We start from the raw sequence: 42,566 nt of genomic DNA, 5'->3' as shown, positions 1-42,566 counted from the left end.
CCTTTGTACTCACCCTCGCGGGCTTTCCTCCGGGCGCTTCCTTCGTTTCCGACTCTATCAGATCTTTCCGATCCGATTTCCTCGGTGCTTTCCGGTCCCTTTCGCTTTCGCTCCGGGCCCTTCCGGCGGTTCCGACTCTATCAGATCCTTTCGGGCCTGATTCCCGGTCAGCGGGAGTTGTCTTCGCGGCTGTTGGGCCGTTCCGACGTCTCAAACTCTAGCGGATTTCCCCGGCGGCCCATAATCGAGCCTTTCGAAATGAATTTCGGCATGCCGATATTCGTCCCGGTTGGGAGATCGTGCGGAGTTGAGTGCCGCTACTGCGGCGGGAGTGGCTGTCGGAGAACCGTTCCGGCCCCGCGACAACTCGGAGAACACTACGCACGCCCGAGGGGCGTGTCAAGGCCCCCCAAGGGAGCCTCCTCGGCCCGGTCCGTCAGTCCAGGTCCGTCAGTCGGCCGCCGGCGTCCGGCTGGGTCAGCTCCACCCGGCGCAGGAGGCGGATCAGCATCTCGCCGAGCAGGCCGCGCTCCTCCGTGGAGAGGTCCTGGAGGAGCTCCTCCTCGAAGTCGGTCGCCATACGCATGGCCTCGAGCCACTTCTGGCGGCCCTCGTCCGTCAGCTCGACGATCACGCGGACCCGGTTGTTCTCGTCCCGGTCGCGGGTGACCAGGCCCTCGCCCGCCATGCGGTCGATGCGGTGGGTCATCGCGGCCGGGGTGAGGCCGAGGCGCTTGGCCAGCTCGCCGGGGCCCAGGCGATAGGGGGCGCCGGAGAGCACCAGGGTCTTGAGGACCTCCCACTCCGCGTTGCTGATGCCGAGGTCGGCGACCTGGCGGCCGTACGCCACGTTCATCCGGCGGTTCAGCCGGCCCAGGGCGGAGACGACCTTCTCGACCTGGGGATCGAGGTCGCGGAACTCGCGCTGGTAGGCGGCGATCTGCTCGTCGAGGCTCGGCTCCTGGGGGGCCTGGGTGCCGGACGGCGCGGGGGTGTCGGACATGCGGCCGAGTATCCCACGGAGCTCGTTGGCGTTGAAGTCCTTCTATGTGTATCTTTAAGCATCGAACTTTAGTGTTGAAGTCTTCAGGGTTCAGGGCTACAGACCTGAACCCGCGACCGAAGTGGGTGAGCGTGACCAAGGCGATGGGCGCGGCGATGCGCCGGATTCAGGCAGGCAGCGCGCTGAGCGCGTTCGGACTCGGCTTCACCGTGCCGTACCTCTATGTGTACGTCGCTCAGGTGCGGGATCTGGGCGCGGGCACGGCGGGTGTCGTCCTGGCCGCCTTCGCCATGGCCGCACTCGTCGTCCTGCCCTTCAGCGGGCGGGCGGTCGACCGGCGCGGGCCCGTGCCCGTGCTGCTCGTCGCCTCGCTGCTGGCCGCGCTGGGCGCGGTCGGGATGGGCTTCGCGTCCTCCGTGGCCGCGGCCGTCGGGTCCGCCGCGCTGCTCGGCGCCGGTACCGCGGTGATGCAGCCGGCCCTCGCGACGATGATCGTGTGGTGCTCGACGCCGACCACCCGCACCCGCTCGTTCGCCATGCAGTTCTTCCTGCAGAACCTCGGCCTGGGCGTCGGCGGCCTGATCGGCGGCCAGCTCGTCGACGAGAGCCGCCCCGGCAGCTTCCTCCTGCTGTTCTCCATCGAGTCGGCGATGTTCCTGGTGCTCGCGGGCATCGTGCTGACCGTGCGGATGCCGGAGTCGCCCGCCTTCCAGGGCGCGCGGCCGGCCGCCGCGAAGGGCGGCGCCGTGCGGACGCTGCTCGGGCACAAGGCGATGGTGCAGTTGTGCGTGCTGGGCTTCGTGCTCTTCTTCGCCTGCTACGGGCAGTTCGAGTCGGGCCTCGCCGCGTACGGCACGGAGGCCGCCGGGATCGCGCCGTCGACGCTCGGCATCGCCCTGGCCGCCAACACGGCGGTCATCGTGGCCGCGCAGTTCCTGGTGCTGAAGTTCGTCGAGCGCCGCAGGCGGACCCGGGTCATCGCCGCGGTGGGTCTGATCTGGACCGTGGCGTGGCTGTGCGCCGGGTACGCGGGCCTGGGCCACGGCAGCCAGGCGATGGCGACGGCGGCGTTCGTCTCCACGTACGCGCTGTTCGGCCTCGGTGAGGCCATGCTGTCGCCGACGGTCGCGCCGCTGGTGGCGGATCTGGCGCCGGAGTCGATGGTGGGGACGTACAACTCGGCCTTCGCCCTGGTGAAGCAGTTGGCGCTGGCGGTCGGCCCCGCGGTCGGCGGCCCCATGGGTGCCTCGCTGCACGGGCCGTACATCGTCACCTTCGTCCTGTTCTCGCTCGGCATCACCGTGCTGGCGGTCCGGCTCGGCAAGCGGCTGACGCCGGCGCAGAACCAGCCGTCGCTCGCCGCCAGGCCGTCGAAGATCGTGGCCCGGCACGAGCCGGCGAAGGAGACCGCCGCCGCCTGAGGTGCCTTACGGCGCGTCCGGCAGGGCGAACTCGCACCACACCGCTTTGCCGCCGCCCGGAGTGCGGCGGCTGCCCCAGGACGAGGCGATCGTCGCGATGATCGAGATCCCGCGACCCGCCTCGTCCTCCGTTTCCGCCCTGCGGCGGCGCGGCAGGTGGTCGTCCCCGTCCGTCACCTCGATGATCAGGCGGCGGTCGGTGCGGCGCAGGCGCAGGCGCATGGGCGGGGTGCCGTGCTGGAGGGAGTTCGCCACCAGCTCGCTGGTGGCGAGGACGCCGAGGTCGCGCAGCTCCACCGGGAAGCGCCAGCTCGCGAGGACGCCGGAGGCGAAGGCACGCGCGCGTGGTGCCGCCTCGACGCCGCCGAGGAGCTCCAGGGCCGCGTTGTGGAACAGCTCGGCGTCGGCTCCCGTGCGGGCGGGGTGCTGGAGCACGAGCACGGCGACGTCGTCGTCGTGCTCGGCGGTGACGCCGAGGGAGCGCAGCAGGCGGTCGCAGACGACCTGCGGGGTGCCGGTGGCGCCGGACAGGGCGCGCTCCAGGGCGGCGACGCCCTCGTCGATGTCCTCGCGGCGCCGCTCGACCAGGCCGTCCGTATAGAGGACGGCGGTGGAGCCGGGCGGCAGGGCGATGGTGCCGGAGGTGTGGAGCCAGCCGCCGGTGCCGAGCGGCGGCCCGGTGGGGTCCTCGGCGCGGCGGACGGTGCCGTCCTCGTCGCGGACGAGGATCGGCAGGTGGCCGGCGGAGGCGTAGACGAGCTTGCCCTCGTTGGGGTCGTGGACGGCGTAGACGCAGGTGGCGATCTGGCTGGCGTCGATCTCGGCGGCGAGCCCGTCGAGGAGCTGGAGGACCTCGTGCGGCGGCAGGTCGAGGCGGGCGTAGGCGCGGACGGCGGTGCGGAGCTGGCCCATGACGGCGGCGGCGCGGACGCCGCGGCCCATGACGTCGCCGATGACGAGGGCGGTGCGGCCGGCGCCGAGGGTGATGACGTCGTACCAGTCGCCGCCGACCGCCGCGTCGGTGCCGCCGGGCTGGTACGTGGCGGCGATCCGCAGGTCGTCGGGCTGCTCCAGCTCCTGCGGGAGCAGGGAGCGCTGGAGGGTGACGGCGGTCTCGCGGTGGCGGCGCTCGCTGGCGCGGAGCCGCTCGGCGGCCTCGGCGTGGTCGGTGACGTCGGCGGCGTGGACGAGGACGCCGCCGTCGGCGAGCCGGGGGCTCTCCACGGGCAGGCAGGTGACGGTGTAGGAGCCGCCGTCCTGGGTGCGGCGGGACTTGACCGTGCGGGGCTTGCCGCTGCGCAGGACCTGGTCGAGCAGCGGGAGCAGGCCGAGCTCCTCCGCCTCGGGGCAGGTGTCGGCGACGGTGGCCCCGGCGGGGCGGGGCCCGAAGGCGGCGGCGTACGCGTCGTTGACGTAGGCGATGCGGTGCTCGGGGCCGTACACGAGCGCGACCAGGCCGGGAAGGCGGCCGACGATCTCGCGGACGGTGAAGTCCTCGAGGGCGGGGACGTCTGCGGCGGCGTCGGCGGGGTGGTCCGGCCGGGGCCCGTACTCACCGCGGGCCGCGGGCACGGCGCCTTCCGTCCCCCGGGCCGCCGCTCGGCGCTGCGTACCGGGGAGACGGGCGCTCCAACGGGTGAAGTTCACGGATCTGTATGCCTCGTGGTGTCGTTGCCGTGCAGAGTCACTCTGTGCAGGTGTGAGCCCACCTATGGTCACACGTCCAGTGTGGACGAGTGCACTGACAGTGATGTCAGGCCGAAGACTCGCCCGGGTTGTCGCCCGGGGACCTGTCCTTCGGCGTGGGGGGCGGTGCGGCGGCCAGTTCGAATTCGGCCCTGGGGTGTTCCAGGGAGCCGAGGGAGACGATCTCGCGTTTGAAGAGGCCGGACAGGGTCCATTCGGCCAGGACGCGGGCCTTGCGGTTGAAGGTGGGGACCCGGCTGAGGTGGTAGGCGCGATGCATGAACCAGGCCGGGTAGCCCTTGAGTTTGCGCCCGTAGACATGGGCGACGCCCTTGTGCAGGCCGAGGGAGGCCACGGAGCCGGCGTACCGGTGCGCGTATTCCTCGAGCGGCTGGCCGCGCAGGGAGGCGGCGATGTTCCCGGCGAGCACCTTGGTCTGGCGGACGGCGTGCTGGGCGTTGGGGGCGCATTCCCGGCCCGGCTCTTCGGCCGTGACGTCGGGGACGGCGGCGGCGTCGCCGGCGGCCCAGGCGTGTTCGACCCCGTCGACGGTGAGGTACGCGGTGCAGCGGAGCCGACCGCGTTCGTTGCGGGGCAGGTCGGTGGCGGCGACCAGCGGCGCGGGCTTGACGCCGGCGGTCCACACGACGGTACGGGTGGGGAGCCGGGTGCCGTCGGAGAGCACGGCGACGCGGTTCTCGCAGGATTCGAGGCGGGTGCCGAGACGGACGTCGATGTTGCGGGCGCGCAGCTCGCGGATGGCGTAGCGGCCCATCTCCTCGCCGACCTCGGGCAGGATCCGGTCGGTGGCCTCGACGAGGACCCAGCGCAGGTCCTCGGGCTTGAGGTTGTGGTAGTAGCGGGCGGTGTAGCGGGCCATGTCCTCGAGTTCGGCGAGGGCCTCGACGCCCGCGTAGCCGCCGCCGACGAAGACGAAGGTGAGGGCGGCGTCGCGGAGGGCGGGGTCGCGGGTGGAGGAGGCGATGTCCATCTGCTCGATGACGTGGTTGCGCAGGCCGATGGCCTCCTCGACGGTCTTGAAGCCGATGCCGTGGTCGGCGAGGCCGGGGACCGGGAGGGCGCGGGAGACCGAGCCGGGGGCGATGACGAGCTCGTCGTAGCCGAGCCGGACGTGCCCGGCGCCCTCCTCCTCGGTGGCGAGGGTGGAGAGGGTCGCGGTGCGCTCGGCGTGGTCGATGGAGTGGACCTCGCCGATGACGATCCGGCAGCGGTCGAGGACGCGGCGGAGCGGGACGACGACATGGCGCGGGGAGATGGAGCCGGCGGCCGCCTCGGGCAGGAACGGCTGGTACGTCATGTACGGCTCGGGGGTGACCACCGTGATCTCGACCGCGTGGCTTCTGAGCTCCGCCTTGAGCTGCCGCTGCAGGCGCAGCGCGGTGTACATCCCGACGTAGCCGCCGCCGACAACGAGAATGCGCACAGGTTCGGTCACTGTCCCATGACGCAACGCCGACCGGGGTTTGTCCACAGGCCCGGCAAATTGTGTGACCGGAGGGGTACGGAGGCGCGGGGTGGCGAAGGAACCGGCCGCGCGGGGAAGTGCGCAGGTCAGGGAGGGGGTGGCGGGTGCGGCGCGGGGCCGGAATCGGGAGGGTCCGGGTCCTTGCTCCGATCGGGGGGCGCACCGTGCGGAACTGCCCCTTCTGAATTGACCCCGACTCAACTATGTTCGTACTTCGTCGGGATGTCGGATCACCGCGCGTGGACCCTTGAGCGCGGCTCGGTCGGACCCCGTGTCAGGGCGGGGAGTCTCCGGGGGGAGACATCATGAGCGGGGGAACGCTTATGCAGATTCAGGATTCGTACGGCCAGGTCCGTACGGCGACGCAGACGGTGCCGAACGGGCGTTCCGCGCCGCTGCGGGTGGACGCGCAGCGGAATCTGGAGCACGTGCTGCGGGCCGCGCGCGAGGTGTTCGGGGAGCTCGGTTACGGGGCTCCGATGGAGGACGTGGCGCGGCGCGCCCGGGTCGGTGTCGGCACCGTGTACCGCCGGTTCCCGAGCAAGGACGTGCTGGTCCGGCGGATAGCCGAGGAGGAGACGGCGCGGCTCACGGAGCAGGCGCGGACCGCCCTCGGCCAGGAGGACGAGCCGTGGTCGGCGCTGTCCCGGTTCCTGCGGACCTCGGTCGCCTCCGGTGCCGGCCGGCTGCTGCCGCCGCAGGTGCTGCGGGTGGGCGTCGACGAGGTGACACTGCCCGCGGGGGCGGCGGAGGACGAGGCGCGGGTGCCGCAGCAGCGGGCCTCCGTCCCGGGCGCCGCCGGTGCCGCGGGGGCCAACGGGCTCGGGGAGCACGCCGACCAGCGGGTGGTCGCGCCGCGCGCGGTGCCGGCGGCCGAGCAGGACGACGCCGGGGCCTCGGAGCTCCTGGAGGTCGTGGGCCGGCTGGTGGAGCGGGCGCGTGAGGCGGGCGAGCTGCGGACGGACGTGACGGTGTCCGACGTCCTGCTGGTCATAGCCACCGCCGCGCCGGCGCTGCCGGACGCGGCCCAGCAGGCGGCGGCGTCGGCCCGTCTCCTCGACATCCTTCTGGAGGGGCTGCGCTCGCGGTAGCGCGGTGAGTCGCGGCGCGCGGTGAGGCGGTGGCGCCTCACCGCTCCGACACCGGTACCGGGGTGGCGCGTCGAGGGTCCGGGTGGACCGTCGAGCATGACACGAACGGATGAGCGGTTACGCCCGGACACGGGAAGTCGCCCCGGACGAGTGGTAAGTGGACGCGGGGGTTCGGCGTGCCCGCGCTCTGTGGCAGGCTGGGCCGGTATTCGGTCCGAGCGTGCATACGGGGGCTTCCGCGATGAGCGGTGACAGTCGGGACGAGACGCTGGGCGGAGAGGGCGGCACCGCGGAGGCCGTGAGCCGGCCCCCGGCCCAGGTGCCCAGCCAGGGCGGCCCGGTCGGCTCCTCCGGCATCACCGGTGACCCCGTGGGCATGGCGGCCGAGGCAGGTGTGCCGCAGCAGCGCGAGGGCGGTGCCGCGGTCCAGCCCGCCGCCGACGGGGCCGTCGAGTCCGGATCCGTACTGCCGCCGCCGCGCGAGCTGCCGCCGTCCGACGCGGAGCTCGTCCAGCGGATGCGGGAGGGGGACGACGGGGCGTACGAGGAGCTGTTCCGCCGGCACTCCGCCGCCGTCCGCCGCTACGCGCGGAGCTGCTGCCGGGACGCGGACACCGCCGACGATCTGACGGCCGAGGTCTTCGCCCGCACCCTGCAGGCGGTACGGGGCGGCGCCGGGCCGGAACAGGCGGTGCGCGCCTACCTCCTGACCAGTGTGCGGCGGGTGGCCGCCACCTGGACCCGGACCCAGAAGCGCGAGCACCTGGTCGAGGACTTCGCGGTGTTCGCCGAGGACGCCGCCCGGGCCGCAGAGGTCTCCGACCACGACACCCTGGACCTGGGCGCGGACGTCCGGGCCATGCACGAGGCCGAGCAGTCGCTCGCCATGCAGGCGTTCCGGTCGCTTCCGGAGCGCTGGCAGGCCGTGCTGTGGCACACCACGGTCGAGGAGGAGTCGCCGAGCGAGGTCGCGCCGCTGTTCGGCCTGACCGCCAACGCGACCGCGGTGCTCGCCAGCCGGGCCCGCGAGGGCCTCAAGCAGGCATATCTCCAGGCCCATGTCAGCCAGTCGCTCACCGCGGGCGGCGACTGCGCCCGCTATGCCGACCGGCTCGGCGCGTTCGCGCGCGGCGGTCTGCGGATGCGGGCCGAGCGGGGCCTGCGCAAGCACCTCGACGAGTGCGCCAAGTGCCGTCTCGCCGCCGGTGAGCTGGCGCATGTGAACGCCGGGATCCCCGCGCTGCTGCCGGTCGCCGTCATCGGCTGGTTCGCCGCCGGATATTCGCTCAAGGCCGCGGGCATCGCGGCCGGCGGCGCCGCCGGTGCGGGCGCGGCCGGGGCGGCGGCGGCCGCCACGGGCACGGGCACCACCAGCGGCGCGGCCGGGGCCTCCTCGGCCGCCGCCGCCGAGGGGCTGGGCATCCCGGCGAAGGCCGGCATCGCGGCCGTCGCCGCCGTCGCCGCGACCGCCGGCCTGGTCTGGGCGCTGACCGGTTCCGATACGGAGCCCGTCGCCCAGCCCGCGGCGACGCCGACGGCCGTCGTGCCCGTCGCACCACCGGCGCCCGCGCCGAAGCCGACCCCGCCGCCGCCCTCGCCCACGCCGAAGCCGGTGCCCCCGCCCGTACCGGCTCCGCCGCCCTCCCCGAGCCCCGAGCCGACGCCGAGCGCGAAGCCCAGCCCCCGGCCGACGCCGTCCCCGAAGCCGAGGCCACGGCCGTCGCGGACGCTGCCGAAGGTGACGCCGAAGCCGACGCCCACCGGGCCGGCCGTCTACCCGCTCAACCGGCTCCAGTACGGGATCGCCGGCGACGGCAGCAAGCCGGAGGTCGACCTCGCGCAGAGCAGTTGGATGTGGCAGCGGTCCAGCGTGTCGATGGGCGACCGCCGCTACGCGCACGGGGTGAGCGTGCACGTCCCGTCCTCGATCCTGATCGACCTCAACCGGCAGTGCACCACCTTCGAAGCCCTCGCCGGCCTCGACGACATGAGCGTCCCGCTCGGCGTCGGCGGTGTGCGCTTCTCGGTGTACGGCGACGGCAGGCGGCTGTGGCGCTCCGACGTGATCCGCCCCGGCGTCGCCCCGGTCCCGGTGCACGTCGGCATCGCGGGCCGCCGCACCCTGCGGCTCGTCGTCGAGGAGCACACGCCGTTCGGCCGGGCGGCGGTCGCGGACTGGGCGAACTCCCGGATCAGTTGCCGCTGAGCCCGCCGCCGCGTCCGGCTGCCGCCGGGCCCGTCCCCACCCGTCCCCGCGAGGTGTACGGCTCCGCGAGGGGTGAGGTGTACGGCTCCGCGAGGGCGAGGACCTTCGCCGCGTCGAGGTCACGGCCGGCGGCCCGCGCGGCCTCGTAGGCGTCGGGGGCGAGTCCGGCGCGCGCCAGGGCGGTGACCTCCGCCGCCTCGCGCAGCTCCGGCGCGGCGCGGGGCACCTCGCCCCGCCAGGCGTCGACGGCGGTCAGGATGCTCAGGGCGGGGGCCGGTTCGCCGCTGAGGGCGAGGGCGGTGGCGAGGCCGTCGGCGAGACCGGCCGCGAAGACGTCGGCACACTGGGCTTCCCGCGCCATCCGCAGGGCCTCGGCGGCCTGCGCGACGGCCGCCGGTCCCGCCCCCTCGTACGCCTCGACCCGGGCGGCGAGTCCGAGCACGAGGGCGTGGAAGTGCGGCGGCGGCGTGCTCTCGCCGATCATCGCGCCCGCCGCCTCCATGTGCGCGCGGGCGGTGGCGACGTCCCCGCCGTACAGCGCGATCCCGGCCAGCAGGAAGCGGACGTAGGTCTCGGTGTCGCGGACGTGGTGGCGCTCGGCCACCGCCATGGCCTCGCGCAGTCCCTCGGCGGCGGCGGTCACGTCGCCGAGGCGGAAGTCCAGTTCGGCGAGCCGGGCGATGAGGAACGGCGCCTCGGCGTGCGCGCCGACCTCGCGGGCGAGGGCCAGCGCCTCCTCGTACGCCTCACGGGCCTCCTCGTGCCGGCCGCGGAGCATGGTGGCCTCGCCGACGGCGCTCGCGACCTGGGCGCGCATCCAGCGGTCGCCGACCCGCCGGGACAGCGCGCGCAGCTCGGCGAGGTCGTCGTCGACCTCGGGCGTGTCGCCGGGCATGTCGATGACCGTGTGCGTACGGAACATCAGCGTGACGCCCATCTCCCACGGGCCGCCGTGCCGACGGGCGTTGGCGACGGCGATGTCGAGGAGGGCGCGGACCTCGGCCGGCTCGTCGGTGAAGTACGCGGTGAAGGGCCACAGCAGGCCCGGGAAGCGGGCGGACTCGGGCCCGGGGTCGGTGGCGAAGGCGGCGCGCACGCGGGCGACGAGCGCGGCGACCTCCGGGTCGTCCCGGAAGGCGGGGAGGGTCTGGCTCTCCACGGCGAGGAAGAGGTGCAGCATCCGCAGGTGCATGCGGGGCCAGTAGCGGGGGTCGGCCGGGTCCTCGGGGTCGTCGCCGAGGCGGACCACGCGCTCGGTCCAGGCGAGGCCCTCGGCCCGGTAGTTCCGCAGCCACCAGAACCAGCCCAGGGCGAAGACCAGCCGGAGGGCCGCGGGCTCGTCGCCGGCGGCGACGGTGCGGTGGAGGGCGGCGCGGATGTTGTCGAGGTCGCGCTCGACGCGGGCGATCCAGGGGAGCTGGTCGCCCGAGCGCAGCAGGGGTTCGGCCCGCTCGGCGAGGGCGGTGAAGTGGGCGGTGTGGGCGGCCTCGGCGGCGGCGAGCAGCTCCGGGGTCTCGGCGGCGCGCTCCACGGCGTATTCGTGGATGGTCTCCAGGAGGCGGTAGCGCATCTCGCCGTCGTCGGTGGGGGTGGCGACGACGAGGGACTTCTCGACGAGGCCGCCGAGGGTGTGGGTGGTGTCGGGGCCTACGGACCGGCCGGGGGCGGCTGGGGCGAGGGCTTCGGCGGCGGCGAGGTCCCAGCCGCCGGCGAAGACGGAGACCCGCCGGAGCAGGTCGCGCTCCTCGGCGTCGAGGAGGTCCCAGGACCAGTCGACGACGGCCCGCAGGGTCTGCTGGCGGGGCAGGGCGGTGCGGGAGCCGGAGGTGAGGAGAAGGAAACGGTCGTCGAGGCGGTCGGCGATCTGGCGCGGGGTGAGCAGGCGCAGACGGGCGGCGGCGAGCTCGATGGCGAGGGGCAGACCGTCGAGGCGGCGGCAGATCTCGTCGACGGCGGGCAGGTCGTCCTCGATGCGGAAGGCGGGCCGGACGGCGCGGGCGCGTTCGGCGAAGAGCCGGTGGGCGGGGGTCGGCGGGAGGGGTTCGACGGGGCGGACGGATTCGCCGGGCACACCAAGGGGTTCGCGGCTGGTGGCGAGGACGCGCAGCTCGGGGCAGTGGGTGAGGAGGGTCTCGGCGAGGGCGGCGGCGGCGCCGATGACGTGCTCGCAGTTGTCGAGGACGAGGAGGAGGGGACGGCGGGCGAGGTGCTCGACGAGCTGGGCGGTCGGATCGTCGTGGAGCGGCTGTCCTTCGCGGGTGATCAGGCTGGTCTCGCGCAGACGGAGGGCGGAGAGGACGGCGCCCGGTACGGCGTCGGGGTCGTCGAGCGGGGCGAGCTCGGCGATCCAGGCGGCGGGCCCCGCGGCCCGCAGGGCGGCCTCCTCGGCGAGGCGGGTCTTTCCGGAGCCGCCGGGTCCGGTGAGGGTGACGAGCCGGGAGAGCGCGAGGTCGGCACGAAGGGCGGCCAGTTCGGGCTCGCGGCCGACGAAGGAGGTGAGGCGGGGCCGGATATTGCCGGACGGGGGCGCGGGCGCGGGCTCATGGGCGGGCGCGGGTGCCTCGGCGGCCAGGAGTTCGGCGTGCAGGGCGGTGAGCTCGGGGCCCGGGTCCGCGCCGAGCCCGTCGGCGAGGGTGCGGCGGGCGGACTCGTACGCGGCGAGGGCGTCGGCCGGGCGCCCCTCGGCGCGCAGGGCGCGGATCAACTGGGCGTGGAAAGTCTCGTCGTACGCGTACGCGCCGGTGAGCTCGGTCAGCTCGGGGACGAGTCCGGCGGTGGCACCGCGCCGCAGGTCGGCCTCGATACGGCGGCGGAGCGCGGCCAGCCGCTGCGCCTCGGGGCGCACGCCGGCGGGCTCGGGCAGATCGGCGAGCGCGGGCCCCCGGAAGAGGCCGAGGGCGGTGCGCAGCAGTGCGGCGGCGGCTTCGGGGTCGCCCGCGTCGAGGCGCGCCTCCGCGTCGCGGACCTGCCGCTCGAAGACGTACAGATCGATGTCCTCGGGCCCGGCGGCCAGCCCGTACCCGCCGGGGCCGGACGTGACGGCGTCCTTGCCGAGCACCCTGCGGAGTCGTCCGACGAGCGCCTGCAGCGCGGCGCCGGGGTCCTGCGGCGGCTCGTCCCCGTACACGTCGCCCACGAGCTCCCCGACGGACACGACCCGCCCGCCGCGCAGCGCGAGCGCCGCGAGCAGCGCGCGCAACCGGGCGCCGCCGAGGGGGACGGGGGCGCCGCGGGCGTCGAGGGCCTCGGTGGTGCCGAGGATGAGGTACCGCACCGGATCATTGTCGCGGGTGGGGGTGACGGGCGCCTCGGGGTTTCCGTCGGGGGTTCCCCTGAGAGGGGCGCGAGGACGTCAGAACGCGCCGGTGTCGAGGTCGCAGCCGAGGGGCGCGGGGAGCGGGGAACGGCGCCCGCGCCCTCAGCGGGGTGGGGCCTCGTGCACGTGGCCATCACCTCTTGGCCCGCCCCCTCACGCCGGAAGGGACCGCCCCGACGGGATCAGCGGCCCCGGGACCGCGCGGTGTTTCGGGGCCGCCGTGCCGGTCCAGCAGGAGCCGCGGCGGGAGAGGAGGCGGCGGAGCCAGAGTTCGGTGGAGACCAGGTCGGCGAGGCCGTCGAGGGGGATCTGTTCGCCGTCGGCGGCGGCGTGCAGGGCGCGGCGGACCACGCGGGCCTCGATCAGGCCCGCGTCGGCGAGGAGCGGGGCCTCGAAGAGGGCCAGGAGCTGGGGGAGGGCGGCGCGCAGACCGGCGCGGGTGGCGGCGGCCGGGACCGCGGGGTGGGAGGCGCCCCAGCCGGAGGGCAGGTCGTGGATGCCGGCGCCGGCGAGGACGGTGCGCAGGACGCCGGCGCGGGCGTCGGGCTGGACCCGCAGCGATTCGGGCAGGGCACGGCAGGCCCGCACGACCTGGTTGTCCAGGAAGGGGGCGTGCAGGCGCTGGCTGCGGATCTCCGCGGCCTGCTCCAGGATCCGGTGGTCGGCCGCGGCGCGGGCGAGTGCGGCACGCGCGCGTGCCTCGCCCGGGCGCTGGACGGAGGTGGGCAGGGTCGCCGCCCGGTTCAGGCGAACCGATACTTCCGCCAGCGCCTCCCCCGTCAGCCAGCGCGCCGCCGGCCCCGGCCGCGACCAGGCGAGCGCGGAGAGGGACGCCTCCAGGGGGCCGTAGGCCCCGGTGGGCGCGCGGTTGGCCTCCAGGACCCGGGTGGCGGCGGCCTCCAGGCCGGTGCGGTACGGCGTACGGGCGAGCCGCCGCGCCGCCCGGTAGACCGTCAGCGGCACCAGCAGCGCCCCCGCCGAGGTGCCGGTCGCCTTGGCGAGCGCCGTGACGGGACGCACCAGGGAGCGGCGGCGGCGGTCCATCAGGAGGTCGGCGAGGCGCGCCGGGTGGGCGTCGAGGACCTGGCGGGCGCCGAAGCCGGTGAAGTGGTCGGCGCTGCCGCCCGCGAGCCGCCTGCGGTGCCGTTCGGCCGACACCAGAGAGGGGCCCGGTTCGTCCGTGAGGGGCCCTTCGAGCTCCGCGTACGGCAGGGCCTCCTCGCCGGCCGCGACGACCACGTGGTGCAGCCGCGGGTTGGCGGCGATCTCCCGGGCGCGTTCGAGTTCGTCGGTGCGGCCGGGCGTGGCCAGGTCGTTGAAGGTGACGGCGAGGAGCCGCTCCCCCGCCCCGGTGCCGTGGCCGAGGATCGTGCCGGGGACGCCGGGGAGCCCGGCCGCGAGCAGGGCGAGGGTGCCGGAGGCGCTGCCGCCGGACAGATCGGCGCCGATCCCGGGCGCGGGTCCGGTCCCGCGGGCCGCGCGCCGGTCGGCGGGCCCCATGCCGGGCACCGGGCCCGGGTCGGGCAGCGGCATCTCGGGGGCGTGCCGGGGCGCCGTCAGCCGGGCCCGTACGGCCTCGACCAGGGCGTCCCGCACGGCCTCCACGGCCTGCCGGGGGTCGGCCTCGGGCGCGGCGACGGCGAGCGAGGCGACGGTCTCGTAGCCGGTGATCTCGCGGGAGCCCTCGCGCAGGATCAGCGCGTGGCCGGGCGGCACCCGGCGCACCCCTTCGTACGGGGTGGAGTCGCGCAGCGCCTCGGGCGTCTCGGGGCAGGCGAGCAGGGCGGCGAGGTGTCCGATGTCGAGCTGGGCCTCGGTGAGGTCGGCGAGCGGCAGGGCCGCGGTGCCGTAGGCCGTACCGCCCGCCCAGGGGGTGTGGAAGACCGGCCGGGCGCCGGCGAGGTCACCGGTGACGGTGATGCGGCGGCCCGTCTTGACGACGGCGGTGTAGCTGCCGGGCCACGCGGTCAGATGCCGCAGTGCGCCCCCGCGCGCGGTCAGCAGGCCGCGCCGCAGTTCGTCGTCGCTCGCGGCGCAGCAGCCGAGGACGGCGAGGCGGGTGTGCTCGTCGACGGCGACCAGACGCACCTCGTCCGGGCGCCAGTCGCCGACCGCCCACAGCGGATCGGGATCGCCCCACAGGAGCTGCGCGCCCACCGGGTGCACCGTGCGCCCCTCGGCCGGGTCGCCGACGGCACCGGCCGAGCCGAACGGCGCCCCCTGGTGCACGCCGTGGGTGCCGAAGCGCGCGGCGACACTGCTCCAGCCCACCAGCCACCGCATCGCCGCCTCCACAAAGGTCGAGTGGAGACATGCTGCCATGACAACGGCGCACGGGAGGTATCACGAGGGGCATCGCGCCAAGGGCGAATGCGCCCCTGGCATGGGCCAGTTGAGCGCCGTCGCCTTTCGGCCATTCTCAACCCCTCGGCGGCCGAGGGGTTTCCTCACCGGGCGGCGCTGAAGAACCGGGGAAGGGGCGGTGCCGGACCGGTGGTGAGACGCGGCGGAACTCGGGCAGTCCGGGAGGCGTTCGCCTCCCGGAGCCGTCCGCCGCCCGCGGGGAAAGGGGCGACGGTGTCCCCCAGCCCACCCGTCCGGGACATCGGTCCTCGGCCAAGTGGGCCGACCCACGCAGCACTCATGGAAGCGCTCCCTCCTCCACCCCGGCGAGAGCGCACGGGCGGGCGCACGGCCACACACCGGGAGCACGACGGACGGCCGCGGATCCGGCGCTCATCCCATCCCACAACAATCTCGCCATACGGAACACCGCCCCTTAACGGTCGGGATCCGGCGAACTACGCTGTGCTTACGAATGCCGCACGCCTATGCCCGGCGTCGTGGCGGCCGTCTGGGTGTCGTGTCGAGGGGTGGCGTCATGTCCAGGGAGCAACGCGGGCCGAACGAAAAGCTCGGCACGGTTCTCGCCCTCGCGGGAATCAGCAATGCCGGGCTCGCCCGGCGCGTCAACGACCTCGGGGCACAGCGGGGTCTGACGCTTCGCTACGACAAGACGTCGGTGGCCCGGTGGGTGTCCAAGGGCATGGTGCCGCAGGGCGCCGCCCCGCACCTGATCGCCGCCGCCATCGGCCAGAAGCTCGGCCGGCCCGTGCCGCTGCACGAGATCGGTCTCGCCGACGCCGATCCCGCCCCCGAGGTGGGCTTGGCCTTTCCGCGCGACGTCGGCGAGGCGGTCCGCTCGGCCACCGAGCTGTACCGGCTGGATCTCGCCGGTCGGCGGGGCGGCGGCATATGGCAGTCCCTCGCCGGCTCCTTCTCCGTGAGCGCCTACGCGACGCCCGCCTCGCGCTGGCTGATCACCCCCGCCGATCCGTCGGTGGAACGCCGGGCCCCGCGCCCGGCGACGGCCCCCGGCCCCGGACCCGGCACCGGCCCGTCCGCCGGGACCGGAGGCACCGGCGGCGCGGGCGCAGCGGCCTCCGGAGCCGGCGCCCTCGCGGGGGCCGGCGGGCTCGGCGGGGCCGGCGGGCTCGGCGCCGTCGAGGCCGTGGAGCACGTGCGCGTGGGGCACAGCGACGTCGCCAAGCTCCGCGAGGCCGCGGAGGACGCGCGCCGCTGGGACTCCAAGTACGGCGGCGGCGACTGGCGCTCCTCCATGGTGCCCGAGTGCTTACGGGTCGACGCCGCGCCCCTGCTGCTCGGCTCCTACTCGGACGAGGTCGGCCGCGCCCTGTTCGGCGCGACCGCCGAGCTGACCCGGCTGGCCGGCTGGATGGCCTTCGACACCGGCCAGCAGGAGGCCGCGCAGCGCTACTACATCCAGGCCCTGCGGCTCGCCCGCGCCGCCGCCGACGTGCCGCTCGGCGGCTACGTCCTCGCCTCCATGTCCCTCCAGGCGACCTACCGGGGCTTCGCCGACGAGGGCGTCGACCTCGCCCAGGCCGCCCTCGAACGCAACCGGGGTCTGGCCACCGCCCGCACCATGTCCTTCTTCCGGCTCGTCGAGGCCCGGGCGCACGCCAAGGCGAGCGACGGGGCGGCCGCCGCCGCCGCGCTCAAGGCCGCCGAGGGCTGGCTGGAACGCTCCCGCGACGGCGACCCCGACCCGTCCTGGCTCGGCTTCTACTCGTACGACCGCTTCTGTGCCGACGCCGCCGAGTGCTACCGCGACCTGAAGGCACCCCGCCAGGTGCGCCGCTTCACCGAGCAGGCGCTGTCCCGGCCCACCGAGGAGTACGTGCGCTCGCACGGCCTGCGGCTGGTGGTGTCGGCGGTGGCCGAGCTGGAGTCGGGCAACCTGGACGCGGCCTGCGCCGCCGGCACGCGCGCGGTGGAGGTGGCCGGGCGGATCTCGTCGGCCCGCACCACCGAGTACGTACGGGACCTGCTGCACCGGCTCGAGCCGTACGGGGACGAGCCGCGGGTCATGGAGCTGCGGGAGCGGGCCCGCCCGCTCCTCGTGGCCCCCGCGTGACGTGACACGTGTCCCACGGTGCGGGCGGTTTAGGCCGGTTGTCAGTGGGCCAGTGCACTATCAGGGGTGGGAGGTGGCGCTGGTGTCCGATGCGGACCGCTATGACTGTGACGTGCTCGTGATCGGCGGCGGGATCGTCGGCCTGTCGACGGCGTACGCGATCACGCGCGCCGCGCCCGGCACCCGCGTCACGGTCCTGGAGAAGGAGCACGCGCCGGCCCGCCACCAGACCGGGCGGAACAGCGGCGTGATCCACAGCGGGATCTACTACCGGCCCGGCTCGCTCAAGGCCCGCTTCGCGGTCGAGGGCGCGGCCGAGATGGTCAAGTTCTGCGCGGAGTACGGCATCCCCCACGAGGTCACGGGCAAGCTGATCGTCGCCACCGGCCGTGAGGAGCTGCCCCGGCTGCACGCGCTCGTGCAGCGCGGCCGGGAGAACGGGATCCCGGTGCGCGAGCTCGGCCCGGCGCAGATCAGCGAGTACGAGCCGCGGGTGCGGGGCCTGGCCGCGATCCACGTGGGCACGACGGGCATCGTCGACTACGGGGCGGTGGCCGCCAAGCTGGCCGAGGCGTCGGGCGCCCGCATCCTGTACGGCTCGGAGGTCACCGTCGTCGACCGGCGGCCCTGGGGCGTCGCGGTGCGCACGGCCGCGGGGCGGGTGGTGCGCGGACGGGTCCTGGTGAACTGCGCGGGACTGCACTGCGACCGGGTGGCGCGGCTCGCCGGCGACGACCCGGAGATGCGGATCGTCCCCTTCCGCGGCGAGTACTACGAGCTGGCCGACCCCTCGCTGGTGCGCGGCCTGGTGTATCCGGTGCCCGACCCGGCCTTCCCCTTCCTCGGCGTCCATCTGACCCGCGGCATCGACGGCGGTGTCCACGTCGGGCCGAACGCGGTCCCGGCGCTCGCCCGCGAGGGGTACGGCTGGTCGGTCGTCCGCCCGCGCGAGCTCGCGGGCACCCTCGCCTGGCCCGGAAGCTGGGCGATAGCCCGCGCGCACTGGCGCTACGGGGCGGGCGAGCTGCACCGCTCCCTCTCCAAGCGCGCCTTCACCGAGGCCGTACGGCGCATGCTGCCGCTCGTCGAGGAGCGCGACCTGCGCCGGGCGACCCCCGGGGTGCGGGCGCAGGCGGTGCTGAAGGACGGCACGCTGGTCGACGACTTCCTGATCCGCGAGTCGGCCCGCACGGTCCATGTGCTCAACGCGCCCTCGCCGGCGGCGACGGCCTCCCTCCCGATCGGCCGCGAGGTGGCCGGCCGGGCCCTGGCGCTGCTGTAAGGGACGAGAGCGGCGCGGGCGGCGGCCCAAGGGGCGCGGTCGATGGCCCGGCGCGGGGCGGGCCCGCCCCGTAGAATCGGCACATTGTGTCTGAGCAGCCTGAGAACCCCCCGCACACCGCCCCTGCCGAGCAGCCCGTCGCCCGTCGCGGCAGCCGCATGTTCGCACCCGGCGAGGGGCCCTCGCCGGATCCGGCGGGCGCGCACTTCGAGCGGCGGATCCGCAGCTTCCAGCCCCGCCGCAGCCGCGTCACCGCGGGGCAGGCCGAGGCCATGCTGAAGCGGTGGCCCGACTGGGGGCTCGACATCGACGGCAAGCGGGTGCTCGACCTGGACGAGATGTTCGGGGGCCTTCCGGTCGTCCTGGAGATCGGCTTCGGGATGGGCGAGGCCACCGCGCAGATGGCCGCCGCCGATCCCGGCACCGGCATCCTCGCCGTGGACGTGCACACCCCCGGCCAGGGCAATCTGCTCGGCCTCGCGGACCGCAACGGCCTGACCAACGTCCGGGTCGCCAACGGCGACGCGATCATCCTGCTGCGCGAGATGCTCCCGCCGGAGTCCCTCGCCGGCTGCCGGGTCTACTTCCCGGACCCCTGGCCCAAGAAGCGCCACCACAAGCGCCGGCTCATCCAGCCCGAGTTCCTCACCCTGCTCGCCCCCCGGCTGAAGCACGGCGGCGTGCTGCACTGCGCCACGGACTGGGAGCCGTACGCGGAGCAGATGCTGGAAGTCCTGACCGCGCACCCCGACTTCGAGAACACCCAGGAGGACGGCGGCTACGCCCCGCGGCCCGGGTACCGGCCGCTGACCCGCTTCGAGGGCCAGGGGCTCGACAAGGGGCACGTCGTCCACGACCTGCTCTTCCGCCGCCGGTAACCGAACTCGCCGGCCCGGTCCTCCATCGGTGGGGACCCGGATGTCCACAGGGCGGTGGGCCGGTTTTCCACAGGCTGAGGGAACTCCCTCGCCGCTGTCGGTGACCGTCGTTAGGGTCGTTGCGTGTCATCGAACCCCATCGCCGGTCCTGCCGCCGAGCCCGTCCCCGCCCACTCCGACGCCCCCTCCCCCGCGTTCGTGCCCGCTCCCGCTCCCGTGCCCGCGCTCGAGAGCGACCAGCCGGACTTCGCGGCCGTCCCGGAGCGTGCCAAGTGGCGCTACAAGCCGCGCAAGGCGTTCTGGCGCAGCCGGCTGCTCCGGGCCGTCGCGCTGATCGCCGCGCTCGCGCTGTGCGCGCTGGCGATCCTCGCGATGGTGCGGGAGCAGACCGGCACCGAGGGCTTCCTCGTGGGCCTCGGCCTCGCGGTGCTGCCGGTGCCGCTGCTCCTGGCCGCGTTCCGCTGGCTGGACCGGGTCGAGCCGGCTCCCTGGAAGAACCTGCTGTTCGCGCTCGCCTGGGGCGCGTTCGCCTCCACCCTGGTCGCGATCCTCGCCAACTCCTTCGCCGTGGAGTGGATCAGCAGTGCCACCGCGGATCCCGGCTCGGCCGACACGCTCGGCGCGACCGCCGTCGCGCCGGTCGTGGAGGAGACGGCCAAGGGCGCCGCCCTGCTCCTGCTCTTCCTCTTCCGCCGCCGGGACTTCACGGGCCCGGTCGACGGGCTGGTCTACGCGGGGTTCACCGCCACCGGCTTCGCCTTCACCGAGAACATCCTCTATCTCGGCAACGCCTTCGGCGAGGACCAGGAGTTCGGCGCCGCCGGTCTCGGCTCGGTGACGGTCGGCACGTTCTTCGTCCGGATCATCATGTCCCCGTTCGCGCACCCGCTGTTCACCTCGCTCACCGGCCTCGGCTTCGGCTTCGCCGCCCTGCTGCCGGTCACCGCCAGGGCCCGCCGCACCCGCCTGGTGCTGCTGCCGCTGGGCGGACTGCTCCTGGCCATGGGCATGCACGCCCTGTGGAACGGCTCGGCGACCTTCCACCCGCTGGCGTTCGTCCTGGTCTACGGGATGTTCATGGTGCCGGTGTTTGCGCTGCTCACCTGGCTCGCGATATGGAGCCGGCAGCAGGAGCTGCGCACGATATCCGGGGAGCTCCCGGCCTACGCGACGGCCGGCTGGCTCGCCCACGACGAGCCGCTGGCGCTCTCCTCGATGCGGGCCCGCGCCCTCGCCCGGGGTTTCGCCGCCCGCAGCTTCGGCAAGCCGGGCGCGCAGGCCGTCGGCGAGTACGAGGCGTTCGCGACGACCCTGGCGTTCCTGCGCCACCGGGCCCGTCGCGGACAGGCGGCGCCGGACTTCACGGCCCGCGAGCAGGAGCTGCTGCACCATCTGTGGCAGCGCCGCCAGGTCGCCTCGCCCGCGCTGACCCACGCGGCCCGGGTCACCGGCCGGGTGTGGGTGCCGCCGCAGTATCTGGACTACGGCGGCTACAACCCGTACCGGAGCTGATCGGGCGCGGGCGTCCAGCCCAGGCGTCCGGCCCAGGCGTCCGGCCCAGGCGTCCGACTCAGCCGTCCGGCTCACCGTCCGGCTCAGGCGTCCGGCCCAGCCTGGCCCTCCGACGCCTTCGTCAGCGTGGCGAGCTCCGCGTCCGTCAGGCGCAGCTCGGCGGAGGCCACGAGGGCGGGGAGCTGCTCGACCGTGCGGGCCGAGGCGATCGGGGCGACGACGGTCGGGCGGGAGGCCAGCCAGGCCAGGGCGACGCTCGCGAGCTCGGCGTCGTGGGCCTCGGCGACCGCGTCGAGGGCGGCCAGCACCTTCCGGCCGCGCTCGGTCTCCAGGTGCTTGGCGGCACTGCCGGCGCGGACGCTGCTGACGGCGCCGCCCGGCCGGTACTTGCCGGTGAGGAAGCCGGAGGCGAGTCCGAAGTACGGCACGGCGGCGAGCCCGGCCCGTTCGACGGTCTCCAGCAGCGGGCCCTCGTAGGTGTCCCGGGACACCAGGTTGTACTGCGGCTGAAGGGCGACATAGCGGGCCAGGCCCTCGGCCTCGGCGAAGTCGAGGGAGGCGCGCAGCCGCTCGGGGGAGATGTTGGAGGCGGCGACGGCCCGCACCTTGCCGTCCTTCACGAGCTGGTCGAGGGCGGTGACGATCTCCTCGACGGGCACGGACTCGTCGTCGAAGTGCGTGTAGTAGAGGTCGATGTAGTCGGTGCCGAGACGGCGCAGCGACTCCTCGGCAGCCGCCTTGACGGTCGTGGCGCTCAGCCCCTTGTACTGGGGGTGGGCGCCGACCTTGGTGGCGACGAGGACGTCGGAGCGGTTGCCGCGCGAGGCGAGCCAGCGGCCGATGACGGTCTCCGACTCGCCGCCCTCGTTGCCCTCGGCCCACGCGGAGTAGACGTCGGCGGTGTCGACGAAGTTGCCGCCCGCGGCGGCGTAGGCGTCGAGGACGGCGAAGGACTGCGCCTCATCGGCGCTCCAGCCGAAGACGTTGCCCCCGAGGGCGAGCGGGAAGACGTGGAGATCGGACGTGCCCAGCCGGCGAAGAGTGGTCATGAGTCGGTCAACCCCCGAGGTCGCCGGGCGTATTCCGGCCAGGCCGGACTAGACGGTCAGGCCCTTGGAGCGGAGCCAGGCCGCCGGGTCGATGCCGTCGCCGGACGGGGTGTGGACCTCCAGGTGGAGGTGGGGCCCGGTGACGTTGCCGGTGGCGCCGACGCGGCCGATGGTCTCGCCGGTGCCGACCGACTGACCCGCGCTCACCGTCATCGACGACAGGTGCGCGTACCAGATCTCGGTGCCGTCCTGGAGCTCCAGGACGACCCGGTAGCCGTACGAGCCGGACCATCCCGCCGACTTCACGGTGCCGCTGTGGACGGCCTTGACTGGGGTGCCGGTGGGGGCCGCGAAGTCCAGGCCGGTGTGGTAGCCGGAGGACCACATGGAGCCGGACTCGCCGTAGGTCGAGGTGAGCGTGTACGAGGAGGTCGGCAGGGCGTAGCTGGCGGCGAGCTTGGCCAGGCGCTCGGCCTCGGCCTTCGCCGCGGCCTCCTCCTCGGCCTTCTTCTTCGCCTCGGCGGCCGCCTGCTCCGCGGCCTTCGCCTGGGTCTCGGCCTCGGCCGCCGCCTTCTCCGCGGCGGCCTTCTCCGCGGCCGCCTTCTCGGCGGCGTCCGCGGCGGCCTGCTGCTGCTCGGCCTGCTGGAGGATGCGGGCGCGCAGCGCCTCGCCCGCGTCGGTCTGCGTCCGGGCCTCGGACGCCTCGGTGCCGGAAGCCTGGTCGGTGCCGGCGAGCGTGAAGGCGGTGAGCGGCTGGGCCTGGTGCCCGGCCGCGACGACGTCGGAACCCCCGGACCCTCCCGAGCCCTCGGCCCCCTCGGCCCCCTCGGCCCCCTTGCCGTCCGCGCCGATCAGCTCGCCGATGCCGGGCAGTTCGGAGGCGTCGGGCAGGTCGACGTCCGGCAGCGCTATGGAGACCGGCGGCCTCTCCTGGGCGGTGGCCAGACCGCCGGCGCCGACCGCGGCGATGACGCCGACGCCGAGCACGGTGGAGGAGCGGGCGAAGTTGGAGCGCTGCTTGACGACCCGGTGGCGCCCGCCGGCACGGCCCCGGTCCCGCAGGGAGTCCTCGGTGGGGTTCCACTCCTCCCCGTCCGCGCCGGCGGCGCTCGACGCCCCCGAGGTGTCGAAGTAATCGAAGGGGGTATGCGGAGCAGGGGTGTTGGAGGCCACGGAGGCGCTCTCCTTTCCTTCCTTCTCGCCTACCGGGTTAGCTGACGGGTTCGGAGCAGGAAGGTCTCCTACGGGCGGTGCCGCACGAGTGCGGTGGGGCCCGATTCACCCCAAGTGGTGGTTCCCCGGTTCCCTTACGGGATTCGGCGCGTGCGCACGGTGCCGTCTCTTGCGACGGCTGGGACGACCGCGCTGCGTTATCGAACGTTAATAGACGTGGCCTCCCGATTCCAAGCCGTTCCGCTTGATCATTAGCTGAATTGGTAGGGAAAAGCCCGAGTTGACCTCCCTTCAGAACGGCGTCAGGACCAAACCCCGTATCTGACGTTACGTCAATTGTTATCGGAGCGACACCTCGTCACCACGCCCTGTCACCACGCCCTGGTACCGCGCCCTGTCACCGCGCCCCGTCACCACCCGCGTCACCACCCGCGTCACGGCGCGGACCCACCGCCCGGTCGGCCGGCGGCACCACCGGCATCGTCCGCCGCCGCTCCGGCTGCCCCACCGCCGGACGGCTCACCGCGAGCAGCGCCATGTCGTCCGTGGTGCCCCCGCCCGTGTGCCGCCGCACATCCGCCACCACCGCGTCGAGCAGCTCCTCGGGCCCCGGGAAGATCCACCCCGCGAGCCGCTCCCCCGGGTCGTAGAAGACCCCCGCCGCGTCCCGCGCCTCCGACAGGCCGTCCGTGTAGAACAGCAGCGTCGCACCCGGCGGATACGGCGACTCGTCGGCCCGGTCCGGCCACACCGCCAGTTCCCCCATCCCCAGCGGCAGCGCGGCCTCGCTGGGCCGCAGCACCTCCACACCCCCGTCCGCCCGCAGCAGCAGCGGCTCGGGATGGCCCCGGTTGACCACCCGCACCACCCGGTCACCGCCCGGGATCTCCGCGAGCACCGCCGTGGTGAACCCCTCGAACGCGTCGAGACCGTCGCGCCGGGTGCCCTCCCGGGCCAGCGCCCGCTCGAGCCGCGCCGCCACCCCTTCGAGGGTCGCCTCCTGCTCGGCCGCCTCGCGGAAGGCACCGATCACCACGGCCACGGCCTCCACCGCGTCGAGCCCCTTCCCCCGCACGTCGCCGACCACCAGCCGCACCCCGTGCGGGGTGTCCTGCACCGCGAACAGGTCGCCGCCGATGAACGCGTCCGCCTGCGCCGCCTCGTACCGGGCGGCGATCTGCAGCCCCCCGATCCGCTCGGCGGGCGTGGGCAGCACCGCCTTCTGCGCCGTCTCCGCGATCACCCGCGCCGAGGCCAGCCGCTCGCCGCTGCGCCGCACCACCCGGCTGATCAGCACCGCGAGGCCCGAGACCGTGGCGACCGTCAGACTCTCGGTCAGGGAGGGGATCTCCGCCACCGTCCCGTTGTAGACGTGCAGACCGACGCTGGCGAGGACGGCGGCGATGCCCGTGAGCAGCGTCGTGAGTGTGGAGAAGAAGGGGGCCGCGATCAGCGGCGCCGCCGAGAACATCGGCGCCGCCGTGTACTGGGGCGGGGTCGACGCGTCGAAGACGATCCCGCCCACGATCACCAGCGGAGGGAGCGCGCGCAGAAAACGCCGGGCGCCGCGGTACGGGCCGGGCGACGGACCGCCGGACCCTGCGCGCACCGCACCGGAGGAGGAGCCGGAGCCGGAGGGCACACCGGACGAGGCCCCACGGCCCCCGGAGGAGGACGCGTCGGCGGCCCGACCGGAGGCCGGACCCGGGGCCGGACGGGCGCGGCGGCCACCGGAGAGGCCCCGCCCGCGCCGCACCGCTGCTCGCGCCACCTGTGCTCTCCCGCCTGCACCGCCGCCTGGACTGCACCGCCGCCTGGACCAGCGCCGGCACTGCCGCCGCCCGGGCTGCCGTCTGGACTGCCCTTCGGCGTGTCCTCTGGACTGGTCTGGACTGTCCTCTGGCTCGCCGCCCGGCCCCGGACGGACCCGCGCCCTGTCCAGGGTGCCGTCAGGCCGCGCGGCTCGGCGACTCCTCCTCGGCCGGTTGGCGTACGGGCGGCGGCTCGGCCAGCCGTCCGCCCCGGGCCAGCAGCGCCATCGCCCCCGCGCACCCGAGACCGACCGCGCACAGCACCAGCCAGGGCGCCGCCGACCGGCCGGTCAGGTCGAGCAGGGCGCCCGTCCCCAGGTTCCCCAGGGTGATGCCCACCCCGCAGACGGTGTTGTAGAGCCCGTAGTGGGTGGCCACCCAGCGGCCCCCGGACAGCGCGACGACCGTGTCCATCTCGTACGGGTAGAGCACCGCGTTCGCGACCGCCAGCACCGCCGCGCACAGCAGCAGCCCCACCAGCGAACGCCCCAGCCCCGCCGGGACGAGGAAGGCGCCGCCCATCAGGGCGAGTCCGAGCACCAGACAGCGCTCGCGCGACAGCCGGGCCTTGCACCAGGCGGTGATCCGCAACTGCCCGGCCAGCGCCACCAGCGCCGAGACCACGAACAGGGCCGTGGTCGCCGCCGTACCGCCGGCGGCGAGCGGCAGCGCCAGATAGACCTGGAAGGACAGCACGTACGAGCCGGTCATGGCCAGCGAGAACAGCCAGAACGTGCGGTTGCCGAGCACCGTACGGAACTGCCCCTTCCGCCCTTCCCCGGCGGTGTCCGCGGCCGCCGAGGACCGGCGCACCGGCAGATGCCGCAGTTGTACGAGGGTGAGCGCGGCGAACAGGACGGCCGCGACCGTGCACGTCAGCCGGAACGACACCCCTGTCAGGGCCACCCCGATCAGCGGTCCAAGGAGGATGCCCGCCTGGTAGTACGCGTTGAACAGGGCGAACGCCTCCACGCGCCGCCGCTCCCCCGCCTCGGCCGCGAGAAAGGCCCGCACCGCCGGGTTGAACAGCGCCCCCGCAAGCCCCGTCGCGAGCGAGGCGGCGAGCAGCGCGGGCAGCGACTGGGCGAAGGCGAGCGCCCCGAAGCCCAGGGTCCGCAGCGCGCAGCCGGCGACGATCAGCGGCTTGAAGCCGAGCCGGTCGGCGAGCGCCCCGCCGACCAGGAACATGCCCTGCTGGGACAGGTTCCTGGCGCCCAGCACGAGCCCGACCGCCCAGGCCGCCATGCCGAGGCCGTCGGCCAGATGCGCGGCGAGGTACGGCATCAGCATGTAGAAGCCGAGGTTGATGGTGAGCTGGTTGAGGAAGAGGAGACGGACGGTCGGGTCGAAGCCGCGGGTCTGGCGCCAGAGGTTCACCGGTCGCCGCCCTGGGAGGAGCGGGCCCCGACCGCGCCGGCCTGGGAGGAGCGGATCGGCGCGGCGCCGGACCGGATGGAGCGGGCCTGGGCGGCGGCACCGGACCGGGCGGGGCTGACCTGGGCGGCGGCATCGGACCGGGCGGGGCGGACCTGGGAGGAGCGGGCCTGGCCGGCGTCGGACCGGGCGGGGGCAGTCCCGCCAGCATCGGTCCGGGCGGGGGCAGTCCCGCCGACGTCGGCCCGGGCGGGGCGGGCCTGCCCGGGCCGGTCGAGGACCCGGCGGGTCCAGCCGCGGACCGGCTCGCCGGGCGCGTACGCCGCCGGCTCCTCCCGTACGGGCCCGTCGAGCAGTCCGTGCGCCGCGCAGAACTCGTCGTTGAAGACGGTGTCGAAATAGCGCTGCGGCCCGTCCGGGAAGACCGCCGCGATCCGGGTGCCGCGCGGCCGGGTACGGGCCAGCCAGCCGGCCACCAGCGCGACCGCGCCGACGCTCCAGCCGCCGGTCGCGAACTGCCGGGCGGCCAGCCGGCGGGCCGCCCGTACCGCCTCCGCCGGCCCCACCCAGTGGACCTCGTCGAAGGCGCCGTGGTCGACGTTCGCCGGGTGGATGGAGGAGCCGAGCCCGCGCATCAGACGCGGGCCGGCCGGCAGCCCGAAGACGGTGGAGTCGATCGAGTCCACCCCGACGAGTTCCAGGGCGGGGCTGCTGGTGGCGCGCAGGGCGCGGGAGATGCCGGCCGAGTGCCCGCCGGTGCCCACCGCGCAGACCAGCACGTCGATCCGGTCGAGCTGACCGGCGAGCTCGGCCGCGAGCCCGGCGTACGCCTCCGGGTTGTCGGGGTTCCCGTACTGGTCGGGCCACCAGGCCCCGGGCAGCGCGAGCAGCAGCTCGGCCACCCGGTCCCTCCGGGCCTGCTGCCAGCCGCCGTGCGGGCTGGGCTCCGGCACGACGTGGACCCGGGCGCCGTGGGCGGTGAGCATCCGCTCCACGATCGGTTCGAGCCCCGGGTCGGTGACGACGTGGACGGGGTGGCCGTGCAGGATCCCGGCGAGGGCGAGCCCGAGGCCGAGGGTGCCGGAGGTCGACTCGACGATCGGGGCGCCCGGCCGCAGGTCACCGCGGCGGCGGGCCTGCTCGACCATGTGGAGGGCGGCGCGGTCCTTGATGCCGCCGAAGTTGAAGCCTTCGAGCTTGGCCCAGTAGCCGTCGTCCATCCACAGCACGGGGGTGTGGCCGACGGTCTGCTCGGCGACGGACAGGAGGTTGGCGGGGTGCGTCATGGGGTCTGCGTCCCTTGGGGGGTGAGGGGGGCTCCGCGCGTACGCGGGCATGCGGAAGAACCGGAGGCGTACGGGCTCAGGCCCGTGCTCGTGAGCGAGCTCGGACCGGGCTCGGGCTCGGGCTCGTACGCGGTCCGGTCAGTTCCGGTCCACTCCCAGGGCGATCAGCAGACGGCCCGGCTCGGGGCCGGGTCCCGCCCTGCCCCGGACGCAGCGCGTGTGCGGGGCTTCGGGGAACACCTCGTCGTACGCGAGGGGGATCGCGCTTCCGGCGTCCGGCGCCGACAACGGCGTCCCGGTGGACTGCGCCGGCAGATGCGCGTCGAAGGCCCAGCCCTCCCCGGACCGCTCGCAGCCGTGCGGCAGGGCGGGTGCGGAGACGCTGGTCCCGGAGGGGCCGCCGGCGAGGGGCAGGGAGTGCCCGTGCGTGCCGTGGCAGACGCCCGCGATCAGGGCGACGAGCGCGAACAGCAGCAGGACGGCGGGCGCCCGCCGTCCTGCCGCACGCATCGTCACACACCGGTCACTCATGGTGCGCGAGAGCGTACGGGTCGCGTCCGGCCGCCCGCAAAGGGACGGGCGCGGTTTTGGCCACCGTTTACTTCGGACGGTGCGGACCCGGCACGCGGACCGGGCGGCGTCGCACGTGGACCAGGGCCGGCCCGCGGTCCGCACCGCCCCGCTACAGGTTCCGCTCGGCGAAGACCTCCATCGCGTCCCGGACGAGGACGGCGGTGCCCTCCCCGTACTGGTCGTAGTTCCGGGTGAAGCGCGGGTCGTCGACGTACATCCGGCCGAGACCGATGAAGTACTCCTTCGTCGGCGTCGTCGTGCCCGACAGCCAGGTGTGGTGCCGCCGGGTGATCGCCTGCACCTCGTCGCTGTCGGGCGCGAGGCCCTGCGCGGCGGCCGCCGCGAAGTCGCGGGCGATGCCGGCCTGCTCGTCCAGGAACGCCTTCTTCTCGGCGTCGCCCAGCGAGCGCCACCAGCGGTCGCCCTTCTCGTACGCCTCGCGGCCCCAGCGCTCGGTGACCTCGGCCTCGTACCGCGTGTGGTCGAAACCGTCGAACATCTCGTCCGCCATCAGTTCTTCTCCTCTCTCGGTCTTGTGGAGAGTGGTGCGTACGGCCTCGATCTGCCGCCCGATGCGCTCGCGCTCCCGCTCGAGGAGGGCCAGATGCGTGCGCAGGGCGGCCGAGGTGTCCCGCTGGCCTTCGAGGACCTCGGCGATGGCGGGCAGGGAGAGCCCGAGCTCGCGCAGCAGCAGGATCCGCTGCAGCCGCACGAGTGCCGCCTGGTCGTAGTACCGGTAACCGTTCGCGCCGATCCGGCTCGGCTCCAGCAGCCCCAGGTCGCCGTAGTGGCGGAGGGTGCGGCTGGTGGTGCCGGCCTTTCTGGCGATCTCCTGGATCGACCACTCCATGCCGACCACGCTAGAACTTGACGTTACGTAAAGGTCAAACGGGAAATCGCCCAGGGGCTCCGGCGTCCATCTGCGCCGCAACACGACGAAGGCCCGGATCGTGAGAACGATCCGGGCCTTCGTGCTACTGAGTAGCGGGGACAGGATTTGAACCTGCGACCTCTGGGTTATGAGCCCAGCGAGCTACCGAGCTGCTCCACCCCGCGTCGGTAAACACGACCTTACGGCATGGTCAGCCGAAACCGAAATCGGTTTCCCCGGCGGCGGTTCAGCAGCCGCAGTCGTCCGCGTCGACGGGTGCGGTCAGCGGGTCCGCGTCCTTCTTCTCGGCGCCTTCCCAGGTCTCGTACGGGAAGCCCTCGCGCACCCAGTACTCGAAGCCGCCCAGCATCTCCTTCACCTGGAAGCCCAGCTCGGCGAGGGCGAGCGCGGCGCGCGTGGCGCCGTTGCAGCCGGGGCCCCAGCAGTACGTGACGACCGGGACGCTCTTGTCGAGGAGCTGCTCGGCCTGCTCGGCGATGAGCGCGGTCGGCAGGTGCACGGCGCCCGGCACGTGGCCCTGGTCCCAGGACGCGGTCGAGCGGGAGTCGATCACGACGAAGCCGGGGTCGACGCCCGTGGCGCGGGCGTCGGCGAGGGTGGAGGCCACGTCGGACACGTCGGCGTGGAAGGCGAGGCTCGCCGAGAAGTAGGCCGCGGCGGCGGCCGGGGAGGCCGGGGGCGTACGGAGCACGGGGTTGACCTGATGCGTTGTCGTCGTCATGGTGATCAATCTAGGGACGATGATCACGACGCTGAAGTGACGATCCACGGAGGTCCGGGGCCTCGGCCGGGGATTCCCGGGCGTTCGCGGCGGGGCGGCGGGGATCTCACGTAGCGGGACGGGAAGGGCGGGGAAACGGCCTCCTGTCACATCGGCGGCCCGCCGTCCGTCATCGCCATGTGAGGCCACGCGAAGGGGAAGAGGCACCGATGGAGAACAACCCCACGCCGAGCTCCGTGCCGACCTCCACACCGAGCTCCGTGCCGAGCTCCGCGCCGGCCTCCTCTCCCGGCCTCACGCCGGAGCAACTGGCGGAACGTTTCGAGGCCGACCGCGGCCATCTGCGCGCGGTCGCGTACCGCATGCTCGGCTCGCTCGGCGAGGCCGAGGACGCCGTCCAGGAGACCTGGATCAGGCTGAACCGCTCGGACATCGGCGAGGTGCGCAACCTCAGCGGCTGGCTGACCACCGTCACCGGCCGGGTCTGCCTCGACATGCTGCGCTCCCGCACCTCCCGCCGCGAGGACCCGCTCGACTTCTACGTCCCCGACCCGGTCGTACGGGAGGAGGGCGCCGCGGACCCCGAGAAGGAGGCGCTGCTCGCGGACTCCGTCGGCCTGGCCCTGCTCGTCGTCCTGGAGACGCTCGCCCCGGCGGAGCGGCTCGCCTTCGTGCTGCACGACATGTTCTCCGTCTCCTTCGACGAGATCGCCCCCATCGTCGACCGCACCCCCGCCGCCACCCGCCAGCTCGCCAGCCGCGCCCGCCGCCGCGTCAAGGACGCCGCCCCGACGCCCGATCGCGACACCGCCCGGCAGCGCAAGGTGGTCGACGCCTTCCTGGCGGCCTCCCAGGCCGGCGACTTCGAGGGCCTGCTCACCGTCCTCGCCCCCGACGTCGTCCTCCGCGTCGACGGCGGCACCCTCACCGCGGCCGCCTCCAAGCTGATCCGCGGCGCCGAGGCGGTCACCGCCCAGGCCCTCACCTTCTCCCGCTACCGCCACGCCGCCCGCCCGGTCACGGTCAACGGCGCCGCCGGCCTGGTCTCCCTCGCCCACGGCTCCCCCGTCGGCCTCATGGCCTTCACCATCGTCGACGACCGCATCGTGGAGATCGACATCGTCGCCGACCCGGAGCGCCTGGCGGCCCTGGGCGTGCACTGAGGGGCGCGCCTGCTCCGGCGGGCGCGCGCCCGGCTCTCAGGACAGGGCGTGGCTCAGTCGAGGGTGCCGCGGCGGCGGATGTCGAGGGTGGCGCAGTGGAAGGATCCGCCGAACGGGGCGTAGTGGAGGAAGTCGCAGGGGATGGGCTCGAAGCCCCAGGTCTCCAGGGCGCGGAGCATGCCGGTGTGGTGGCGGTCGGCGATGACGCGTCGGCCGTCGATCACCAGGACGTTCATGCTGAGCCATTTGCCGCAGATCGAGGTGAACTTGAGCAGCCGTTCGCCGATCGGGTCGGGTTCGGGGGCGACCAGGATGTCCCACGAGTCCAGGACGGGGGGCAGTCGGTCGACGTCGACGTACTCCGGGTTGACCAGCGCCCGGCCCGGGGCGAGCGGGAGGAAGGTCGTGTCGATGTGCATGGGGGTGGGGCAACGGCTCTCGATCTCGTGGATGCGGTAGCCGGGGCCGAGGTGCCGGCGCAGCCACTCGATGCCCATGCGGTTGGTGACGTTGCTCGGCGTCACGAACAGATCGCGTCCGGCCCGTACGAAGTCCGCCGCGTCGAACACGGGCTCGAACTCGGTCACGATGCGGCGGACCGGCTCGCCGTGCCGCGCGGGCCGGAAGTCCGGCTCGTACAGTGCGTCCGTCAACTGCGGCTTCGGCGCCGCCGTCCAGCGTGCCCCGCGCCGGAAGTAGTCCTTGAGGACCGTGCGGTACGAGTGGGTCTCGAAGTACCGGCACGGCCACGCCATCGGCGTCTCGATGATCTCGTCACCGATCACCAGCAGGCTGTCGCGCGGGCAGGAGTTGACGAAGCCCCGGGAGGTCCAGTCGGGCGTGGCGAAGGGCCGCCGGTGGTCCACCGGGTCCGGGCGGCGGACGGTGACGCCCAGGGACTCCAGGAGCTCGACGAACCCGTCGAGCTCCCGCTGCGCCGGCTCGACCAGCCGCCGCGGATACCGGAAGGGCGCGGCCAGCCCGTGCAGCCGCGCCGCCCACGGCGGCATGGTGACGGACACCGCGGCGTCGTGCGGCGGGATCATCGCCCCGTCGAGGCGGCCGACGATGACCTCCTCCAGCGGGTCCCACTCGTTGTGGGAGTTGACCGGCGAGACGAGCGGCGCCGAAGCGGCCGGAGCCGGTGATGCGGCCTCCCGTTCCTCGGTACGCCGTTCCCGGGTGGTCTGGACGCCGTCTGCGCGGCGGATCGACAAAGCCATAGCGTGCCTCCACGCGGCATTTGTCCCGTTCCTCCGCCGCCAAACCTGGCACCCGGGCGAAGCGCGACGCGAAGCCCGACCGCACAGGCCGAACAAAGGGCCGCATACGAAGGCGCCCCGCCCGGTGGGACCGGGCGGGGCGCCTCGTGCGGTAGGCCGTGTGGGACTCGAACCCACAACCAATGGATTAAAAGTCCACTGCTCTGCCAATTGAGCTAACGGCCCGTGGACAAGCACACCCGAGCAGCATAGCCCGATACCTCCTCCAAACCGATCGGGTATCGGCCCTGCCGCGCGCGGTGGCGCAAAGGGGAGGGCCCCTGCCCGCACTGTCGTGCGGGCAGGGGCCCTGTCGGCGTGTCAGCCGTTGCGCTTCCAGCGCGGCTTGTCGTCGCGGCGGTCGCGGTTGAACGACGGGCGGTCGTCACGACGGTCGCGGTTGAACGAGGGGCGCTCGTCGCGGCGGTCGCGGTTGAAGGGGCGGTCGCTGCCGCGGTGGCCGCCGGTGGGGCGGTCGTCGCGGCGGTCGCGGTTGAAGGGGCGGTCGCTGCCGCGGAAGCCGCCACGGTCGCCACCACGGTCACCGCCGCGGTCGTCACGACGGTCACGGTTGAACGACGGACGCTCGTCCCGACGGTCGCGGTTGAACGACGGACGCTCGTCCCGACGGTCGCGGTTGAAGGACGGACGGTCGTCGCGGCGGAAGCCGCCACGGTCGCCACCACGGTCACCGCCGCGGTCGTCACGACGGTCACGGTTGAACGACGGACGCTCGTCCCGACGGTCGCGGTTGAAGGACGGGCGCTCGTCGCGGCGGAAGCCGCCACGGTCGCCACCACGGTCACCACCGCGGTCGTCACGACGGTCACGGTTGAACGACGGACGCTCGTCCCGACGGTCGTCGCGGCGGTCGCGGTTGAAGGACGGACGCTCGTCCCGACGCTCGTCACGACGGTCGCGGTCGAAGTCGCGGCGCTCCTCGCGGACCGGCTCCGCCACGACGGCCGCGGCGAGCTCGGCCTCGGCGGCCTCGGTCACCTCGGCGATCGCGGCCTCCGGGTCCTCACCGCGCTCGCGGGCGGCGCGGGCCACCAGGCGGTCGGCCTCCTCGCGGAGCTCGACGGCGCGGCGCTGCAGGCGCTCCAACTGCTTCGTCAGGTCGGCGACCTCGCGCTCGGCCTGCTTGGCGGCGTTGTTCGCGGAGTCGGCCTGCACCTCGGTCAGGGACCGGGCGCCGGTGATCTCGGCGACCTCGGGGTCGAAGGCGCCGGCGCCGCCGACGATGTGGCGCGAGGCGTCGACGCCCGCGTCCTCCATCAGGCGGAAGATCTGGCGGCGCTGGTGCGGCAGGGCCAGGGAGACCACGACACCGGAGCGGCCGGCGCGGGCGGTGCGGCCCGAGCGGTGCAGGTAGTCCTTGTGGTCACCGGCCGGGTCCACGTTCAGGACCAGGTCGATGCCGTCGACGTGGATGCCGCGGGCGGCGACGTCGGTGGCGACGAGGACGTTGACGTAACCGTCCTTGAAGTCGGCGAGCGTACGGGTACGCGCGCCCTGGGTCATGCCGCCGTGCAGCGCGTCGGCCTTCACACCGGAGTCGCGGAGCTGCTCGGCGACGCGGTCGGCGCCCAACTGGGTGCGGACGAAGATGATGGTGCGGCCCTTGCGGGCGGCGATGGCGGCGGTGACCGGGGCCTTGTCCTTGGGCTTCACGACCAGGACGTGGTGGGTCATCGTCGTGACGGCGCCGGCGGACGGGTCGACCTCGTGGGTGACGGGGTTCACCAGGTAGCGCTTGACCAGGCTGTCGATCTCGTTCTCCAGGGTGGCGGAGAACAGCAGGCGCTGGCCGCCGGCCGGGACCTGGTCGAGCAGCTCGGTGACCTCGGGCATGAAGCCCAGGTCGGCCATCTGGTCGGCCTCGTCGAGGACCGCGATCTTCACCTGCTCCAGGGAGCAGGCGCCGCGGTTGATGATGTCGCGCAGGCGGCCCGGGGTGGCGACGAGGATGTCGACACCGCGCTCCAGGGCGTAGATCTGGTTGCCCATGGACGTACCGCCGCAGACGACCTTCATCTTCAGGCCGAGCACGTCGCCGTACGGCTGGAGGGCGTCCGCGACCTGCATCGCGAGCTCACGGGTGGGGACGAGGATGACGCCGCGGGGCTTCTTCTTCTCGGTGTGGCCGCCGGCCAGGGTGGCGAGCAGCGGCAGACCGAAGGAGAGGGTCTTGCCGGAGCCGGTACGGCCACGGCCGAGGATGTCCTTGCCGGCCAGGGCGTCCGGGATGGTCGCGGCCTGGATCGGGAAGGGGGTGGTCACACCGTTCTGGGCGAGCTTGCGCACGACGCCCTCGGGGAGGCCCAGGTCACCGAAGGTGAGCTGCGGCTCGCCGGCGGAGGCGTCGTCCGCCTCGACGGTCGTGTCGTCGCTCGTCGCGTCGGCGGTCTCGACGGTCGCGTCGAGGGCGGCCTCGGCGGCCTCGACGACCTCGGAGGCGTCGACGACGGCGACGATCTCGTCGCTCTCGGGCAGGACGATGTGGTCAGAACTGAAAATGGACATGCGAAATGCGAAACCTTCCGGAGTCTCGGCACGCGCCCGTCAACTCCGTGTTTCGCACTACGACCGCCTCAATGCGGTCAGCCACGGCAAGGGAGAGTACGCGCCAGTCACGGCGCTCTTCGGTCGTGGCGCCGGGCAAATGGGATCAAACGATCTACCACCATACGCACTCTCCCCCTCCCAAGGCAAACCGAGCTCCGTCACACCCCCGCTACACCGGCCCTGCCTGCGGCGATGCCTCCGGCTCCGTCGCCCCGCCGGGCCCCTCGGCGGCCCGCATGGCACCCATGTGGGTGTCCGCGCCGGGTGTCGTCGTGGGCGTCTCGGTCACCGTCGGATCGGGCGTCGGCTCCTGCGTGGGCGTGGTCGGCTCCTGGGTCGGCGTCGGCTCCGTCGGGTCCACCGGTGGCGTGGTCTCGCCACCCGGCGCCCCCGAGCCACCGCCGTCGGCGCCGCCGTCCGCACCACCCGAGGGCGGCTGCTGCGGCTTCGGCGCCCCGCCGGGACCGACCGGGGCCGCGCCACCGGTCGGCTTGGCCGTCGCGGACGGCGATCCGCTCGGTACGGGGGTCTGCTCGCCCTCGCCGTCCGGATCGGGCCCGCTGCGCCCCGTACGGTCGAAACCGCCGCCCTGGCCGCCGGCGAGCCCGCCGTCCTCACCGGACCCGGCCGCCGCGCCGCCCTTCCCCGCGGACGTGCTGGGCGCCGGCTTCGCGCCGTCGTCGCCGACACTCATACAGCCGCTCAGGCCCGCACAGGCGGCGACCGCCAGCGCGGTGGCGGCCCATCTCACGGGGGTGGGCAAAGGGCGCACGGAGGCACCTCCAGGACGGGGCGGGCAGGAACGGGACGCGCGCGGTCCGAACGCGCTGCCCTGCCCAACTCCCTTCGCACCACAAGGGACACGCCCGGCGTGCGCCCGGGATGCGCCGCCCCCGGCCCCGCGCCACCCCGGGAAACCCGCCCCGCGCCGCGCCACCCCACCCCACGGCACACCGTCCCGCGCCACCCCACGGCGCACCGTCCCACGCCGCGCCGGCTCAGCCGTAGCCCAGCGCGTGCAGCCGCTCGTCGTCGATGCCGAAGTGGTGGGCGATCTCGTGGACGACGGTGATCTCCGTCTCCGCCACCACGTCCTCGCGCGACGCGCACATCCGGAGCGTCGGGCCCCGGTAGATGGTGATCCGGTCCGGGAGCACCCCGGCGTACCACTCGCCGCGGTCGGTGAGCGGCGTCCCCTCGTAGAGCCCGAGGAGCTCCGGGTCGTCGGAGGGCGGCTCGTCCTCCACGAACACGGCGACGTTGTCCATCAGCCGGGTCAGCTCCGGCGGAATCCGGTCCAGGGCCTCGGCGACGAGTTCCTCGAACTCCTCGCGCGTCATCTCCAGCACCCGCTCATTCTCCCCCCTCGGGAAACCGTTTTGGCGATACCGCCTGCCATCCCATATGCTTCTCACGTCCCCGACGCGCTGAGAAGCGCCCAGGCGGGCCTCTTAGCCCTCATCGTCTAGTGGCCCAGGACGCCGCCCTTTCAAGGCGGTAGCACGGGTTCGAATCCCGTTGGGGGCACGCACAACCCTGTGCGAGACTGGTTCTCGCACACCATAAGGTCCTGTGGAGCAGTTGGTTAGCTCGCCACCCTGTCAAGGTGGAGGTCGCGGGTTCAAGTCCCGTCAGGATCGCTGAGACCGGAAACGGTCTCGTGGCTGGGTAGCTCAGTTGGTACGAGCGATCGCCTGAAAAGCGATAGGTCGCCGGTTCGACCCCGGCCCCAGCCACAAAGAGAAGGCCCCGTTCGAGAGAACGGGGCCTTTTTCGTGCGCCCGCGCCCCGCAGGAACCGGGGAGTCCCGGGCGGCCGTACGGGAAGAGCCCGCGCCCCTCCCGTACGGCGCCCGCCCCGCCCGTACGGCCTCCGCCGCCCGCTAGGCGTCCTCCCGGCGCCGGGCGCCCGGCCGCGCCCGCCACGCCAGCGCCGCCGCCACCACCGCGACCACCGCCGCGAGCAGCACCCAGTCCGGGACCGCGCGGCCGAGGCCGGCCACCCGCTGCTCCACGGCGAAGGAGTCGTCGACCGAGAGCAGCCCGGGCAGGGCGGTCGTCCCGTCGAAGACCAGGAAGAGCGTGCCGAGGGCGATGAAGAAGAGGCCCGACAGGAGCGAGGTCGAGTGCAGCGCGAACCGGCCGACGCGGATCGGGCGGCCCCGCAGCCAGCGCCGCCGCCCCAGGTCGTAACGCTCCCAGAGCAGCGCGAGCACGAAGAGCGGTACGGCCATCCCGAGCGCGTACACCGCGAGGAGCAGGCCCCCGTAGGCCGGGCTTCCGCTGAGCGCGGCAACCGTCAGGACACTGCCCAGGATCGGGCCCGCGCAGAAGCCGGCGAGGCCGTAGACCAGGCCCAGGGCGTAGACGGAGAAGGCGGTCGTGGGGCGGATCCGGCCGCTGATCTCGCCCATCCGGCGGGACGCGAAGCCCAGGCCGAGGATCTGCAGCACCCCGAGGGCCACGATCAGCCAGCCCCCGACGGCCACCAGAAGGTCCCGGTGACCGTAGAAGAGCCGCCCGGCGAAGGAGCCGGCCGCGCCCAGCGGGACGAGGGTGGTGGCCAGACCCGCGTAGAAGATCCCGGTCCGGGCGACCAGCCGGGCCCGCGTGTCGACGGAGTACGCGAAGAAGGCCGGGAGCAGCAGGGCGCTGCACGGGCTGAGCAGGGCGAGCAGGCCGCCCAGAAAGGCCGCGAAGTAGCCGATGCCGGAGGTCATCGCCCCGGCCCCGGCTTCTTGGCGGCCGCCGTCCTCGCCGCCGCCTCGATCGCCTCGGTGAAGGTCTCCATGGGCTGGGCGCCCGCGATCGGCCGGCCGTTGACCAGGAAGGACGGGGTCGAGGTCGCGCCGAGCGAGTAGCCCTGCTCCTGGTCGCGGCGCACCGACTCCCGGGCGGCCGCGCTGTCCGCGTCCCGCGCGAAACGGGCCAGGTCCGGCACGCCCGCCTCCTTCGCCAGCGCGGTCAGGCGCTCCTCGCCGAAGCCCTTCTCCTTGGCGCCCGGCGCGTACGCGGCCTTGTGGAACTGCCAGAACCGGCCCTGCTGCCCGGCCGCCCAGGAGGCCCGGGCCGCCGCCTCGGACTCCTCGCCGAAGATCGGGAAGTTCCGCCACTCGATGCGCAGGGTGCCGGCGTCCACGTACTTCTTCACCAGCTCGGGCTCGGTGTCCCGGGCGAACTTTCCGCAGTAGCCGCACTTGAAGTCGGCGTACTCGATCAGGACCACGGGCGCGTCGGCCCGGCCGAGCGCGAGCTTGTCGGCGGCGTCGCGGCGGGCGTACGCCTCCAGCTCGGGGTAGACGCCGGCGGACGGGTCGGCGGTCACCTCGGCGACGGCCGAGGAGTCGCCGGAGCCGCCCGTTCCGCCGGGCGCGTCCGGCTTGGTGGCGCCGTACGAGACGAGGCCGAGCAGCGCGGCGGCGACGGCCACCCCGGCGACGATCAGGATCGGCTTGGACGCGGTCTTCGACTTCGACGGGGACTTCGACGGGGGCTTGGGCGTGGACTTGGACGTGGCCTTGACCGTGGACTTGGACATGCTGAAGCACTCCTGAACAGGGAGAAAGAGACGACGGGCGGCGAAAGGGCGCCGGTCGTCTACACCCGCAGGATCGACAGCTCCACCGGTGACGGCGGGACGCGCTCGGGCGGCGACGGGCCCGGCGCCGTCTCCCGTACGGCCTGGTCCCCCGCCCAGCCGCCCCACGGCGTCCGGTCGGCGGCCGGCGCGGGCAGCAGCTCTCCGGAGCCGTGGGAGCGCGGCGGTACGGCGGGGCCGGCCGCGCCCTCCTCGCCGCCGTGGCCCTCGCCGCAGCCGGGCTGCGCGGGTCCGGGGGCGGCCACCTGGAGCGTGCCCGCCGCAGTCCCCGCCGCAGCGGCCGCCGCCGACCCGCAGACCACGAGCCCGAGCACCAGGCCCGCCAGCGCGGCGAACGCCGCGAGCGCGCGAGCGGTGCGGGACATGGGGAGACCTTTCAGGTGGGCGTGCCCGAAATAGTACGCAGCGGGCCGCCGCCGACCCGGGACACGGGCAGGACACGGCCGGGCCGCGACTCGTAAATCGGTTCGCCGCTTCTCCGCCGCAGGTGCGATCCTGGATTCCGTATGTCTACTTCCTTCGCCGCCCTCCAGTCCGTCCTGGCCGAGGTCTCGCTGCGGGACTCCCACCGGCTCGGCCGCCGTCTCGAAGGCGCCCGCCGCATCCGTAAGCCCGAGGCCCGCGAGGCCGTCCTGGAGGAGATCGCCGCCGAGGCCGGCAAGGCCAAGGAGCGGGTCGACGCGCGTGCCGCGCGCCTGCCCGCGATCACGTATCCCGAGCAGTTGCCCGTCTCCCAGAAGAAGGACGAGATCCTGGAGGCGATACGCGACCACCAGGTCGTGATCGTCGCGGGTGAGACCGGCTCCGGCAAGACGACGCAGATCCCGAAGATCTGTCTGGAGCTGGGCCGTGGCGTCCGGGGCATGATCGGGCACACCCAGCCCCGCCGGATCGCCGCCCGCACGGTCGCCGAGCGGGTCGCCGAGGAGCTGAAGACCCCGCTCGGGGAGGCGGTCGGCTGGAAGGTCCGCTTCACCGACCAGGTGAACCCGGACGCGACCTTCGTCAAGCTGATGACGGACGGCATCCTGCTCGCCGAGATCCAGACGGACCGCGAGCTGCGCGCCTACGACACGATCATCATCGACGAGGCCCACGAGCGGTCCCTCAACATCGACTTCCTGCTCGGCTATCTGGCCCAGCTCCTGCCGAAGCGCCCGGACCTGAAGGTCGTGATCACCTCCGCGACCATCGACCCGGAGCGCTTCTCCCGGCACTTCGGGGACGCCCCGATCGTCGAGGTCAGCGGGCGCACGTATCCCGTGGAGGTCCGCTACCGGCCGCTTCTGGAGGAGGACTCCGACGAGGCCGACCGGGACCAGATCACCGCCATCTGCGACGCCGTGGACGAGCTCCAGAAGGAGGGTCCCGGCGACATCCTGGTCTTCCTGTCCGGCGAGCGCGAGATCCGCGACACGGCGGACGCGCTGCTGAAGAAGAGACTCCGGGACACCGAGATCCTGCCGCTCTACGCCCGGCTGTCCCATGCCGAGCAGCACCGCGTCTTCCAGGCGCACTCCGGCCGCCGGATCGTCCTCGCCACGAACGTCGCCGAGACCTCCCTGACCGTCCCCGGCATCAAGTACGTGATCGATCCGGGCACCGCCCGCATCTCGCGCTACTCGCACCGCACCAAGGTGCAGCGGCTGCCGATCGAGCCGGTCTCGCAGGCCAGCGCCAACCAGCGCAAGGGCCGCTGCGGCCGTACGTCGGACGGCATCTGCATCCGGCTCTACTCGGAGGACGACTTCCTCACCCGTCCCGAGTTCACGGACGCGGAGATCCTGCGGACCAACCTCGCCTCCGTCATCCTCCAGATGACCGCGGCCGGCCTCGGCGACATCGAGAAGTTCCCCTTCATCGACCCGCCGGACCACCGCAACATCCGGGACGGCGTGCAGCTCCTCCAGGAGCTGGGCGCGCTGGACCCGACGCAGAAGGACCCGAAGAAGCGGCTCACCGAGCAGGGCCGGAAGCTGTCCCAGTTGCCCGTGGACCCGCGGCTCGCCCGCATGGTCCTGGAGGCCGACAAGAACGGCTGCGTCCGCGAGGTCATGGTGATCGCGGCGGCCCTGTCCATCCAGGACCCGCGCGAGCGCCCGGCCGAGAAGCAGGCGCAGGCCGACCAGTTGCACGCCCGCTTCAAGGACGAGACCAGCGACTTCCTCGCCTTCCTCAACCTGTGGCGCTACATCCGCGAGCAGCAGAAGGAGCGGGGTTCCTCGTCCTTCCGCCGGATGTGCAAGCAGGAGTACCTGAACTTCCTGCGGATCCGCGAGTGGCAGGACATCTACGCGCAGTTGCGCACGGTCGCCAAGCAGATGGGCATCCACCTCAACGAGGAGGACGCGCCCGAGCAGTCGGTGCACGTGTCCCTGCTGGCCGGCCTCCTCTCCCACATCGGCCTGAAGGACGTGAAGGAGAGCAAGGACGGGGCGAAGGACGGGGCGCGCCGCGAGGGCTCCCGGAACGAGTACCTGGGCGCCCGCAACGCCAAGTTCGCGATCTTCCCGGGCTCGGCGCTCTTCAAGAAGCCGCCGCGCATGGTCATGTCCGCCGAGCTGGTGGAGACCTCCCGGCTGTGGGCGCGGGTGAACGCGCGGATCGAGCCCGAGTGGGTCGAGCCGCTGGCCCAGCACCTGGTGAAGAAGACGTACAGCGAGCCGCACTGGGAGAAGGACCAGGCGGCGGTCATGGCCTTCGAGAAGGTGACGCTGTACGGCGTGCCGATCGTCGCGGACCGCAAGGTGAACTACGGGCGGATCGACCCCGAGGTCTCCCGTGAGCTGTTCATCCGCAACGCGCTCGTCGAGGGCGACTGGCGCACCCACCACAAGTTCTTCGCCGAGAACCGCAGACTCCTCACCGAGGTCGAGGAGTTGGAGCACCGCGCCCGGCGCCGGGACATCCTCGTCGACGACGAGACGCTGTTCGACTTCTACGACAAGCGGGTGCCCGAGCACGTCGTGTCGGGGGCGCACTTCGACTCGTGGTGGAAGCACAAGCGCCGCGAGGAGCCGGAGTTCCTCGACTTCGAGCGCGAGATGCTCATCAACGAGAAGGCGGGGGCGGTCACCAAGGACGACTATCCGGACTCGTGGCGCCAGGGGCCGCTGAAGTTCCGGGTGACCTACCAGTTCGAGCCGGGCGCGGACGCGGACGGCGTGACCGTCCACATCCCGCTCCAGGTGCTCAACCAGGTCACCGACGAGGGCTTCGACTGGCAGATCCCGGGCCTGCGCGAGGAGGTCGTCACCGAGCTGATCCGGTCGCTGCCCAAGCCGATCCGCCGGCACTACGTGCCCGCGCCGAACTTCGCGTCCCGTTTCCTGGACTCCACGGTCCCGGTGCAGGAGCCACTGACGCCGGCGCTGGCGCGCGAGCTCCAGCGGATGGTCGGGGTGCCGGTCACGGCGGACGACTTCGACTGGGCGAAGGTCCCCGAGCACCTGAAGATCACCTTCCGGATCGTCGACGAGCGGCGCCGCAAGCTGGCCGAGGACAAGGACCTGGAGGCGCTCAAGCTCCGCTTGCGCCCCAAGGCCCGTCAGGCGCTCTCCAAGGCCGCCGCCGCGGCCACGGGCGGCCCGGACGGCTCCGGGCCCTCCCTGGAGCGCACAGGGCTCAAGGACTGGACGATCGGCACCCTCACCAAGGTCTTCGAGACGCGGCGGGCCGGCCAGCCGGTCAAGGCATACCCCGCGCTGGTGGACGAGGGGGACAGCGTCGCCGTACGCCTCTTCGACACCGAGGAGGAGCAGGCGCAGGCGATGTGGCGGGGCACCCGGAAGCTGATCATGCTGAACATCCCGGTGAACCCGGCGAAGTTCGCCTCGGACCGGCTGACCAACCAGCAGAAGCTGGCCCTGTCCTCGAACCCGCACGGCTCGATCCAGGCCCTCTTCGACGACTGCGCGACCGCGGCCGCCGACCGGCTGATCGCGGAGCACGGCGGCCCGGTGTGGGACGAGGAGTCCTTCCGGAAGCTGTACGACAAGGTGCGCGCGGACCTCGTGGAGCTGACCGTGCGGACGGTGGGCCAGGTGCAGCAGGTCCTGGCGGCCTGGCAGGCATGTGAGCGGCGCCTGAAGGCCACGAGCAGCCCGGCGCTGCTGCCGAACCTCCAGGACGTGCGCGAGCAGCTCTCCTGGCTGATGCCGGCCGGCTTCGTCACGCGCACGGGCCTCAAGCGGCTGCCGGACCTGATGCGCTACCTGGTGGCCGTGGACCGGCGGCTGCAGCAGATGCCGACGGGCGTGCAGCGGGACACCACCCGGATGCAGAAGGTCCACGAGATGCTGGACGAGTACGCCTGGCTCCTGGAGCAGTTGCCGAAGGGCCGGCCGGTGCCGTCCTCGGTCACGGACATCCGCTGGATGATCGAGGAGCTGCGGGTGAGCTACTTCGCGCACGCCCTGGGCACGGCGTATCCGGTGTCGGACAAGCGGATCGTGAAGGCGATCGACGCGGCCGTCCCGTAGGCGTCGGGCAGGCGCCCCGGCCGGCGTCCGGCAGGCGTCCCGGCCGGGCGTGCGACGCCGGTTCGACCAGACCGCCGAGCTGCTGTACAGTTTTCCTCGCAGCCGCTGCTCAAAGGCTGCGAAGGTCCTGTGGAGCAGTTGGTTAGCTCGCCACCCTGTCAAGGTGGAGGTCGCGGGTTCAAGTCCCGTCAGGATCGCAAGCGAAGAAGGCCCGCACCGAACGGCGCCTCCCTTGTGACAGCGCAGTCACGTTGCCCTTCGCGGCACGCCCACGCAGACAACGAACCGCGATCATCT

Annotated in this window: 29 protein-coding genes, 6 tRNA genes and 1 riboswitch; of the genes, 13 read left to right on the top strand and 22 right to left on the bottom strand. The window is 73.7% G+C overall.

The features are described 5' to 3' along the window. Positions 1 to 436: 436 nt before the first annotated feature. Positions 437 to 1,003 carry a MarR family transcriptional regulator gene (locus tag ABZ135_RS34510; protein WP_356701591.1) on the bottom strand — a complete coding sequence of 189 codons (567 nt, stop codon included), beginning with the start codon at positions 1,001 to 1,003 and terminating at the stop codon, positions 437 to 439. A 143-nt stretch (positions 1,004 to 1,146) separates the two neighbouring features. Between ABZ135_RS34510 and ABZ135_RS34505 the strand changes: the two genes are divergently transcribed. Continuing rightward, positions 1,147 to 2,424 (top strand): MFS transporter, encoded by a 1,278-nt coding sequence (locus ABZ135_RS34505; RefSeq protein ID WP_356701597.1) that lies wholly within the window; start codon positions 1,147 to 1,149, stop codon positions 2,422 to 2,424. Positions 2,425 to 2,430: 6 nt separating this feature from the next. Here the strand turns inward: ABZ135_RS34505 and ABZ135_RS34500 are convergent, their stop codons facing one another. Both ABZ135_RS34500 and ABZ135_RS34495 read right to left on the bottom strand, forming a co-directional pair. Continuing rightward, positions 2,431 to 4,071, bottom strand: coding sequence for a SpoIIE family protein phosphatase (locus tag ABZ135_RS34500; RefSeq protein WP_356701589.1), 1,641 nt, complete (start codon positions 4,069 to 4,071; stop codon positions 2,431 to 2,433). Positions 4,072 to 4,177: 106 nt separating this feature from the next. Beyond that, a complete protein-coding gene (locus tag ABZ135_RS34495; RefSeq protein WP_356701587.1) occupies positions 4,178 to 5,602 on the bottom strand; it encodes an NAD(P)/FAD-dependent oxidoreductase in 1,425 nt (474 codons plus the stop codon). A gap of 317 nt (positions 5,603 to 5,919) precedes the next feature. Here ABZ135_RS34495 and ABZ135_RS34490 point away from each other — a divergent pair, with 317 nt between their 5' ends. Together ABZ135_RS34490 and ABZ135_RS34485 are read left to right on the top strand one after the other, a co-directional pair. Continuing rightward, the gene (locus tag ABZ135_RS34490) at positions 5,920 to 6,687 is read left to right on the top strand and encodes a helix-turn-helix domain-containing protein (protein WP_356701585.1); all 768 of its coding nucleotides are present in this window, start codon (positions 5,920 to 5,922) and stop codon (positions 6,685 to 6,687) included. Positions 6,688 to 6,928: 241 nt separating this feature from the next. Then, the gene (locus tag ABZ135_RS34485) at positions 6,929 to 8,893 is read left to right on the top strand and encodes a sigma-70 family RNA polymerase sigma factor (RefSeq protein ID WP_356701583.1); all 1,965 of its coding nucleotides are present in this window, start codon (positions 6,929 to 6,931) and stop codon (positions 8,891 to 8,893) included. On the opposite strand, the gene ABZ135_RS34480 is transcribed toward ABZ135_RS34485, so the two are convergent. Both ABZ135_RS34480 and ABZ135_RS34475 read right to left on the bottom strand, forming a co-directional pair. Further along, the gene (locus tag ABZ135_RS34480) at positions 8,880 to 12,167 is read right to left on the bottom strand and encodes a BTAD domain-containing putative transcriptional regulator (RefSeq protein WP_356701581.1); all 3,288 of its coding nucleotides are present in this window, start codon (positions 12,165 to 12,167) and stop codon (positions 8,880 to 8,882) included. The two genes, ABZ135_RS34485 and ABZ135_RS34480, sit on opposite strands and share 14 nt — an antisense overlap. Positions 12,168 to 12,362: 195 nt before the next feature. Next, positions 12,363 to 14,492 (bottom strand): asparagine synthase-related protein, encoded by a 2,130-nt coding sequence (locus ABZ135_RS34475; protein WP_356701579.1) that lies wholly within the window; start codon positions 14,490 to 14,492, stop codon positions 12,363 to 12,365. Positions 14,493 to 15,090: 598 nt separating this feature from the next. Here ABZ135_RS34475 and ABZ135_RS34470 point away from each other — a divergent pair. From ABZ135_RS34470 to ABZ135_RS34455, 4 genes are all read left to right on the top strand, one after another. After that, on the top strand, positions 15,091 to 16,647 hold the full coding sequence (locus ABZ135_RS34470) for an MFS transporter (RefSeq protein WP_356701578.1): 1,557 nt from the start codon (positions 15,091 to 15,093) through the stop codon (positions 16,645 to 16,647). Between the two features lie 82 nt (positions 16,648 to 16,729). After that, entirely contained in the window at positions 16,730 to 17,929 is a 1,200-nt protein-coding gene (lhgO, locus tag ABZ135_RS34465; RefSeq protein WP_356701576.1) for an L-2-hydroxyglutarate oxidase, read from the top strand. A 158-nt stretch (positions 17,930 to 18,087) separates the two neighbouring features. Then, on the top strand, positions 18,088 to 18,807 hold the full coding sequence (gene trmB, locus ABZ135_RS34460) for a tRNA (guanosine(46)-N7)-methyltransferase TrmB (RefSeq protein WP_356701595.1): 720 nt from the start codon (positions 18,088 to 18,090) through the stop codon (positions 18,805 to 18,807). Between the two features lie 198 nt (positions 18,808 to 19,005). After that, positions 19,006 to 20,319 carry a PrsW family intramembrane metalloprotease gene (locus ABZ135_RS34455; RefSeq protein ID WP_356701593.1) on the top strand — a complete coding sequence of 438 codons (1,314 nt, stop codon included), beginning with the start codon at positions 19,006 to 19,008 and terminating at the stop codon, positions 20,317 to 20,319. An 83-nt stretch (positions 20,320 to 20,402) separates the two neighbouring features. Here ABZ135_RS34455 and ABZ135_RS34450 read toward each other — a convergent pair whose 3' ends face one another. The 9 genes from ABZ135_RS34450 to ABZ135_RS34410 all read right to left on the bottom strand — a co-directional run bounded on the left by ABZ135_RS34450 (position 20,403) and on the right by ABZ135_RS34410 (position 29,198). Next, positions 20,403 to 21,368, bottom strand: a complete 966-nt coding sequence (locus ABZ135_RS34450; protein WP_356701574.1) for an aldo/keto reductase — start codon at positions 21,366 to 21,368, stop codon at positions 20,403 to 20,405. Positions 21,369 to 21,416: 48 nt separating this feature from the next. After that, the gene (locus ABZ135_RS34445; RefSeq protein WP_356701573.1) at positions 21,417 to 22,541 is read right to left on the bottom strand and encodes a M23 family metallopeptidase; all 1,125 of its coding nucleotides are present in this window, start codon (positions 22,539 to 22,541) and stop codon (positions 21,417 to 21,419) included. A gap of 11 nt (positions 22,542 to 22,552) precedes the next feature. Next, positions 22,553 to 22,700, bottom strand: a riboswitch (cyclic di-AMP (ydaO/yuaA leader). A 238-nt stretch (positions 22,701 to 22,938) separates the two neighbouring features. Continuing rightward, positions 22,939 to 24,150, bottom strand: a complete 1,212-nt coding sequence (locus tag ABZ135_RS34440) for a PP2C family protein-serine/threonine phosphatase (RefSeq protein ID WP_356701572.1) — start codon at positions 24,148 to 24,150, stop codon at positions 22,939 to 22,941. Positions 24,151 to 24,490: 340 nt separating this feature from the next. Next, positions 24,491 to 25,729, bottom strand: a complete 1,239-nt coding sequence (locus ABZ135_RS34435; protein ID WP_356701570.1) for an MFS transporter — start codon at positions 25,727 to 25,729, stop codon at positions 24,491 to 24,493. After that, positions 25,726 to 27,012 carry a pyridoxal-phosphate dependent enzyme gene (locus ABZ135_RS34430; protein ID WP_356701568.1) on the bottom strand — a complete coding sequence of 429 codons (1,287 nt, stop codon included), beginning with the start codon at positions 27,010 to 27,012 and terminating at the stop codon, positions 25,726 to 25,728. The genes ABZ135_RS34435 and ABZ135_RS34430 overlap by 4 nt, the downstream gene beginning before the upstream one ends. Before the next feature lie 138 nt (positions 27,013 to 27,150). Further along, positions 27,151 to 27,543, bottom strand: a complete 393-nt coding sequence (locus ABZ135_RS34425) for a hypothetical protein (RefSeq protein ID WP_356701566.1) — start codon at positions 27,541 to 27,543, stop codon at positions 27,151 to 27,153. A 151-nt stretch (positions 27,544 to 27,694) separates the two neighbouring features. Continuing rightward, complete coding sequence (locus tag ABZ135_RS34420; protein ID WP_356701564.1) at positions 27,695 to 28,435, bottom strand: MerR family transcriptional regulator; 741 nt, start codon at positions 28,433 to 28,435, stop codon at positions 27,695 to 27,697. Between the two features lie 132 nt (positions 28,436 to 28,567). Then, positions 28,568 to 28,641 (bottom strand) — tRNA-Met (locus tag ABZ135_RS34415). Positions 28,642 to 28,703: 62 nt separating this feature from the next. Beyond that, complete coding sequence (locus ABZ135_RS34410) at positions 28,704 to 29,198, bottom strand: rhodanese-like domain-containing protein (RefSeq protein ID WP_356701562.1); 495 nt, start codon at positions 29,196 to 29,198, stop codon at positions 28,704 to 28,706. Positions 29,199 to 29,407: 209 nt separating this feature from the next. On the opposite strand from ABZ135_RS34410, the gene sigJ reads away from it, so the two are divergent. Then, the gene (sigJ, locus tag ABZ135_RS34405) at positions 29,408 to 30,361 is read left to right on the top strand and encodes an RNA polymerase sigma factor SigJ (protein ID WP_356701561.1); all 954 of its coding nucleotides are present in this window, start codon (positions 29,408 to 29,410) and stop codon (positions 30,359 to 30,361) included. 53 nt (positions 30,362 to 30,414) lie between these two features. Here sigJ and ABZ135_RS34400 read toward each other — a convergent pair whose 3' ends face one another. The 5 genes from ABZ135_RS34400 to ABZ135_RS34380 all read right to left on the bottom strand — a co-directional run bounded on the left by ABZ135_RS34400 (position 30,415) and on the right by ABZ135_RS34380 (position 35,540). Continuing rightward, the gene (locus tag ABZ135_RS34400; RefSeq protein ID WP_356701559.1) at positions 30,415 to 31,584 is read right to left on the bottom strand and encodes an amidinotransferase; all 1,170 of its coding nucleotides are present in this window, start codon (positions 31,582 to 31,584) and stop codon (positions 30,415 to 30,417) included. Positions 31,585 to 31,736: 152 nt separating this feature from the next. Beyond that, a tRNA-Lys gene (locus tag ABZ135_RS34395) sits at positions 31,737 to 31,809 on the bottom strand. 135 nt (positions 31,810 to 31,944) lie between these two features. Further along, positions 31,945 to 34,149 (bottom strand): DEAD/DEAH box helicase, encoded by a 2,205-nt coding sequence (locus tag ABZ135_RS34390; protein ID WP_356701557.1) that lies wholly within the window; start codon positions 34,147 to 34,149, stop codon positions 31,945 to 31,947. A 211-nt stretch (positions 34,150 to 34,360) separates the two neighbouring features. Then, complete coding sequence (locus ABZ135_RS34385; protein ID WP_356701556.1) at positions 34,361 to 34,963, bottom strand: hypothetical protein; 603 nt, start codon at positions 34,961 to 34,963, stop codon at positions 34,361 to 34,363. Positions 34,964 to 35,189: 226 nt separating this feature from the next. Next, positions 35,190 to 35,540: a metallopeptidase family protein gene (locus ABZ135_RS34380; RefSeq protein ID WP_352076949.1), complete on the bottom strand. Its 351-nt coding sequence runs from the start codon at positions 35,538 to 35,540 to the stop codon at positions 35,190 to 35,192. Between the two features lie 105 nt (positions 35,541 to 35,645). On the opposite strand from ABZ135_RS34380, the gene ABZ135_RS34375 reads away from it, so the two are divergent. The 3 genes from ABZ135_RS34375 to ABZ135_RS34365 all read left to right on the top strand — a co-directional run bounded on the left by ABZ135_RS34375 (position 35,646) and on the right by ABZ135_RS34365 (position 35,927). Next, a tRNA-Glu gene (locus ABZ135_RS34375) sits at positions 35,646 to 35,718 on the top strand. A 39-nt stretch (positions 35,719 to 35,757) separates the two neighbouring features. Then, positions 35,758 to 35,831, top strand: a tRNA-Asp gene (locus ABZ135_RS34370). 22 nt (positions 35,832 to 35,853) lie between these two features. After that, a tRNA-Phe gene (locus ABZ135_RS34365) sits at positions 35,854 to 35,927 on the top strand. 146 nt (positions 35,928 to 36,073) lie between these two features. Here ABZ135_RS34365 and ABZ135_RS34360 read toward each other — a convergent pair. From ABZ135_RS34360 to ABZ135_RS34350, 3 genes are read right to left on the bottom strand one after another with little or no spacing between them, the layout of a single operon-like run. Beyond that, positions 36,074 to 36,910, bottom strand: coding sequence for a cytochrome c biogenesis CcdA family protein (locus ABZ135_RS34360; protein ID WP_356701554.1), 837 nt, complete (start codon positions 36,908 to 36,910; stop codon positions 36,074 to 36,076). After that, on the bottom strand, positions 36,907 to 37,728 hold the full coding sequence (locus ABZ135_RS34355) for a DsbA family protein (protein ID WP_356701553.1): 822 nt from the start codon (positions 37,726 to 37,728) through the stop codon (positions 36,907 to 36,909). The genes ABZ135_RS34360 and ABZ135_RS34355 overlap by 4 nt, the downstream gene beginning before the upstream one ends. 59 nt (positions 37,729 to 37,787) lie before the next feature. Further along, the gene (locus ABZ135_RS34350; protein ID WP_356701551.1) at positions 37,788 to 38,153 is read right to left on the bottom strand and encodes a hypothetical protein; all 366 of its coding nucleotides are present in this window, start codon (positions 38,151 to 38,153) and stop codon (positions 37,788 to 37,790) included. 141 nt (positions 38,154 to 38,294) lie between these two features. Between ABZ135_RS34350 and hrpA the strand changes: the two genes are divergently transcribed. Then, entirely contained in the window at positions 38,295 to 42,269 is a 3,975-nt protein-coding gene (gene hrpA, locus ABZ135_RS34345) for an ATP-dependent RNA helicase HrpA (protein ID WP_356701549.1), read from the top strand. Positions 42,270 to 42,392: 123 nt separating this feature from the next. Further along, positions 42,393 to 42,466, top strand: a tRNA-Asp gene (locus tag ABZ135_RS34340). Positions 42,467 to 42,566: the final 100 nt, after the last annotated feature.

The organism is Streptomyces sp. NPDC006339, from assembly GCF_040612775.1.
Lineage (GTDB): Bacteria > Actinomycetota > Actinomycetes > Streptomycetales > Streptomycetaceae > Streptomyces.
The sequence above is the reverse complement of the archived record's forward strand: the minus strand, read 5'-3'. Positions and strand labels throughout refer to the sequence as shown.

Excerpts from the sequence above, each read along its gene's own strand:
- ABZ135_RS34390 (WP_356701557.1), bottom strand. The coding sequence starts at position 34,149 with ATGTCCATTTTCAGTTCTGACCACATCGTCCTGCCCGAGAGCGACGAG.
- ABZ135_RS34400 (WP_356701559.1), bottom strand. The coding sequence starts at position 31,584 with ATGGCTTTGTCGATCCGCCGCGCAGACGGCGTCCAGACCACCCGGGAA.
- ABZ135_RS34355 (WP_356701553.1), bottom strand. The coding sequence starts at position 37,728 with ATGTCCAAGTCCACGGTCAAGGCCACGTCCAAGTCCACGCCCAAGCCC.
- ABZ135_RS34470 (WP_356701578.1), top strand. The coding sequence starts at position 15,091 with ATGTCCAGGGAGCAACGCGGGCCGAACGAAAAGCTCGGCACGGTTCTC.
- sigJ (WP_356701561.1), top strand. The coding sequence starts at position 29,408 with ATGGAGAACAACCCCACGCCGAGCTCCGTGCCGACCTCCACACCGAGC.
- trmB (WP_356701595.1), top strand. The coding sequence starts at position 18,088 with ATGTTCGCACCCGGCGAGGGGCCCTCGCCGGATCCGGCGGGCGCGCAC.
- ABZ135_RS34410 (WP_356701562.1), bottom strand. The coding sequence starts at position 29,198 with ATGACGACGACAACGCATCAGGTCAACCCCGTGCTCCGTACGCCCCCG.
- ABZ135_RS34505 (WP_356701597.1), top strand. The coding sequence starts at position 1,147 with ATGGGCGCGGCGATGCGCCGGATTCAGGCAGGCAGCGCGCTGAGCGCG.
- ABZ135_RS34485 (WP_356701583.1), top strand. The coding sequence starts at position 6,929 with ATGAGCGGTGACAGTCGGGACGAGACGCTGGGCGGAGAGGGCGGCACC.
- ABZ135_RS34430 (WP_356701568.1), bottom strand. The coding sequence starts at position 27,012 with ATGACGCACCCCGCCAACCTCCTGTCCGTCGCCGAGCAGACCGTCGGC.
- ABZ135_RS34420 (WP_356701564.1), bottom strand. The coding sequence starts at position 28,435 with ATGGAGTGGTCGATCCAGGAGATCGCCAGAAAGGCCGGCACCACCAGC.
- ABZ135_RS34360 (WP_356701554.1), bottom strand. The coding sequence starts at position 36,910 with ATGACCTCCGGCATCGGCTACTTCGCGGCCTTTCTGGGCGGCCTGCTC.
- ABZ135_RS34510 (WP_356701591.1), bottom strand. The coding sequence starts at position 1,003 with ATGTCCGACACCCCCGCGCCGTCCGGCACCCAGGCCCCCCAGGAGCCG.
- ABZ135_RS34490 (WP_356701585.1), top strand. The coding sequence starts at position 5,920 with ATGCAGATTCAGGATTCGTACGGCCAGGTCCGTACGGCGACGCAGACG.
- ABZ135_RS34475 (WP_356701579.1), bottom strand. The coding sequence starts at position 14,492 with ATGCGGTGGCTGGTGGGCTGGAGCAGTGTCGCCGCGCGCTTCGGCACC.
- hrpA (WP_356701549.1), top strand. The coding sequence starts at position 38,295 with ATGTCTACTTCCTTCGCCGCCCTCCAGTCCGTCCTGGCCGAGGTCTCG.
- ABZ135_RS34450 (WP_356701574.1), bottom strand. The coding sequence starts at position 21,368 with ATGACCACTCTTCGCCGGCTGGGCACGTCCGATCTCCACGTCTTCCCG.
- ABZ135_RS34350 (WP_356701551.1), bottom strand. The coding sequence starts at position 38,153 with ATGTCCCGCACCGCTCGCGCGCTCGCGGCGTTCGCCGCGCTGGCGGGC.
- ABZ135_RS34425 (WP_356701566.1), bottom strand. The coding sequence starts at position 27,543 with ATGAGTGACCGGTGTGTGACGATGCGTGCGGCAGGACGGCGGGCGCCC.